Source organism: Nonlabens sp. (assembly GCF_047636915.1).
Classification (GTDB): Bacteria; Bacteroidota; Bacteroidia; order Flavobacteriales; family Flavobacteriaceae; genus Nonlabens.
The window spans coordinates 1-57,671 of sequence record NZ_JBLIGN010000008.1 but is presented as its reverse complement, the minus strand read 5'-3'; the positions used below and the strand labels follow the sequence as shown (position 1 = coordinate 57,671).

54 protein-coding genes are annotated in these 57,671 nt (G+C 36.1%); 30 read left to right on the top strand and 24 right to left on the bottom strand.

Translation table 11 applies throughout. The annotated features are described in order from the left end of the window. Positions 1-132: 132 nt before the first annotated feature. Positions 133-1,290: a cysteine desulfurase family protein gene (locus tag ACJAT0_RS02760; RefSeq protein ID WP_415180411.1), complete on the bottom strand. Its 1,158-nt coding sequence runs from the start codon at positions 1,288-1,290 to the stop codon at positions 133-135. A gap of 72 nt (positions 1,291-1,362) precedes the next feature. On the opposite strand from ACJAT0_RS02760, the gene ACJAT0_RS02755 reads away from it, so the two are divergent. Beyond that, positions 1,363-2,358, top strand: coding sequence for a hypothetical protein (locus tag ACJAT0_RS02755; RefSeq protein ID WP_415180410.1), 996 nt, complete (start codon positions 1,363-1,365; stop codon positions 2,356-2,358). On the opposite strand, the gene ACJAT0_RS02750 is transcribed toward ACJAT0_RS02755, so the two are convergent. Together ACJAT0_RS02750 and ACJAT0_RS02745 are read right to left on the bottom strand one after the other, a co-directional pair. Further along, on the bottom strand, positions 2,327-2,857 hold the full coding sequence (locus ACJAT0_RS02750; RefSeq protein ID WP_415180409.1) for a Smr/MutS family protein: 531 nt from the start codon (positions 2,855-2,857) through the stop codon (positions 2,327-2,329). The two genes, ACJAT0_RS02755 and ACJAT0_RS02750, sit on opposite strands and share 32 nt — an antisense overlap. Before the next feature lie 4 nt (positions 2,858-2,861). Continuing rightward, positions 2,862-3,059 carry a hypothetical protein gene (locus tag ACJAT0_RS02745; protein WP_415180408.1) on the bottom strand — a complete coding sequence of 66 codons (198 nt, stop codon included), beginning with the start codon at positions 3,057-3,059 and terminating at the stop codon, positions 2,862-2,864. Between the two features lie 147 nt (positions 3,060-3,206). On the opposite strand from ACJAT0_RS02745, the gene ACJAT0_RS02740 reads away from it, so the two are divergent. The 4 genes from ACJAT0_RS02740 (at position 3,207) to ACJAT0_RS02725 (ending at position 6,444) form a co-directional block, all read left to right on the top strand. After that, positions 3,207-5,273, top strand: a complete 2,067-nt coding sequence (locus tag ACJAT0_RS02740; protein WP_415180407.1) for a T9SS type A sorting domain-containing protein — start codon at positions 3,207-3,209, stop codon at positions 5,271-5,273. Position 5,274: 1 nt separating this feature from the next. Beyond that, positions 5,275-5,571 (top strand): DUF2752 domain-containing protein, encoded by a 297-nt coding sequence (locus ACJAT0_RS02735; RefSeq protein ID WP_415180406.1) that lies wholly within the window; start codon positions 5,275-5,277, stop codon positions 5,569-5,571. A 61-nt stretch (positions 5,572-5,632) separates the two neighbouring features. Next, on the top strand, positions 5,633-5,992 hold the full coding sequence (locus tag ACJAT0_RS02730; RefSeq protein WP_415180405.1) for a CCC motif membrane protein: 360 nt from the start codon (positions 5,633-5,635) through the stop codon (positions 5,990-5,992). A gap of 68 nt (positions 5,993-6,060) precedes the next feature. Then, entirely contained in the window at positions 6,061-6,444 is a 384-nt protein-coding gene (locus tag ACJAT0_RS02725) for a CCC motif membrane protein (protein ID WP_415180404.1), read from the top strand. A 593-nt stretch (positions 6,445-7,037) separates the two neighbouring features. Here the strand turns inward: ACJAT0_RS02725 and ACJAT0_RS02720 are convergent. Both ACJAT0_RS02720 and rocD read right to left on the bottom strand, forming a co-directional pair. After that, positions 7,038-7,157, bottom strand: a complete 120-nt coding sequence (locus ACJAT0_RS02720) for a DUF2752 domain-containing protein (protein WP_415180403.1) — start codon at positions 7,155-7,157, stop codon at positions 7,038-7,040. Positions 7,158-7,809: 652 nt separating this feature from the next. After that, a complete protein-coding gene (gene rocD, locus ACJAT0_RS02715) occupies positions 7,810-9,087 on the bottom strand; it encodes an ornithine--oxo-acid transaminase (RefSeq protein WP_415180421.1) in 1,278 nt (425 codons plus the stop codon). An 804-nt stretch (positions 9,088-9,891) separates the two neighbouring features. Here rocD and rlmD point away from each other — a divergent pair. Genes rlmD through ACJAT0_RS02695 form a run of 4 tightly spaced genes read left to right on the top strand, consistent with a single transcriptional unit; the run spans position 9,892 to position 14,003 of the window. Next, positions 9,892-11,310 carry a 23S rRNA (uracil(1939)-C(5))-methyltransferase RlmD gene (gene rlmD / locus ACJAT0_RS02710; protein ID WP_415180402.1) on the top strand — a complete coding sequence of 473 codons (1,419 nt, stop codon included), beginning with the start codon at positions 9,892-9,894 and terminating at the stop codon, positions 11,308-11,310. A 6-nt stretch (positions 11,311-11,316) separates the two neighbouring features. Further along, positions 11,317-12,822, top strand: coding sequence for a TlpA family protein disulfide reductase (locus tag ACJAT0_RS02705; RefSeq protein WP_415180401.1), 1,506 nt, complete (start codon positions 11,317-11,319; stop codon positions 12,820-12,822). Beyond that, complete coding sequence (locus ACJAT0_RS02700; protein ID WP_415180400.1) at positions 12,815-13,327, top strand: DUF6452 family protein; 513 nt, start codon at positions 12,815-12,817, stop codon at positions 13,325-13,327. The genes ACJAT0_RS02705 and ACJAT0_RS02700 overlap by 8 nt, the downstream gene beginning before the upstream one ends. Continuing rightward, a complete protein-coding gene (locus ACJAT0_RS02695; protein WP_415180399.1) occupies positions 13,308-14,003 on the top strand; it encodes a DUF6048 family protein in 696 nt (231 codons plus the stop codon). Before ACJAT0_RS02700 ends, ACJAT0_RS02695 begins: the two co-directional genes overlap by 20 nt. A gap of 235 nt (positions 14,004-14,238) precedes the next feature. On the opposite strand, the gene ACJAT0_RS02690 is transcribed toward ACJAT0_RS02695, so the two are convergent. The 4 genes from ACJAT0_RS02690 to ACJAT0_RS02675 form a co-directional block, all read right to left on the bottom strand. Next, positions 14,239-14,637, bottom strand: a complete 399-nt coding sequence (locus ACJAT0_RS02690; protein ID WP_415180398.1) for a DUF5606 domain-containing protein — start codon at positions 14,635-14,637, stop codon at positions 14,239-14,241. Positions 14,638-14,728: 91 nt separating this feature from the next. Beyond that, a complete protein-coding gene (gene def, locus ACJAT0_RS02685) occupies positions 14,729-15,322 on the bottom strand; it encodes a peptide deformylase (RefSeq protein WP_374003085.1) in 594 nt (197 codons plus the stop codon). A gap of 203 nt (positions 15,323-15,525) precedes the next feature. Next, on the bottom strand, positions 15,526-15,939 hold the full coding sequence (gene ruvX / locus ACJAT0_RS02680) for a Holliday junction resolvase RuvX (protein ID WP_374003086.1): 414 nt from the start codon (positions 15,937-15,939) through the stop codon (positions 15,526-15,528). A gap of 29 nt (positions 15,940-15,968) precedes the next feature. Continuing rightward, the gene (locus ACJAT0_RS02675) at positions 15,969-19,421 is read right to left on the bottom strand and encodes a pyruvate carboxylase (protein WP_415180397.1); all 3,453 of its coding nucleotides are present in this window, start codon (positions 19,419-19,421) and stop codon (positions 15,969-15,971) included. A 336-nt stretch (positions 19,422-19,757) separates the two neighbouring features. Between ACJAT0_RS02675 and ACJAT0_RS02670 the strand changes: the two genes are divergently transcribed. From ACJAT0_RS02670 to ACJAT0_RS02660, 3 genes are all read left to right on the top strand, one after another. Then, on the top strand, positions 19,758-20,573 hold the full coding sequence (locus tag ACJAT0_RS02670) for a 2,3,4,5-tetrahydropyridine-2,6-dicarboxylate N-succinyltransferase (protein ID WP_415180396.1): 816 nt from the start codon (positions 19,758-19,760) through the stop codon (positions 20,571-20,573). Between the two features lie 173 nt (positions 20,574-20,746). Continuing rightward, positions 20,747-20,872 carry a hypothetical protein gene (locus tag ACJAT0_RS02665; RefSeq protein ID WP_415180395.1) on the top strand — a complete coding sequence of 42 codons (126 nt, stop codon included), beginning with the start codon at positions 20,747-20,749 and terminating at the stop codon, positions 20,870-20,872. Positions 20,873-21,155: 283 nt separating this feature from the next. Beyond that, positions 21,156-21,407 carry a hypothetical protein gene (locus ACJAT0_RS02660; protein WP_415180394.1) on the top strand — a complete coding sequence of 84 codons (252 nt, stop codon included), beginning with the start codon at positions 21,156-21,158 and terminating at the stop codon, positions 21,405-21,407. A gap of 1,164 nt (positions 21,408-22,571) precedes the next feature. Here the strand turns inward: ACJAT0_RS02660 and ACJAT0_RS02655 are convergent. Further along, complete coding sequence (locus ACJAT0_RS02655) at positions 22,572-23,402, bottom strand: glycosyltransferase family 2 protein (protein ID WP_415180393.1); 831 nt, start codon at positions 23,400-23,402, stop codon at positions 22,572-22,574. A gap of 115 nt (positions 23,403-23,517) precedes the next feature. Here ACJAT0_RS02655 and ACJAT0_RS02650 point away from each other — a divergent pair, with 115 nt between their 5' ends. From ACJAT0_RS02650 to ACJAT0_RS02640, 3 genes are all read left to right on the top strand, one after another. Further along, positions 23,518-24,282 carry a glycosyltransferase family 2 protein gene (locus ACJAT0_RS02650; protein ID WP_415180392.1) on the top strand — a complete coding sequence of 255 codons (765 nt, stop codon included), beginning with the start codon at positions 23,518-23,520 and terminating at the stop codon, positions 24,280-24,282. Positions 24,283-24,412: 130 nt separating this feature from the next. Then, positions 24,413-25,468: a glycosyltransferase family 9 protein gene (locus tag ACJAT0_RS02645; RefSeq protein WP_415180391.1), complete on the top strand. Its 1,056-nt coding sequence runs from the start codon at positions 24,413-24,415 to the stop codon at positions 25,466-25,468. Between the two features lies 1 nt (position 25,469). Beyond that, a complete protein-coding gene (locus ACJAT0_RS02640) occupies positions 25,470-26,486 on the top strand; it encodes a glycosyltransferase family 2 protein (protein WP_415180420.1) in 1,017 nt (338 codons plus the stop codon). Between the two features lie 13 nt (positions 26,487-26,499). Here the strand turns inward: ACJAT0_RS02640 and ACJAT0_RS02635 are convergent, their stop codons facing one another. Further along, entirely contained in the window at positions 26,500-27,258 is a 759-nt protein-coding gene (locus ACJAT0_RS02635; protein ID WP_415180390.1) for a Kdo domain containing protein, read from the bottom strand. Positions 27,259-27,356: 98 nt separating this feature from the next. Between ACJAT0_RS02635 and ACJAT0_RS02630 the strand changes: the two genes are divergently transcribed. Next, entirely contained in the window at positions 27,357-28,148 is a 792-nt protein-coding gene (locus ACJAT0_RS02630; protein ID WP_415180389.1) for a glycosyltransferase family 2 protein, read from the top strand. 95 nt (positions 28,149-28,243) lie between these two features. Here the strand turns inward: ACJAT0_RS02630 and ACJAT0_RS02625 are convergent, their stop codons facing one another. Beyond that, positions 28,244-28,891 carry a class I SAM-dependent methyltransferase gene (locus ACJAT0_RS02625; protein ID WP_415180388.1) on the bottom strand — a complete coding sequence of 216 codons (648 nt, stop codon included), beginning with the start codon at positions 28,889-28,891 and terminating at the stop codon, positions 28,244-28,246. A 117-nt stretch (positions 28,892-29,008) separates the two neighbouring features. Next, complete coding sequence (locus ACJAT0_RS02620; RefSeq protein ID WP_415180387.1) at positions 29,009-29,941, bottom strand: glycosyltransferase; 933 nt, start codon at positions 29,939-29,941, stop codon at positions 29,009-29,011. Positions 29,942-30,055: 114 nt separating this feature from the next. Here ACJAT0_RS02620 and ACJAT0_RS02615 point away from each other — a divergent pair, with 114 nt between their 5' ends. The 7 genes from ACJAT0_RS02615 (at position 30,056) to ACJAT0_RS02585 (ending at position 36,210) form a co-directional block, all read left to right on the top strand. Next, positions 30,056-30,703, top strand: coding sequence for an L-threonylcarbamoyladenylate synthase (locus ACJAT0_RS02615; protein ID WP_415180386.1), 648 nt, complete (start codon positions 30,056-30,058; stop codon positions 30,701-30,703). A 2-nt stretch (positions 30,704-30,705) separates the two neighbouring features. Next, on the top strand, positions 30,706-32,133 hold the full coding sequence (locus ACJAT0_RS02610; RefSeq protein ID WP_415180385.1) for a CCA tRNA nucleotidyltransferase: 1,428 nt from the start codon (positions 30,706-30,708) through the stop codon (positions 32,131-32,133). 68 nt (positions 32,134-32,201) lie between these two features. Then, complete coding sequence (locus ACJAT0_RS02605; RefSeq protein ID WP_415180384.1) at positions 32,202-32,627, top strand: hypothetical protein; 426 nt, start codon at positions 32,202-32,204, stop codon at positions 32,625-32,627. A gap of 150 nt (positions 32,628-32,777) precedes the next feature. Then, positions 32,778-33,224 (top strand): hypothetical protein, encoded by a 447-nt coding sequence (locus ACJAT0_RS02600; protein ID WP_415180383.1) that lies wholly within the window; start codon positions 32,778-32,780, stop codon positions 33,222-33,224. A gap of 129 nt (positions 33,225-33,353) precedes the next feature. Next, the gene (gene pepT / locus ACJAT0_RS02595; RefSeq protein ID WP_415180382.1) at positions 33,354-34,586 is read left to right on the top strand and encodes a peptidase T; all 1,233 of its coding nucleotides are present in this window, start codon (positions 33,354-33,356) and stop codon (positions 34,584-34,586) included. Between the two features lie 260 nt (positions 34,587-34,846). Continuing rightward, entirely contained in the window at positions 34,847-35,452 is a 606-nt protein-coding gene (locus tag ACJAT0_RS02590) for a hypothetical protein (protein WP_415180381.1), read from the top strand. A gap of 209 nt (positions 35,453-35,661) precedes the next feature. Then, a complete protein-coding gene (locus ACJAT0_RS02585; RefSeq protein WP_415180380.1) occupies positions 35,662-36,210 on the top strand; it encodes an SRPBCC family protein in 549 nt (182 codons plus the stop codon). Between the two features lie 145 nt (positions 36,211-36,355). Here ACJAT0_RS02585 and yajC read toward each other — a convergent pair whose 3' ends face one another. The 4 genes from yajC to ACJAT0_RS02565 form a co-directional block, all read right to left on the bottom strand. After that, positions 36,356-36,658: a preprotein translocase subunit YajC gene (gene yajC, locus ACJAT0_RS02580; protein ID WP_374003287.1), complete on the bottom strand. Its 303-nt coding sequence runs from the start codon at positions 36,656-36,658 to the stop codon at positions 36,356-36,358. A gap of 12 nt (positions 36,659-36,670) precedes the next feature. Further along, positions 36,671-37,144 carry a DUF1573 domain-containing protein gene (locus ACJAT0_RS02575; protein ID WP_374003286.1) on the bottom strand — a complete coding sequence of 158 codons (474 nt, stop codon included), beginning with the start codon at positions 37,142-37,144 and terminating at the stop codon, positions 36,671-36,673. Positions 37,145-37,229: 85 nt separating this feature from the next. Next, positions 37,230-38,165: a transcription antitermination factor NusB gene (gene nusB / locus ACJAT0_RS02570; RefSeq protein WP_415180379.1), complete on the bottom strand. Its 936-nt coding sequence runs from the start codon at positions 38,163-38,165 to the stop codon at positions 37,230-37,232. A gap of 131 nt (positions 38,166-38,296) precedes the next feature. Beyond that, positions 38,297-39,400 carry a Glu/Leu/Phe/Val family dehydrogenase gene (locus ACJAT0_RS02565; RefSeq protein ID WP_374003284.1) on the bottom strand — a complete coding sequence of 368 codons (1,104 nt, stop codon included), beginning with the start codon at positions 39,398-39,400 and terminating at the stop codon, positions 38,297-38,299. Positions 39,401-39,539: 139 nt separating this feature from the next. On the opposite strand from ACJAT0_RS02565, the gene ACJAT0_RS02560 reads away from it, so the two are divergent. The 4 genes from ACJAT0_RS02560 to ACJAT0_RS02545 all read left to right on the top strand — a co-directional run bounded on the left by ACJAT0_RS02560 (position 39,540) and on the right by ACJAT0_RS02545 (position 45,336). Further along, complete coding sequence (locus ACJAT0_RS02560; protein ID WP_415180378.1) at positions 39,540-41,303, top strand: ABC transporter ATP-binding protein; 1,764 nt, start codon at positions 39,540-39,542, stop codon at positions 41,301-41,303. 367 nt (positions 41,304-41,670) lie between these two features. Next, positions 41,671-41,877 (top strand): hypothetical protein, encoded by a 207-nt coding sequence (locus tag ACJAT0_RS02555; RefSeq protein WP_415180419.1) that lies wholly within the window; start codon positions 41,671-41,673, stop codon positions 41,875-41,877. 243 nt (positions 41,878-42,120) lie between these two features. After that, positions 42,121-42,504: a PUR family DNA/RNA-binding protein gene (locus ACJAT0_RS02550; RefSeq protein ID WP_415180377.1), complete on the top strand. Its 384-nt coding sequence runs from the start codon at positions 42,121-42,123 to the stop codon at positions 42,502-42,504. Positions 42,505-42,771: 267 nt separating this feature from the next. Beyond that, positions 42,772-45,336, top strand: a complete 2,565-nt coding sequence (locus ACJAT0_RS02545) for a M14 family metallopeptidase (protein WP_415180376.1) — start codon at positions 42,772-42,774, stop codon at positions 45,334-45,336. Positions 45,337-45,582: 246 nt separating this feature from the next. Here ACJAT0_RS02545 and ACJAT0_RS02540 read toward each other — a convergent pair whose 3' ends face one another. Together ACJAT0_RS02540 and ACJAT0_RS02535 are read right to left on the bottom strand one after the other, a co-directional pair. Then, on the bottom strand, positions 45,583-45,915 hold the full coding sequence (locus ACJAT0_RS02540; protein WP_374003280.1) for a tRNA-binding protein: 333 nt from the start codon (positions 45,913-45,915) through the stop codon (positions 45,583-45,585). After that, entirely contained in the window at positions 45,916-46,215 is a 300-nt protein-coding gene (locus ACJAT0_RS02535) for a phosphoribosylpyrophosphate synthetase (RefSeq protein WP_374003279.1), read from the bottom strand. 180 nt (positions 46,216-46,395) lie between these two features. Here ACJAT0_RS02535 and ACJAT0_RS02530 point away from each other — a divergent pair, with 180 nt between their 5' ends. From ACJAT0_RS02530 to ACJAT0_RS02520, 3 genes are all read left to right on the top strand, one after another. Next, a complete protein-coding gene (locus tag ACJAT0_RS02530) occupies positions 46,396-46,950 on the top strand; it encodes a thioredoxin family protein (RefSeq protein WP_415180418.1) in 555 nt (184 codons plus the stop codon). A 69-nt stretch (positions 46,951-47,019) separates the two neighbouring features. Further along, positions 47,020-47,970, top strand: coding sequence for a prolipoprotein diacylglyceryl transferase (lgt, locus tag ACJAT0_RS02525; RefSeq protein WP_374003278.1), 951 nt, complete (start codon positions 47,020-47,022; stop codon positions 47,968-47,970). Continuing rightward, on the top strand, positions 47,963-48,448 hold the full coding sequence (locus tag ACJAT0_RS02520) for a DUF192 domain-containing protein (RefSeq protein ID WP_415180375.1): 486 nt from the start codon (positions 47,963-47,965) through the stop codon (positions 48,446-48,448). Before lgt ends, ACJAT0_RS02520 begins: the two co-directional genes overlap by 8 nt. A gap of 399 nt (positions 48,449-48,847) precedes the next feature. Here the strand turns inward: ACJAT0_RS02520 and ACJAT0_RS02515 are convergent, their stop codons facing one another. From ACJAT0_RS02515 to ACJAT0_RS02495, 5 genes are all read right to left on the bottom strand, one after another. Beyond that, a complete protein-coding gene (locus tag ACJAT0_RS02515) occupies positions 48,848-52,096 on the bottom strand; it encodes a gliding motility-associated C-terminal domain-containing protein (RefSeq protein WP_415180374.1) in 3,249 nt (1,082 codons plus the stop codon). Between the two features lie 211 nt (positions 52,097-52,307). Further along, positions 52,308-55,382 carry a protein translocase subunit SecDF gene (gene secDF, locus ACJAT0_RS02510; protein ID WP_374003274.1) on the bottom strand — a complete coding sequence of 1,025 codons (3,075 nt, stop codon included), beginning with the start codon at positions 55,380-55,382 and terminating at the stop codon, positions 52,308-52,310. A 181-nt stretch (positions 55,383-55,563) separates the two neighbouring features. After that, positions 55,564-56,175, bottom strand: a complete 612-nt coding sequence (locus ACJAT0_RS02505; RefSeq protein ID WP_415180373.1) for a hypothetical protein — start codon at positions 56,173-56,175, stop codon at positions 55,564-55,566. A gap of 244 nt (positions 56,176-56,419) precedes the next feature. Then, on the bottom strand, positions 56,420-57,340 hold the full coding sequence (gene mdh, locus ACJAT0_RS02500; RefSeq protein WP_374003272.1) for a malate dehydrogenase: 921 nt from the start codon (positions 57,338-57,340) through the stop codon (positions 56,420-56,422). 142 nt (positions 57,341-57,482) lie between these two features. Further along, a partial coding sequence (locus tag ACJAT0_RS02495; protein WP_415180372.1) for a DUF6588 family protein occupies positions 57,483-57,671 on the bottom strand: 189 nt, incomplete at its 5' end.

The following is a 57,671-nucleotide window of genomic DNA, read 5'->3' as shown; positions in this document are numbered from 1 at the left end:
AATTTTCTGGAGTGACAAAATGGAGTTGAAATTTAATAAAAGAGCCCTAAATAACTGATTATAAAGGCACTATTCATTTTCAAAAGGAACACCGATGGGAATGAATAATCAGGGTTTTTGGCATTTAAAGATTTATACCGCTATACCCTCTATATATTCTTTCAATATACCGACCACATATTCTAACTCTTCTTTTGTATTGTAAATAGAAAAGCTAAAACGCAAACTAGGCTTATTTAAGTCTTCTTCGGTAAGAACGTTAGTTAATACATGCGACCCTTTTTGAGAACCACTCTGGCATGCGCTTCCCTTAGAACAAGCAATTCCTTTTAAATCCATCGTAAACAATAGCATCGCAGCCTTATCTGCTGGGCATGGTAAGCACACATTTAGTAAGGTGTACGTACTGTTATCGTGATCGTTACAATTTCCGTTAAATTTTACTCCAGGAATATGAACTTCTAATTGCTCTTTAAAATAATTCTTAAGATCCAACACAAAGGCGCGATCTTCTTCTAAAGTATCATAAGCCATTTGCATAGCAAGATCCATTCCTACAATATTGTGTACACTTTCTGTCCCTGCTCTGATCCCTCGTTCTTGAGAACCACCTAGGATAAGAGGTTTCAAACCAGTTCCTTTTCTTATAAAGGCAAAACCGACTCCCTTAGGACCGTGAAACTTATGCGCAGACACCGCTGTGAAATCTACTGGTAATTTGGCCAAATCCATTTCATAATGTCCTATAGACTGTACACAATCGCTATGAAACAAGGCTTTGTATTTTTTACACAAAGTTCCTACTCGATCCATATCTAGTTTGTTCCCTATCTCATTATTGATATGCATCAAAGAAACTAGCGTTTTTTTATCACTAGAGGAAAGCAATTGTTCTAGATCTATATAGTTAGGTGTACCGCATTCCTTCAATTTTACATGAACGACTTCGGTTCCATATTTTGCTGCACAGTGCTCTACGATATAAATTACGGCATGATGTTCTATAGAAGTAGTAATGATGCGTTCTACTCCTAAATCGCGCACACAACTGTGAATAGCAAGGTTGTCGGCCTCAGTACCACCAGAGGTAAAAATAATTTCGGCAGCCGTGACCTTAAGTTGAGCTGCTATATTCTTGCGCGCCGTTTCTATAAGTGATTTTGCACTGCGACCGTAACTGTGCGTAGAACTTGGATTCCCATGTACTTCGTTCATTACTTCAGTCATTCTTGTGATGACTTCTGGTCTCATTTGTGTGGTTGCTGCGCTATCTAGATAAACTTGTCTCATACTACAAAAATAGATTATTTACAATAAAATTTACCCTTTAACGCTTTAATATGATTGACTACTTTTGTGATTATGAAAAAACTACTCTACCTTATATTCCCTATAGTTTTACTAGGCTGTGATGATGGAGACATCATTACTAACGACTTTGATTTTGAAGATGCTTCTGTAGAGGCGTGTAATCCTACTGCGGTGAATTCAACTAGCAATAATTTTGTTTTTTATAAAAACGAAAACACCAACTTTGAAAGCTTGGTTCTACAAATTCAAACTAGTGATGCCATTTTAATTACCGCTGGAGAGTACGATGGATACCTTATATCTAACGGCACCAATTCCTTTGAATACCGCAAGTTCAACGCCGCTGTTGGATCTGATTACTATTGCAACAACATACCACCTAGTTCACCAGTAGTTACTGAGGTTTACAGGGCATTTTCTGGTGAAATATCAATAACCACAGAAACACGGAGTCAAGATGATCATGATGGTATCCCAGCGGAGCAGGAAGGTGCCATATTTGTGGACGGTGTTATCGATCTAATAGCGACTACTCAAGACTCTGATGGAGATGGAATACTAGATTACTTGGATAGTGATGATGATGGTGATAATGTTCTGACCATTGATGAAGGTGTCGTTCTAGATGCCAATGGCATAATTGATCCAATTGCAAGTCGCAATACGGATAGGAGCATAGAAGATGAAAATATTTTAAATTATCTAGATCCTGATGATGATGATGATGGTGTTCTTACCATTAATGAAGATATAAATGGCAATCTTGATCCAACAGATGATCATACATCAAGCGGTATTGCTAATTATTTAGTTTTTTCTTCTAACCCAGAAATAGCAAACCCGATCATAGAGGAATATCGAGAACACAGCATTAAAAGAATTAATCAATTGTCCATAAACATCACAAATTTGAGTTTACAAAACGATAGAGAGGAAATTATTTTTACGACCTATCCTTTTGGCGAGTATAGAACAAGCGAGTTGTTATTGAAATGCACACCAAATTTCATACCTGTTACAGGTTCTGAAGTATGTATATTTCAGTAGCTCCTTTTCCATACTTTTGATAATCGGCATCATAGAATTTAATCTGATCGTAGCGGCGAAATAAATAGTTGAGTTCTTCTTTAAGCACCCCTTGACCTACGCCATGGATAAAAACAAGCTTAGGAACACGGTTTTCTATCGCCCATTCTATTTTATGCCGCGCAGTATCTATTTGCAGATTGAGCTTGTCATAAGCATCCATTCCTCGCTCTGATTTCACCAACTGATGTAGGTGCAAATCTATCTCTACCGCAGGAATAAAAGCTGACTTTTTTCTAGAGATTTGTCTTGTTTTGGATCTTTTAAGAGCCGGTTCTTCTTTGCGAACGACATGAGATACTTTAAAAGGCCTATCTAATATAAGCTCTTTTTGATGGTAGGTTATTTCTATACCGTCATCTGTTAAGATAGTTATTTGTTCGGCTTTCGCGAAAGCTACCACACCACCAAATTCATCATCTAGTACCAGCACACGAGTTCCTTTTTTAAACTGAGACATGAGTTTATTCGTCTTTTTCTAATTCTTCTTCTTCTTCTTCTTCTAAGTCTTTGGCTAAATGATCATCCCTATGAGCCACCCAATGATTACTCGCTCGATAAGCACCAAACATTATACATATAAGTCCTACAACCTTAAAATAAACAGATATGAACTCATTAATGACAGAATAAAGTAAGAATACAGCCCCTAATAGTATCACAAAACCGTTTATCAGTTGTTTAATATTGTTTTTTATCGGCATTTTTATTATATTAGTCTTTATTATTGCTGCAAATCTATAAATATATTCAAAAGAAATAAAATGTAGCGTCCTAATAATTTACTTTTGGATCATTAAGATAGTATTATGAAAAAATTTATATATTTATTTTCGATTGTTTTCACTTTCCAAATGTCAACAGCTCAGCTAACTGTCAAAGGAGATCATTTTATTTATTCCAAAGGAACGGATATATTCGTAAAGGAAGAAATCAATTTAGAAGACGCTGACTCTAAACTTTATTTAAGAGAAGAAGCGCAACTTATGCAAGGTATTAATACCCCTAATGAAGGGGCAGGGCTTATTTCTTTATTTCAAGAAGGAACCTCAAACGAATACAGTTACAATTACTGGTCTTCACCAGTAAGCAATCAAAGCACGGGTGTCGATGGTAATGTTGGTTTTAGCAACTCACAAATCAAATATCCTACAGTAGATACTGGAGGAGCGATAGCTCCCACCACAACAGATTATACTACTACATTTGGAGACTCTCAAATATTAGGTTATAGTACACAATACGGTCAGTCAGATGACGGTAGTATAAATGGAACACCACTGCGCATAGCTGGTAGATGGTTATGGACCTATGACAGTGGGGGAAATGCAACAACTGGTTATGCAGGTTGGAGTATTTTTAATGGAGCACAAACAAATAAATCTGGTTATGGTTTCACTATGAAAGGAGTGATTGATAATGGAACCCTCAACAACGGCACTTTTAACGCAGCTACTGGACAACGATATGACTTTAGAGGTCGCCCGAATAACGGTACAATCTATGTAGGAGTGGGAAATGACAACGCGACACTTGCTGGAAATCCATATCCAAGCGCTCTGGATCTTAAGAAGTTTATAGAAGTAAACGCCGGTAATCAAGGTGGGTTATCGGTGAATGATGTTAAAATGGATCCATGGGTAGAGTTTTGGGAGTCTCAAGAAGAAAGTTCTCACATGCTAACCAGCTACCTAGGTGGTTATGGCAGGTATGTCCCATTGGGTTTTGCTAAAGAGCTTTTGACAGGAGAATTCACCACAACTGGGACGTATCAAGAAGCCGTGTTTAGAAGAACAAATAATGATGGAACTATCAATCTATCGACACCAGTAGGAGGACCACCAAATCCTCCAGGAGGACCTTTAGGATCAACTAATGGCAATATAAATCCTGACGGTAAAAGAAGGTATGTTGCTATAGGTCAAGGTTTTTTTATATCAAGGACCAATACAGATGTATATTATTCTGAAAACATTAATGGGATACCTGATGCTTTTGAGCAAGCTGCTACAACAAATATTTCTCCTGGTATAAATGGTGGAATCCTTGGACCTGGCATTACAGGAGAAGCAATTGAATTTAACAACAGCATGCGAGTATTTCAAAGAGAAGATGGAGATACTTCATTATTTAAAGTTGCTCCTGGCAACACTGATCCACAAAACACAATAGCAGCAAGTCAAATTCCTAAAATGATCATTAATGTAGTCCCTAATGGACTTTATGCGAGACCGTTGAGTTTTATCTTTGACGACAGTACTTCTCAAGATTATGATTATGCTTGGGAAGGTCCCATATCAGGAAGAATCAATACCGATGCCTATATTCAAATAGGGACTAGTGGTGAATATGGGCTTTCTTCACAAGCTTTTGATGAAAATATGGCAATCCCATTAGGGATTCAAGTAGCTAGCTCTTTTACCGCTCCTATAGATGTTGAGTTTGAAATCGCATTTATGGCTAATTTTGACCCAGCACATGTTTACCTTCACGACTTACAAACAGGAACGTATCACGACATCAAAGCGGGAAACAAAACATTGTTAATTGAATCAGGTCACTACACAGATCGCTTTGAAATCACATTTAAAGACACTTCTAGCACATTGGGAAGTGACCTAGTAGAAGCAACTAATTTTGATGTCTTTCAAAATAATGGAACTAGAAAACTTAGCGTTTTAAATCCAAATCTTAAAGAAGTTACAAAAATATCTCTGTACGACCTTGCTGGTAGATTAGTCTTCTCTGAAAAGCTATCAACAGCTCAAACCAGTTATATTTTTGATACCGCTTCTCTGTCTAGTGCGATTTATATAACTAAAATCACCACTCAGGATAGTAAAGAAACTACTGTAAAAGTAAGCGTTTCCAACTAATATGAAATCAATTCTCATAGACGATAGCTGGATGCTGCCTTGTATGAGCAAACAATTAATAGGAATGGATTGTCCTGGATGTGGAATCCAGCGGTCCATTTCTTTTTTACTTGAAGGTAATATTTTCGAATCTTTTCTCCTATATCCTGGATTATTCCCAGGAATTTTTTTGTTCTTTTTTCTTATTTTTGACTGGTTTAAAGATATTAGAAACGGTGAACAAATTAAACTGTGGGCTACGGTGATAACCATAGGCACGATTCTTACTAGTTATTTTATAAAAATGGCAATTCATTAAAAATTATGTAACATTGTGAAGAAACCAACTACTAACTTTTAAATTTAACAACAACCCAACCATGAAAAAATTAAATACAACCCTTGTTTACATCCTATCTGTGGCAGGACTTTTATGTTGCTGGCTATACGGTATTGGAACTATTGCAGCGATTATAGCTCTTGTGGTAGCCTCTAAAGAACTTAACAAATACAACACAAATCCAGATGAATATGTAAATGGTAAAACAATGAAAACAGCTAAAACTGTAGCGATAGTCTCTCTAGTTGTATCTTTAATAGGTTTATCGATATTCATTTATGCCACTCTTAACGAATGTGAATTCTATCAGTGGATCTATGATTGGTCTATAGAAAATGGTACGCCAGAAGATCAACTGGCTCCTATGTTAGATGCCATGGAAGAATCTGGATGTATATAATTGACATTTTTACTAAAAAAGGAAAGCTAGCGCTTTCCTTTTTTTTTCACAATCAAAAATAAATTAACATGCAAAAATTAAATACAACATTAGTATACATATTATCTGCGGTAGGTTTTATATGCTGCTGTTTCGGAATTGGATGGATACCTTCCCTAATAGGCCTTTTTGTAGCTCGTTCTGAAATTAAAAAAGCCAGTATTAATCCTGAAGAATACACCAACTTAAAAGCGATGAATAGTGCAAAAATTGTGGCTATTATTGCTCTAATAGTATCACTGCTGTTTACGGCATTTATTATTTATCTCTACTACATGATTTCTAATTCACCAGAGTTTGCCTGTGAATTTTGGAGTAAATTTGTAGAAGGAATGGAAGGTAATCCAAGCGTTACAGAAGACCAGCTAAGTCAGTATATAGAAATGAGAGACACTGCCTGTTCTGGATTATAATAGAACACTTTATACTTAAAAAAGGGAAAGCTAGCGCTTTCCCTTTTTTTGTTCTACTCCTCGAGTTCCAACCTTATTTGTGAAACTTACATATCTCAAAAATTCATACCTATCTCTTTCGCTTCAACACACACCGTGCTGCAAAACAAGGAAGAGCATATATAATCATTTCCTTTAGAAAGGAGTTTTAATAGAATAATTACCTAGTTACAATGCAAAATCTACTTGTACCAATTTGCTTTTTAACTTTCATTAAGGAATCTGAATTGTTTTTTGTGCTCCTGAACAAAAAAATATAACCATAGTTGCGCCACATTTCTATTATTATAAGAAATAAGAGTGAAAATTAAACTCATTAAATCCGACATTTAAAAAGTAAATTAACTCCTCCTAAACGGGGACCATAACCGCTTGTAAATATAAATGACGATAACTACAAGTACTATTAGAATCAGATATTTATGAATAAGGACGACTCTAAATGGGTGATTTCTAAATTTAGAAATCCATTCAAAGACACCTACTAGAAATCCACAAGGCAATAGAAAAAACAATAAGGGATTATAATTATAAGCCTTTTCTCAATTTCCATTCTATAAAGAATGAACTGCTCGTTGTGATCCACAGCCAGAACAATAATAACCTGTTAGTTGTTTACTAGAGCATTGAGGGGAAAAAAGAAGATCCTTCTGGATGGTGATTTTTAAATACAAAAAATGCGGTGCCGATCAAGATCAATGCACCGCATGTAATAAGTACTCTCTTCCACTGAATAAAGTTTGACATAGTCATGTAAAACAGGTGTTATTTTCTCTGTATGCCTTACCTAAAAAGGACGCAGTCCCTATAATCTTCGTTTCTAAAATAAAAGAATTTTTCCTTCTATGGAATTCTGAACTTAAACACTCTAAGAATCCGCCATCAGCGATTGCTGCAAGAACCCCTATAAATGCAAAACAATCAACCATACACCGGCAGTTACTGCAGCTACTATGAACCAATTTTTTGCGGTATTACGAACACTTATAGCTCCTTAAAAATCTCCCGACCTGTGTTTGCTTTCTACTTGCGAGCTATAAAACATAACAACAACTCCAAAACCTAGCAACATAATATGGTAACTGTTACCGATTCGGTCAGCCAAAGTTTGGAAGGAGAACCATCAGTGTTTCGATAATTATATTGTGGTGTACTGAGGCTGTTTTTGTTGTTCCATAACTTTACCTCATTTTAAATCGAAATACCATACACCAACCACAGCTTTAGTTAAGCCTAACTCGCCACACAAGCTATGCTTCCATTATTCGACTTCACAAATCTAAAATATTTGGATTTATTCAAAAGTTAATTTAGAATAAGTTAATGCTATTCAAATTCTTTTAAAGTTTTAATTATTATTGCTATACACTCATCAAGTTGTCCTTTAGTCATAACAAGAGGCGGCGCAAATCTAATAATGTTCCCGTGAGTAGGTTTTGCAAGCAATCCATTATCTCTCAACCTCAAACAGATGTTCCAAGCGGTCTCACTATCTTCTGTATCGTTAATAACAATGGCATTCAACAAACCTTTCCCTCTAACCAGAGTAACCGTGTCTGTTGTATCGATGTATTTGTTGATTTCAGATCTGAAATAAGTACCTAAGGCACGTGCATTTTGGATCAAGTGCTCATCCTTCACAACCTCTAATGCTGCTATTGCAACGGCTGCAGCCACAGGATTACCACCAAAAGTAGAACCGTGCTGACCAGGTTTAATTACGTTCATTACCTCATTATCTGCAAGTACGGCACTTACCGGATAAGCTCCACCGGATAATGCTTTTCCTAATATTAAAATATCAGGACGCGCGTAAGTCGCCTCTTGACGTTCACAATGTGCGTCACAGCTGCAATCACCACAAACAGCTAGCAAGCCACCAGTTCGAGCGATACCCGTTTGAATCTCATCTGCTATAAACAGTGCATGGTGCTTTTTACAAAGATCGCGAGAGGTTCTCATGTAATCGTCGTGAGGTGTAAAAACGCCTGCTTCTCCCTGAATAGGTTCAATTAAAAATCCTGCTACATTTTCTTCTTGCAATGCTTTCTCTAAAGCAACCGTATCGTCATAGGGTATTTTTATAAATCCAGGAGTATAAGGACCAAAGTTCTTACGGGCACCTTCATCATTAGAAAACGAAATAATAGTAGTCGTACGACCGTGAAAATTATTTTCAGCTACTATAATTTTTGCAGCGTGCTCCTCCACTCCTTTTTTCTCATAAGCCCATTTACGAGCAATTTTTATGGCCGTTTCTACCGCCTCAGCTCCAGTATTCATGGGCAACACCTTGTCAAATTGAAAATACTCTGTCATGTATTTTTCATACAGACCTAATTTATCATTGTGAAATGCTCTTGATGTAAGCGTCAAGGTTTGTGCTTGATCATTCATAGCATTTACGATGGCAGGATGACAATGTCCTTGGTTTACAGCACTATAAGCACTTAAGAAATCATAATATCTCTTACCGTCGACATCCCAAACATAAACACCTTCCCCTTTTTCAAGTACCACTGGTAATGGATGGTAATTGTGTGCTCCATGCTTATCTTCTAGTTTTATATATTGTTGTGCTTTGCTTTGTGTATCCACGCTCATATCGCTGCTATTATTCGTTTCCTGCAATTTAATCATTTCAATTACAGCATTATAATAATAAGCTTTAAGAATTTGTGAATTTCTTAAAGAAAATCGATAATCTTGGCTATTCAAAGGATCTTAATAGAAATCATCTCGGTTCCTAATTTAAAATGGACAACACAAACATGAAAGAAACTACTTTAAACTATAGAATTAAAAATTGTAGCCCGCTTTTGTACTGTTCAATTTTAAAATTTAAGAATAGCATCATCTGCAAAACAGAATCGAGGTACATCTAAGATTCTGTTTATTATCATCGTAAAATGGACAAGAAACCACCAATTGACACAAGACATTTTAAAGCCAAATAAAGATACATAATCAAAACACCTAGGTTTCCGAATTTTCTGCTCTTTCTTTTTCCTTTTCTCTGCGTTAAAATTTACAACCCTAACATAAGCTATGCTTGAAAGTTTATGCCTTAACAAAAGAAAAAATAAATCCGCTAAATTCTCCGAAAACCTAAATGCTTTGAGTATACCTATAGGTTCTTATAAATAAGCGATGGAAAAAAAAGAAAATAATGGTAAAAAATTGGATGCACGAAGTTTGTCTGTGCATAACTTGCCTATACGCAACATTAGTAAAATACGGAATCATCCATCTTTCAAAGCTCAATGATGCTTTCTGCTTACACAAAAATACGCGCGCTGCACTAGCGTTAACCGAGCCTGTCGAACTGTAGAATTAGAAAGAAAAACAGAAAATTTATTCCTGTAAATTAAAATACTAACTGATATAATTACATTAATTTTGAAACCTATGTCAAAAAGAAGAAAAAGAGCCCAAAAAACCTTTGAAAATGTACCAGTTGTAGATGCTGGCGCAAGAGGTAAAAGTGTTGCAAAAACAGAAGAAGGAGAAGTTATTTTCCTGACAGAAGCTGTCCCTGGTGATGTGGTAAACATCCAGACCTATAAGAAAAAGAAGTCTTTTTATGAAGGTCGTGTGACTAAATTTATTGAGCTCAGCGACAGAAGAGCAGAGCCAGTTTGCAAGCATTTCAACACTTGTGGTGGCTGCAAATGGCAGCACATGACTTATGAAAGCCAGCTGTACTTCAAGCAAAAAGAAGTGACAGAGAACCTAAAAAGAATAGGGCATCTGGAGCTTCCAGAAATAACTCCTATTGCTGGTTCTTCAGAACAATACCGTTACCGCAACAAAATGGAATTCAGCTTTTCGGCAAGCCGATGGTTAACATTAGAAGAAATTCAAAGTGACGTAGAAATTGAAGATAAAAAAGCGCTTGGTTTTCATATCCCAGGTATGTGGGATAAAATTTTACACTTGGACGAGTGCCATCTACACCCTCAAATAGGAGAAGATATTAGATTGAGTGTACACGCTTTCGCGAAAGCGGAAAACATAGCCTACTTCAATCCTAGAGAAAAATCAGGAACATTGCGAACTTTAATGCTCCGCATGTCATCAACAGGAGAGAATATGGTCGTTATCCAATTTTTCCAAGATAACGAGACACAAAGAATCGCCTTGTTGAATCATTTAAAAGAATCCTTTCCACAAATAACGTCATTGCAATACATTATAAATGAAAAAGCAAATGACACGATTTATGATCAAGATGTAATTTGCTATAATGGCCGCGACCATATCTTTGAAGAAATGGAAGGTTTGCAGTTCAAAATTAATGCAAAATCTTTCTATCAAACCAATAGTAAACAAGCTTATGAGTTGTATAAAATCACACGGGATTTTGCAGGTTTAACTGGAGAGGAACTTGTTTATGATTTGTATACAGGAACTGGAACTATCGCACAGTTTGTAGCCAAAAAAGCCAAACATGTGGTAGGAATTGAATCTATTCCAGTAGCCATAGAAGATGCCAAAACCAATGCGAAACACAACGGCATAGAAAACACTAGCTTCTTTGCAGGTGACATGAAAGAGGTCTTTACCCAAGACTTTATTGATGAACATGGACAGCCAGACGTAATCATTACAGATCCACCGCGCGATGGAATGCATAAAGATGTAGTAGCACAATTGATTAAAATAAGTGCCGAGCGCATTGTTTATGTAAGTTGTAACAGTGCAACACAAGCACGAGATCTTGCGTTACTAGAGGAGATATATGCGATTGTAAAAGTGCAACCCGTAGATATGTTTCCTCAAACACATCATGTAGAAAATGTGGTTTTACTAGAATTAAAAAAATAGCAGGTTATGAAAAAACTATTTTGGGTAATCGCGATTGTTATAATTACGTGTTCTTGTAGGGAAAATAAAGAAGCACCTAAAATAGCCCAGCCAGTGGTTATATCTGGTAATGTACAACTGAGGGATTCCTTAATTCTAGAAAAAATTACTATTTATGGCTTTGATATGTGGACTAAACTACCCTTTCAACAGGATGCGATAATAAATGATCAGGGCGACTTTACTACTTCTATCGATTTCACAAGAGCAAACACGCTGACTTTCTACGGGAACAATAGCTTTCAAATTCTGGCTATCCCTGGTGATAGTATTACCGTAAATTATACAGAGAGTAAAGATCCAGATGCTTTTAAAAACAGTATAAAATTCAGTGGTAAAACAGCAACGACTCAAAAGAAACTTCAATCATACCTAAATGGAAATCCGCTTAAAACAGATGCTTTTTTTGAGGAAGGAAACCAACTGGATTATCGTGATTTAGAAAAATTTATAGAAAAAAATACAAAAAAGATTCAGGATTATTACAGTATATTTTTAAATGATAAGACCGTAAATAAATTCCTAAAAGATTATATCAACGCAGATAAGAAATTTGCTACCCTTAATATAAAAATGGACTATGCGTCTTATGCTAATTATTACGGTAAGGGAACACCAGAAATGAACAGCTCTTATTACGAGGACTTAAATAATTTACCCAAATTAGAAAAACAAGACCTAATAAATACAACTGCCGTAAATAACCTGTTGTATAATAATCACTCCTTTGATTCTAAAGAGATAGAACAAAAGGCTCCACAAGCAACCTCCATAGAAATAGATCAAACCATCATCGAAACGGCTATGAAAAAAGATAGTTATTTAAATCAGCATACCATTGCTATGTTAATTATGAGAGATTTGAATGATCATTCTACAAAACTTTATGAAAATAACGCTTCCTATATGGATGATTATTTTACAGGTTCTGATCTACTTCCTTTTATGGAACAGCAGTATTTTAAAACAAAAGATCTGTTAGAAAAACCACAAATCCCCTCCGAAGCTCAATTACTAACTTTTCAAAGTGACGATGCCTCAAAATTCATAGCAGAAATTGTTTCCAACGCAAAAGGAAAAGTGATTTACATAGACCACTGGGCTACCTGGTGCGGCCCTTGTAAAGCAGAGTTTAAAGAGGCTTCCCCTGCACTTCACGAGAAGTTTAAGGAAGAGGTAGAATTTATTTATTTATGCCATGAGAGTAAAGAAAATGGGTATATACCTTCTATTGCAGAATTTAAGATCAAAGGCAAACATTATTTCCTGACTACAAAGCAAGGTAGAATTGTTCAAAAACAAATAGAACTGGAAGGGTTTCCTACCTACACTATTTTTGACAAAAAAGGAAATCAAGTACTTTCTGATTACATACACAGACCCAGTTATGGCCCAACTTCAGCTATTTTATCAAAGCTGATTAATGAAAAGGAAGTTAACCTGAAAAACACACTAAGTAATTATAATGAATAGATTTTATACTGTTTTTTTAATTCTTACCGCAACAATTCTCTTCAACAGTTGTGAAAAGGATGATTTGTGCACACCGGATCAAGCGGTGACGCCTAGGATGGTCATTGAATTCAAAGATGCATCGAGCCCGTCAGAAAATAAAGCGGTAGATCGCATTCAAGTGCAAGAAATAGGAAGTAGCGATTTTGCTCCATTAGACAGCACTGGTTCGACCTCTCTTAATGACACAGAAAGCATTTCTATCCCATTGCGTACAAACAGTAGCACTACCAGTTACAAATTAGTTCTTACCGAGGACGGCACTATAAATTCTGACCATATAGATTTCAACTATGTTTTAGAAGAAGAATACGTAAGTAGAGCCTGCGGCTTCAAAATCATTTATAACAACTTATCATTTGAGCAAATAGCAGAATCTACGGGAACGCAATGGATTCAACAAGCTGTTGTAGTACTAGAAAATGTAACTAATAATACAGACATTCATGTTCAAATATTACATTAGTATAGCAGCTATTTTGACTTGTTTTCTAAGTACTGCGCAAGGCGAAAACGAGATCAAAAAAGACAGCATTATCTATAAACAAACCTATGGTTTGCGCACGGGAATAGATCTTGCTAGTTTAATAAGAACCAGTATCGATGACGAATATACTGGCTTTCAAATTCTAGCCGATTATAGACTGTCCAAACGTTTGTACGTCGCCGGAGAAATAGGCAATGAATCACTCGACAGAAAAAGTGAACGTATAGATTATAAGACTTCAGGCTCTTTTATAAAAGCTGGTGTAGATTATAATATGTATCAAAACTGGCTGGACATGGACAACATGATATATGCGGGTGCCAGATTAGGTTATGCAAACATGTCTCAAACACTACACAGATATGATTATAATACAGATAACAATTACTTTCCTGTTTACACTAATGTAGTGGATAGAGAGTTCTCTGGGTTGCATATGATATGGTTAGAAATCCAATTAGGAATTAAAGTGGAAGTTTTAAACAATGTATACCTCATCGCAAACTTTCAATTAAAACACCAACTAACAGAAAAAACACCTGATAATTTTGATAATCTTTATGTTCCAGGCTACGGAAAAACTTTTGACACGGGTAACATAGGCGTAGGATATTCTTATGGAATCATGTACCGCATTCCGTTTTTTAAGAAATAGGAAGAAGATTGAATCTTGTTCGATATTCCATTAGTTGTGAAAAAACATATGATATAAAACCTATGAGCAAATAAAAAAACACTTTTTTATATAATCATAATCAACACAAACTACCGACAAATCTTTGTGAGTCTGAGAACAAAATCGATCGGGCTACCATAAATGAGAAAGAGAATAAAACTAAAAAGCCTTTCCACTGGTGAAAAGGCTTTTTAGTTTTAGTAAAATAGCAGTTTTACTCTTCTTCTTCTAGAGTTCCTAAAAGATCATTAGTTTGAAGAATATTATACCATTGCACTATTTTTTTTATATCACTAGCATAAACACGCTCTTCATCATAATCAGGAAGTATTTCATTAAAATAAGCTTCTAGCTCTTTTTTACCCGATTTATGGCTGATAGTAGGGCCGTTGGTTTCCTTTTCTGCTATTTTTTTAAATACTTCTTTTAAGAGGATTTCTTTTGTATAAGTATAAATAGAGATGTCTTTTAACACACTCACATTATGATTAATACCTACTATAGAAGTTTTTTTATCTAATAAGGATTCTACTACAAAACCACTTTTGGCTTTATTCTTTAACTGATATAAACCTGGCTTTCCCGTAACAGAAAGTATATTTTCTAAAGTCATATTTTCTTTTTTTAACAGTCACAAATATATAGAATTACAATCAATACCATCAATTATGCGGAGGTTACAAAATTTATTTATAAATAGGCTGTTATTGTTTTCTACCTTTTACTTCTGGAAAACGCATGCGGTATTCCACACTAGTTTTACCCTTAGAAATATTAGAGAGTTTTCCTTTGATCAAACGCTTTTTAAGACTTGAAATTTTATCCGTAAACAACACACCTTCTATATGGTCATATTCGTGTTGTATCACTCTTGCAATCATACCGTTGTAAGTATGCGTGTGTTCTATAAAGTTTTCATCTAGGTAACGTATAACGACTTCTTCCTTTCGGAAAATGTCTTCCGTTACATTGGGAATGCTCAAGCAACCTTCATTAAAGGCCCACTCTTCTCCGTTCTCTTCAATAATTTCTGCGTTTATAAAAACCTTTTTAAATTGGCTTAATTCACTTGCTTCCTCCTCTGAAAAATCCGGATCACCTGCGAAAGGAGACGTGTCCACTAAAAATAGTCGAATAGGCAACCCCACTTGGGGTGCAGCAAGCCCCAATCCTTTAGCATTATACATGGTTTCCCACATATTTTCGAGAATCTCTTTAAATTCCACATGCTCAGGAGTGATTTTCTTTGCCTTTTTTCTTAAAACTGGATCGCCATAAGCGACTATTGGTAAAATCATATTCTAAATGATTAATTTATACTGTTTAATGCCTTATAAGACATGTTAATTTATTTGTTTTCTAATCATGCTCCACTCATATGATGATGGCAATTGAATTGCAGTAATCTATATTACTTCATTAAACAAATCAAAACATTGTTCTGTATCGAGTAAATGTTACCTTTTGATGAATTCAAAAATTCAACAATCAATAGGGAACATTATCTCATTCGATCCATATAACTCTGCAAAATAATAGCCGCAGCAATTTCATCTACTAACGCTTTGTTTTGTCGTTGCTTCTTTTTGAGGCCACCAGCGAGCATGGCTGCATGCGCCATTTTTGACGTAAAACGCTCATCTTCACGTTCAATTTTAACTTTAGGAAATAACTCTTGTAATTGGAGGGTATATTTCCTGAGCCATGGAGCCAACTCACTATCCGTGTAATCCATTTGTCTAGGCTCCCCTAGAATGATGGTGTCAACCTCTTCTTTACTTAAGTAATCTATAAGAAAATTAGTAAGATCGCGAGTCGCAACAGTAGTAAGACCTGATGCTATAATTTGCATGGGATCTGTCACAGCTATTCCTGTTCGTTTTTTACCATAATCTATTGCTAGTAATCTTGCCATAATTATTACAAAAATAAACTATTCTCGACTCACACTAAAGTTAATACAAGATCATCTTTAGTCACCATAGTACCAGCCTTTAAAGTAATAGAGGCTACCGTACCAGTTCTAGTAGCTGCAACGGTATTCTCCATTTTCATAGCTTCAATAACAAATAACGGCTCATTTTTCTTAACCTTTTGTCCTTTCTTTACAAATACCTTATATAAAGAGCCTTGCAACGGTGCTCCAATTTCTAATGGATTAGCTAGGTCTATTTTTGCATTTTCATTTTTGATAATATGTATCGACTTATCTAGTATATCCACAGACCTATTTTCTCCGTTCACTTTAAAAAAGATCGTACGAATACCATCTTCATTGGGAATACTAATAGAAAGCAACTTGATAATTACAGTTTTACCTGGCTCTAATTCTATTAATATTTCCTCTCTTAACTCCATTCCATAGAAAAAATTCTTAGTAGGTATCAATGAAATATTTCCGTATTTCTTGTAGTTCTCGTGAGCTTGTTCAAAAACTTTGGGATACAACATAAAAGATAAAAAGTCCTCTAACTCAATAGTGCGTGTAAATCCTTTCTGAAACTTGCGTTTAAAAGCACTAAACTCCTTGGTAAAATCTATAGGTTCTAAATGAGCATTAGGACGATCTGTATAAGGAAGTACATTTTTGAGAATAATTTTTTGTATTTTTTTAGGAAATCCGCCTACTGGTTGTCCTAAGTCACCTTTGAAAAAACTAATCACTGAATCTGGGAAAGAAATCTCATGTCCTCTTTCCATAACATCATTAGCAGTCAGATTATTAGTCACCATAAAAATAGCCATATCACCTACCACTTTTGAACTAGGAGTTACCTTTATCAAATGACCAAACATAGCATTGACTTCTGCGTACATTAATTTTACTTCTTCAAAACGATCCTCTAAACCTAAGGCTGCAGCTTGTGGTCTCAAATTAGAATATTGACCACCTGGTATTTCATGCCGATATACCTCAGCAGTACCTGCTTTTAAACCAGATTCAAATGGATAATACAACTCCCGGGTATCTTCCCAGAAATTAGAAAATTTATTAAGGGAATCTATGTGAAACTCAGGCGCTCGATCTTGATACTTGAGCATCTCTACAACCGAATTGAAATTGGGCTGGGACGTCAGACCCGATAAGCCGCCCAACGCACAATCAATTACATCTACCCCAGCCTCTATAGCTTTTAAATAAGTAGTTGTTTGTAAAGATGATGTGTCATGAGTGTGTAAATGTATAGGCAAGGAGACGGTATCTTTTAATGCGGCAACTAACTCAGTAGCAGCATAAGGCTTTAAGAGTCCAGCCATATCTTTAATAGCAATCATGTGGGCACCGGCATTTTCAAGATCTTTAGCTAATTGGATATAATACTTCAGATTATATTTGGTTTGATTGGGATCCAAGATATCTCCTGTGTAGCTAATGGCGGCTTGGGCAATACCTCCTGTTTTTTCTCGCACATAATTAATACTCGGCTCCATTGCTTTTATCCAGTTCAAAGAATCAAAAATTCTAAATACGTCCACTCCATTTTCCCACGATTTCTCAACAAACTTTTCAATCAGATTGTCTGGGTAGGCCTTATAACCTACTCCATTAGAGCCTCTCAATAACATTTGAAGAAGTATATTAGGTACAGCCTTTCGTAATTCTCTAAGTCTCGTCCAAGGACTTTCATGTAAAAAACGCATACACACATCAAAAGTTGCTCCACCCCAAACTTCCATACTGAAAGTCTGTGCTTGGTTTTTTGCAAAACTTTCAGCAACCTTTAACATATCAAAGGACCTCATGCGTGTGGCCAGCAAGGATTGATGTGCATCTCTCATAGTGGTATCCGTGATATGGATTTTTTTTTCCTTAAGAAGCCAGTTACAAAAAGCTTCTGGACCTAGTTCTGTCAACAAATCTTTTGTCCCCTTAGGAAAAGGTGACTTAGGATCGTAAACTGGAATTTTCGGAGTTCTAAACACCTTCTTCCGATCTATATTTTTAATGTCAAGGTTACCATTTACTATTACTTCAGCTAGATATTCTGTGGCTTTAGAAGTCCGGTCCTGAGGCAATATGACATCAAATAACTCTGGCGTATTCTGAATAAAATTGACGGTTACAGCACCATTCCTAAATACGGGATGAGTGATTACATTTTGTAAGAAATGAATATTCGTTTTTACCCCGCGTATTCTAAATTCCTTTAAAGCACGTGACATTTTTCGAACTGCTCCATCCAATGTGCGACCATGGGATGATACTTTTACCAACATCGAATCAAAAAAAGGACTCACTTTATATCCTAAATATATATTACCCGCATCAAGTCGTATACCCATTCCTGCCGCACTTCGATAAGTAGTGATCTTACCGTAGTCAGGTGTAAAATCATTGGATGGGTCTTCTGTGGTTAATCTACACTGCATGGCATAACCATAAGTGGCGAGACTCTCCTGTCCGTAGATTTTAATTTGCTCATCAGCTAATTTATATCCTGCAGCAATAAAAATTTGTGTTTTTACAAGATCTATCCCAGTGACCATTTCTGTAACCGTGTGTTCCACTTGAATACGCGGGTTTACTTCTATAAAAAAAACATGATCTTCCTTATCGACAAGAAACTCTACCGTACCTATGTTATTGTAATTTACTTCTTTTGTAATAGCAATAGCATATTTGTATAATTGATCCTTTACCTTTTGAGATACATTAAAGGAAGGTGCCACCTCAACTACTTTTTGATGACGGCGTTGTACCGAACAATCTCTTTCATATAGATGACGTATTTCTCCATGGCGGTCAGCAACAATTTGTACTTCCAGATGTTTAGGGTCTTCCACATATTTTTCTAGAAACATGGTGTCATCTCCAAAGGCGTTTAAAGCTTCATTACGAGCACTATCAAAAGATATTTCAAGGTCTTCTATTTTCCTTAAAATACGCATACCTCGACCACCACCACCAGAAGCTGCCTTTAACATAATAGGGAAGCCTATTTTCTTAGATTCCTGCTTTGCTATTTGCAAAGTAGTGAGAGGCTTCTCACTACTTTGAATTATAGGAATACTACATTTTACGGCTATCTTTTTTGCGGTTATCTTGTCTCCTAAAGCGTCCATCACCTCTGGATCAGGACCTATAAATATGATTCCATTCTCCGCACATTTTCGTGCAAAATCTGAGTTCTCAGATAAAAAACCATAACCAGGATGAATAGCATCCGCTCCTTTATCGACGGCAAGACCTACAATCTCGTCCATGTCTAAATAAGGCCTCAAAGGTTGATCATTTGCTCCTATTTGATAGGATTCGTCTGCCTTATTACGGTGCAAAGAATAGCGGTCTTCATACGTGTAAATAGCCACAGTCTTTATATTAAGCTCGGTACAAGCTCTTAATACACGTATAGCAATCTCGCCACGGTTTGCCACTAATAATTTTTTAATTTTCATAAGAGTTGTAAGTTGTCTTTTAAAATAAGAAATTTAATTTTAATGCCTGTTTTATTTTAAAGTGTCGTCATGACAGATAGTTCTGGTAAAATATCGCATGCGATTTCCGACAAATTATAACGCGTTTTCTATGATTCTAACCAAATCTAACATTGAGTAAGGCACAAATATAACTAAATCGTTATAGTTGCCATTTGTGAATCATTAATTGAATTTTGAGAGGCTAATTCATTAAGAAATTGCTGCCTATGAGCTACTCGCGGTTATTTTTTTGTGAAAACTCCTTCATTAACCATTAAGGAAATAGCTTCACCTCTTATATTTGTCAAAAAAATCGTGGATCAATTAAGAAACGTTATTGAAAATGCATGGGAAGATCGTTCTCAATTAGAAAATAGGGTCACTAAAACCGCCATAAGAGAGGTAGTAGATATGCTGGATCGCGGTACGATACGTGTCGCTGAGCCAACAGCCGATGGATGGCAAGTTAATGAATGGATTAAAAAAGCAGTAGTTCTATACTTCCCTATTCAGAAAATGGAAACCATAGAATGTGGTCCATTTGAGTATCACGATAAAATACCACTGAAAACAGGTTATAAGAGTAAGGGAATACGTGTTGTTCCAAATGCTGTAGCAAGATACGGGGCTTATATTTCAAGAGGCGTTATCCTGATGCCGTCGTACATCAATATAGGTGCTCACGTAGAAGAAGGAACTATGGTAGATACATGGGCAACCGTAGGAAGTTGTGCGCAAATAGGTAAAAACGTGCATTTAAGTGGTGGTGTAGGAATAGGTGGAGTTTTAGAACCACTTCAAGCATCTCCAGTCATCATTGAAGATAACGCTTTTATAGGTTCTCGTTGTATTGTTGTAGAAGGGGTGCATATAGAATCTGAAGTTGTTTTAGGTGCTAATGTGGTTCTTACAGCAAGCACTAAAATTATTGATGTAACAGGTGATCAACCCATTGAATATAAAGGTCGTGTTCCTGCAAGATCTGTTGTGATTCCTGGGAGTTATGCTAAAGTATTTCCAGCAGGAACTTATAACGTTCCCTGTGCGATCATTATAGGAGAACGCAAAGAAAGCACCAATAAAAAAACTTCTCTCAACGATGCTTTACGGGAGTATAATGTAGCCGTTTAGGGTATATTACTCCTTCAATATCAAATGCTGGCTGATCTGATCTACTCAAAAGTACCATCATTGCAGATCAGCTCAGGATCATTTATCCTGATGCTCATGTGAACTAACTCATTGTCTCCCCTGCAGATGAGCTGGTGACCTATCATCCAGCTATCGATAGACTTATTAAAGTCATGAAATCTGATTTTGAGAAAATGGGTTTTATAATATCGCTTTCGCGAAAGCTAAAACACCAAAAATACGATCTACGTATAGAAGCATATGGTAAAAATAAAAGCGCATTGCTATCTTTTTTATAAAAGGCAACACAAAGAATAGGATATCATAAATGGTTCTATAGTGTCGCTTATACTGATGCCTTAAACAAGGAGCCTGATACTTCCATATATAAAACTGATGTAGCACAAGGAAGCGAGATGTTACCTAATAACGGGCTTATATATGTTGTGCAATGGATATTAAAACTTAAAATCTACCTCGCTAATACTGAAAACAGAAGATGAAAATTAACTTTTAACGTCTGGAATAAAGCTAAAAAAGGCTAACCGAGGGAAATGTTTTGGGCGTAGTAAAAATAAAACTTTGCTCTATACTTCCATAGCAAAAGTCTTAGACCGGCTTGCCGCACAAACTGAATCTCAGTTATTATTCAATTTCATTCCAAGACAGAAAAAAGAGAGTCTAGCTATATATACTACCTGTGGTCCTAATATTCAACAACATACTTCCATAGATGCTTTTGCGCCAAGTATTAGGGGTTTTTTGAAGGTATTACCAAACTGTGACAGCATTATAAGCAATAAAGGTGGGGCGATGAACATGGATAAAGCATAAGGTATTCTCACGCTTTTCATTTTTAGCCCTTGTATCAATAAATCTTCTTGGAATGTGAATGAAGATGGCAAGAAGTACACCTCTATTCATTTGTTAGATTTCAAACAAGAATTATATAAAAACTCCTCTCTAAAAAAATAAAAGCTCAAGCCCGAGAATGGTATCAGCAATTTGAAACTATTTTAGTTTTATTAAGTTAGATAGTTTAGTTAAGGAGAATTATGGGGTTTGATCTTCCTTCTCTATCATCCTAATTTCACGAATTGATTGGACTACATTCTATTGACCCTTAAACAAATTATTAAAAATTACCTTATAAAAATATAACGCATTACTACTTCTTGCGTCATTGCGCACCTCAGAAAACACATTGGTCAACTCTAAATACATCTTATATTTTTTTAACTTATTAGCTCTTAAAACAACACAGACCGAAATTTGTTCTGACATTAAAGTTTGTAATTTGATTTTTACCTGCTTTAAATAAGACTTCCCTCTATGAATACTGTATTCATTTTTTTATTAAAATAGATCAATAAGTGATTACAATCATCTTTTTCCAAACTTAAATCCGTTGCGTAGGTAGAGGTCTTTTTCTTTCCATACCTCTGTTGACATGGATTTATACGTATACAATAATGACAAATAAATGATAAAATTCTAGTTGATCATCATCATCATCATCATATAGTAAACTACTGGAAGTATGGACTTTATATTGACTACCTCCATAATCCATAATAAATTTTTAAAGCTTGAAATATGTAGCATATTTAAGGCTATATTTTCAGTTTTTAACTTTACTTCACTTCAACAAATTCTTAATCAATTTAGGTCGTAGTCTCCTAAAAATAAGTAAGGAAAAACAATGTTTTTTGATTCTTTTACATTTTGAGGATGTTTATCATTTGCCATTGCGATCAAAACTTTTTAAACCCTAAAACATCATTTACTTCTAAGCGATTTAAGTCGGCTAAAGTATTTCAGAATAGAGCCAATAAATTTTTAAGATCTGCGCCATTGTTTTTGAGAGCATTTTATGGACACTGCATAATTTCCATTTTCATACTTACCGATAGGTCTTTTGCTGCCATTTGATGACCATCTAGCACGACAAAAAAACAAGTGATTTAGATCTGTCGTTTTTAAAGTCCACATAAAATATTATTTCCCTTCCTTCACAATCCCAAAAGGCGTAAAATCTATATTCTCGCCTCTGGTTACCTTTCTGATCTCTTTATTTTTATCAATAGAGTCTTGGTTCTTATAACCGCGAGCATGATCCAAATGCAAACAGATAGCACTATATCTTATTTGCTTAGACTTTAAACCGTAGTTAAACAAGCGCTCTCCTAGTTCCCGATCTTGTCCTCCATATTGCATGCGTTCATCAAAGCCATTAACCACTTTCAAATCTGCCAGCCAGCCGCTGGAATTATGTCCATTCCAGCTCGCGTTAGTAGGAGTCAGATTCTCCATAATCTTAGCCGTTACAAACCCAGAAGTGAGTTTTTGATTTTTATAAGAAACAGGAAGTCCCTTTTCTCTAAGCCATTCTACATCAAAACAACGCTGTGTAGCGATATCATCTTCTGTGATTTCCTCAGAGATATCTAAAGGTAATTTATAATAGCCCCCTGAGAGAAAATGACCTGGCTCACGACGCTCATAATGAATTTGTAGGAAATCTTCTCGAGCAATGCAATCACCATCTGACATCACAACATACCCAGAATTGCACGCCAAAAGAGCTTTATTCAAGATGGAACTCTTTTGAAAACCGTCATCTTCATGCCATACATGAATTATTTTTTTGGAGCTTTTCTCGCTATACTGCTTAATGAATTCTTTAGTTTCATTATCAGAACCATCATCTGCGATAATTATTTCAAACTGCCTAAATATTTGATGCTCGTAGCTCCACAAGGTTTTTTCTAACCATGGAATGGAATTATAAGTACTTATAACAACTGATATGGATGGATCTTTAATCATAAGACAATATTATAAATCTAATTTTTTACAAATTTAATGATATAAGATGGGTTATTAAGATAACAAAGTTACTTTTGCTCCTGTTCGTTTTTTATCCTTTAGATTATTTAACACAATGTCCAAATATCCAATAACAGCCATAGTACCTGCTTATAACGAAGCTCACAACATAGTTGAGGTTCTCAAAAGTGTTCGTTTTTGCGACGAAATTATTTTAGTAGATAGCAATAGCTCTGATGATACCGTAGCGCAAGCGCAACCGTATTTTGATAAATTATTAACCAGAGAATATGTCCACAGTGCATCGCAAAAAAATTGGGCCATTCCACAAGCTTCGAACAAGTGGATTTTACTCGTAGATGCTGACGAGCGTGTAACGCCAGCATTAAAAGAAGAAATCATTAACCTTATTCCTAGCCTTGATACAAATGGGCATGTGGGTTACTGGATGGGAAGACGCAATTTCTTTATGGGTAAACAAGTACGTTATAGCGGCTGGAAAAATGATAAAGTAATCCGACTTTTTCTAAAATCAAAATGTAAATACGTAGATAAGCACGTACACTCAGAAATCGAGGCAGATGGCACTATAGGCTGGCTTGAAAACAAACTGCTGCACTACAAATATGTAAATATAGATCATCATGTACATAAACTACAGCGCTATGCTCATTTACAAGCACATGATTTTGACAAAAAAGTAGGGAAAATAACTGCATTTCACTTGATCGTTAAACCCTTCTGGGGGTTTTTTAAACATTATGTAGTGCAGCTAGGATTTCTAGACGGATTTGTAGGTTTCACTATTGCTTACTTAAGGAGTTATGGAATCTTTATGAGGTATGTAAAACTATGGTTATTGCGCAAAGGAATAGACTAGTTCTCATGTTTCTAAATAAAAAATTGCTGAAATAATATAAGAGGAATTAATTTGAGTGCTTTCCTGACATGTTGTAGTGACTGTAAGATGTCTAACTACCTTATATTTGCTTAATAAAAAACAGGTTTAATTGAAAATATTAATTATTCAAAATAAGAGAATAGGCGATGTACTGATAAGTTCGCTCATGGCAGATAACATCAAAAAGAATCAGCCTAAAGCTATCGTCAATTTTTTCTGTTACGACTACGCGCTTCCCGTTATTAAGGATAATCCATTTATTGATCATATTATCTCCGTAAGTGCCGCTGAACTAAAAAAAACGTCTGTTCTTCTTAAATTCTGTAAACAAATTAGAAAAGAAAATTATGATGTCATCATTGATCCCTATTCTAAATTTCAGAGTAGATTAATGTGCCTGCTCTCCGGAGCAAATATTACTGCTGGATTTATACGCAAAAAAAAAATACTTTCATTTAAACCCTATTCTTTAAAAGTATTATATAAGAAGTCTTCCTCGCTAGATTGTGGCAAAACTATCGAAGACAGGATGAACCTGCTCTGTAAAGCTGTTCCATTAAAACATATTTCATATGAGCCTAAAATCTATATGGATCCGTCTGACAGTGTATATGATTCCCCTTCAAAACCTTTTTTTATAGTAGGCATTTTAGGAAGTGTCCCCAGTAAATCGCTACCAGCCGCGACTATGGCTAAAGTAGTAGATCATATCTCAAAAGTTTATCCAGACCACTTAATCATATTCAATTATGCACCGCACCAGAGAAAAGAGGCTACAATTATTTACTCCCTCTGTAAAAATAAAGAAGCTATAGATCTGAACTTATATGAGTCAGATCTATCAAAATTTTTAATGCTTTTAAGTAAAGCAAGTGCTTTGATATCTAATGAAGGAGGTAGCGTACATATGGCAAAGGCGCTAAATGTTCCCACATTTACTATTTACTCTCCTTTTATAACAAAAGAACACTGGAATAGTTTTGAAAATTTACCCATACATCAATCAATTCATCTTGCTGAAAAAAGACCAGACTTATACAAAAATGCAGATAGAAAACGATTAAAAGAAATTGAAAAAAACCCCGGACTTTATTACGGTGAACTTACAAGCGATATGATCTGGTCTAATTTAAAATCATATTTAAAAAACCTGATAAACACATAAGATTATCGATAAGAATAAGCCATCACTTGCCATAGTTATTCCTACTTATAACGAAGAAAATTATATTCTTGATGCCCTGAAATCTGTAAGCTTTGCAGATCAAATCATTATAATTGACTCTTACAGTACAGATAAGACTTTAGAAATTGCCAGACCTTACTGCACAACAGTTTTAGAAAGAAATTTTGATAATTTTTCTAGTCAAAGAAATGCTGCTATTGAAAAAGTAACGGCAAACTGGATTCTATTTATAGATGCCGATGAGCGTGTATCTGAAGAATTGAAAGCACAAATTCTAGATGCGATTTCCCGACCTGAGCATAAAGCTTATAAAATCATCCAGCTTCATTATTATATGGATCGATTTCTTCACCATCATACCGATAGAGTTATAAGACTTGTGAAAAATGAAGGCTATCGTTTTATAGGAGAAGTTCACGAACATCTTAATGTAACCAGTAGCGTAGGTATTTTAAAAGGGTCCCTTTTACATTATACCTATAAAGGTTTTACCAGCTATCTTGATAAAAAAATGATGTATTCCAGTTTTCAAGCAAAGGAGCTTTTAAAAAAAAACAAGGGGCACAATTATTTCTTATTACTTGTTAAACCAAATATTAGATTTATAAAAAGCGCCTTTATTAAAGGAGGATATAAAGATGGCTATCCCGCTCTAGTAGTAGCTCAAATCAACGGATTAGGCGTATTTATGAGAATCACTAAAGCTTTAGCTGCTAAAAACAAATTAAAAGACAGCCGGTTTGAAAGTGCAGAACATATTGATAAATTTCTCAAATCACAACATGCCCAACTCAAGATAAATGCTAAAACAATAGAGAAACCTCATGAAAACGGCTTAAAGCTCAAGATAATAGCCAGCCTACTTTTTTACAAAGAATATATATTTAAAGGTGGCATTTTCAAAGGAAAAACAGGATTGATTAATTCCTATCTCACAGGACATTTTTATTTTGTAGAACAAGTCTATGCTTGGTTAGATAAGCACCATCTTGAATAAATAAAATAGGAGTTTATTTCCCTAATATCTTCTTCCATCGCTTTTTAAATCGCTTTTTACGGTAAAATGCTTCTTGGAATTTATGTGTATACCGCCACATAACATCAATGGTTTCCTTCTCATCCCGACCAGATAAAGAAGCGTATTCTTTTCCCATAATATCATACATCCATTTATAAGGAGCAAGACGCTCAAAATTCTTCAATCTCTCTCCATAAGGAATATCATAGAATTTCATTCGGTTAAGATCTACTAATGAAAATTCGTATTTATTTCCTTTTTTTGAAATCAAAGTATTTCCAGGAGAGTTATCGAGAAAATACACGCCAGCTTGATGCATTTTATACATGAAACTGGCAAATTGAATCAATATGTCTTCTTTATTTTCAAGAGAATCATCACCTATAAGCGCACGGAAAGTAAAATCATGGGCTGCATATGCACTGACATAGTAACTTTTATCGAGACCGATGAAACTTAGCGATTCTAAAAAAGCAACCGCCGCAGGAGTACCTATATCGTTTTTTTTCAAATACTGAGCGTTATAATAAGAGCGTGCCGCCTTAGATTTTCTAAAAAACCTGTAAACGATGGCGTTAATAAAATTCGGCGTTTTAAAAGATTTAACCACAAGCTTTTGATTGTCATATGTGACGATTTTGATCTTATTGCGATCATCTCCTAACTTCTCGGTAGATTCATGGAATAGATGGAGTATTTCTTGAAAACGCTTTCGCGAAAGAGTGGTACTTACAAATTTTTCTCTACTCATTATAATTCCTATCATTTATAGACTGCAAAGAAACGGAAAAAACAAACAAATGAATAGAATTACTTAATATTGCAGTATACCCACTATATATTTTGAAAATGTCTATAAAATGCTCCTTAATAACTCCTACTTACAACTGGCCAGAGGCACTAGAATTATTGCTATTGAGCGTTAAGAAACAAAGCATCTTACCTAATGAAGTAATTATAGCAGACGACGGTTCTACCTCTGAAACCTTGGAATTAATTAAAATACATCAAAAAGATTTTCCCGTACCGCTTATTCACCTCTGGCATGGAGATAATGGCAATCAAAAGCCTGCCATCATGAATAAAGCGATTGCAAAAGCACAATATGAGTACATTATAGAGATAGATGGTGATATTATTTTACATAAAGATTTTGTGAAAGACCATCTTTCTATGGCCGAAGAAGGCACTTACCTATTCGGCAGTCGTGTAAATATCCAGCAAGATCATTTAGAAGAATTGTTTAAAAACAAACAAGTCCATTTTAATTATTTCTCTAAAGGAATAAAAAAACGCAACAGGACATTGCGCATTCCTTTTATAGCAAACAGAGCAAAAAAAGAAACTAAAAGATCCAGCAAATTACGCGGCTGTAATATGTCCTTCTGGCGAACGGCTTTTATAGCTGTAAATGGTTTTAATGAAGAACTGGTGGGATGGGGAATTGATGATAGTGAGTTGATACAACGCATGATTAATAACGGGATTGTAGGAAAGCGTATCAAACACAAAGGCATTGTTTACCACATTTACCATAAAGAACAGGACAAAAGCCTAGTTCATTTAAATCTTGAAATTGAGAAACAAATGGAAACCTCCAGATCTACTTATGCTAGTAAAGGGGTAGATCAATATATTTAAGTATCTATTTCTAATAGTAGCTAAATTATTTTAGCCTTTTATTTTTATTAAAAAGCGCTGTCATTTTGAAGGAGTCATTTCTTAGTTTTTAAAAACTATTTTTTGAACGATGCGACGGTAGCATATTGAAGATTCCTGATATCCATGTGTGTAAATAGGAGAGGTATATTATAGAGAAATGGCTTTATCGATTTGCTTTTATTTAAACCTTTATGAAGGAGTACGGTATAACCTAAATCTTCATACATAGCTCTTATGCTTTTACCTGTAAAAAATCTAAGATGAGTTCTATCCATAACACCGTGATCTAAATACTTCCAGTCTTTATGGAATAGTGTTTTTAAAAATGTCTTATGGTGTCTAACGTTGGGAACTGAACTAATAACAACTCCATTATTAGTAAGTTTATTTTTTATTTTATCTAATACCATATAAGGGTCTACTAAATGCTCTAATACATCATTAAAATAAATAGCGTCAAAATAGTTATCTGGAAGTTCATCAAGAAAGTTTTCACAAGGCCCAGAAAATACTTTATCTAATTTACCTAAAGCAATTTTGGCTTGATCTTCCATGTATTCTATACCCCATACCTCAGCATTTGTGATATCCTTCAAAGCTTCGGCAAAAGCTCCATTTCCACAGCCTACATCTAATATTTTATTAGCGTCACTTGGAAGAAATTGAATCATTTCATGCCTAATGTTATCGTAATAGCCATCAGGTTTATTATCGTAGTCCATAAAAGTGGATTTTTTTAAATATAAGAATAAATTATAATAAGTAAGAGAAAAGATACTGTGATCCAGAATAGTAAAACTTTAATCACCGGTTTACCTTTGCTAAAACAGGTCTCTATTCTATTTTTTAAAAATAATTTGATTATTTCTTAAGGATTGTTCGATGGAACCACCTTTCCATAAAGCCATAAACATTTTGCGTTTTTTGGAACTTAATGGACTGCTCATTAAGTATTTAACCGTATAAAAATAAAGTAAACAAGCTCGTGCTATGCGTCCATGATGCTTTTTGGTAAGATATAACAGCGACAACTTTTGCTCTATTTTGATAAGAACACTTTTCTCTGTAGACTTTCCTTGGAAATGAGTGTATTGCTGGCTAGGGTAATGATACGTTTTCTTACCCAGTTTTTTAAATATTCTTCTCCCTAAATCACTTTCTTCATAATATAAAAATAATGCTGTATCGAATCCGCCAACTTCATTAAAGGAACTGGCTTTTACAAACATAAAACTACCAGGCACATAACCACAACTTACTGGTTCTGTATAAATTTTTTTACGTTTTGGATACTTTACTGGATTCATCCATTCCATAAAGTCTCTTTTCAAAAACTGTCTCATAGGAGAAGCATGATGGTCTATGGAGGAGATTCTATCTCCATTTTCACTCATCATTTGCGGCCCACATATTCCAGCATCTGGAGTGGCGTCCATGAACAATTTTAAATCAAAGAGTGTATTTTCTTGTGTAAACAAGGTGTCATTATTAATAAATGCGTAATACTTAGAAGGAGAAGCAAAGTTCACTCCTAACATATTACCTGCCCCAAAACCAGTATTAATTCTACTGCGATAAATTCTTATACTGTCAATATTTAAGCGCTCTAAAGAAGTTTTAAGCAACTGATAATTTTCATATTCTGAACCATTATCTACCACTACTATTTCATAAGTAACGGTGTTTTTAGTCTTTTTAATCAAAGATTGAATAGCGGCAACTGTAAATGTGGCACTATTATAATTGACATAAATACAACTTACATCTAACATCTGGTTCTGAAATTTAAGCCTCAAAGTTAAGGGTTCAAGCTCTAACTTTAAACAATAGTTCTAACTTCGGTACAAAAAGGCAACTAATAGACCAATAAAAGTTAATTTTGCAACATGCGCAATAGTGATAGAAATAAAAACCGTCGAGCTCCTGTGAAGGGTAAGCCGTCCAAAAAAAATATAGAACCTCAGGTGGAACTTCCACGGGAAGCGATCAACCTAGCGGTAGCTGCTTTAAAAAAAGGTCAAACGCTGCTCTATCCTACGGACACCATTTATGGATTGGGCTGTGACGCCTCTAACTACGACGCCATTGAGAAGCTTTATGAAATCAAAGGACGTGATACTCTTAAAGCTTTAATAGTTCTTGTGGATAGTTTCCAGATGCTAGACTCTATTATAGAAGATGTCCCAGATATGGCCTGGGAAGTACTTAAAGTAAATAAGAAACCCCTGACGATAATTTACGATCGCCCTAAAAACGTTGCCGAGAATGTAATTGCTGAAGATGGCACTCTTGCGGTTAGGGTAACAAACGATCCTTTGTGCCGTTCTATAATTCATAAGCTCAGAAAACCTATCGTATCTACTAGTGCTAATTTGAGTAAACACAAACTTCCTATCCATTTTGCAGATATAGGTGAAGAATTACTAAAAAGAGTGGATCACATCATGGACATTCCTTTGGTTCAAAAAAATATCAAACCATCTTCTATCATGAAGATTTCCAACAATGGTATTATAAAAATTATACGCGAATAACCATGGATCAAAAAACACATTATCCTGAAGCCATTCAAGAAAACGTTTTTAGAACCTTGGGACAGGCAGCAGAAGAACTAGGGCTACCAGCTTATGTCATAGGTGGATACGTTAGAGATTTTTTTTTAAAACGCGGTCAGAAAAAAGACATCGATGTGGTTGCTATAGGAAGCGGTATATCACTTGCGCAAAAGGTGCAAGGACTCCTACCTCAAAGTACAAAAGTTTCTGTTTTCAAAAACTTTGGTACCGCTATGGTAAAGACTGATGATCTCGAACTGGAATTTGTAGGAGCAAGAAAAGAAAGTTATGATCGCAACAGTCGCAAACCTGTGATCGAAGATGGCACACTAGAAGACGATCAAAATCGTCGCGATTTCACCATCAATGCCATGGCTTTTTCACTGAACAAAAATACTTTTGGAGCCTTGCTCGATCCTTTTGATGGAATGGGAGATCTCCATAAAAAGATCATACGCACACCTCTAGATCCAGATATCACTTACAGCGATGATCCTTTGAGAATGTTACGTGCCATAAGGTTTGCTGCACAACTCAATTTCACAATTGAGCCAGGCTCCTTTGAAAGTATCAAACGCAATGCGCACAGAATCAAGATTATCTCCAATGAACGTATAGTTACTGAGCTTCATAAAATCATGTCCTGTGAAGAGCCCTCTTTTGGCTTTTTACTATTGGAAAAAACAGGACTGCTTCAACTGATCATGCCAGAATTGATCGCCTTAAAAGGAATTGAAGAAGTAGAAGGGCAAAAACATAAAGACAATTTTTACCACACACTAGAAGTAGTGGACAACATCTCCCGCAACACAGAAGATGTATGGTTACGCTGGTCGGCATTACTTCATGATATAGGCAAAGCACCTACTAAGAAATTTAGCAAGAAAGTAGGCTGGACCTTTCATGGTCACGAGTTTAAAGGCTCAAAAATGGTGTATCATCTTTTCAAGAGGTTGAAAATGCCGTTGAATGATAAAATGAAATTTGTCCAATTAATGGTGCGCATGTCCTCGCGCCCCATAGCTGTAATTGACGAGACGGCAACTGATAGCGCGGTTAGAAGATTAGTCCATGATGCTGGAGAGCATATAGAAGACCTCATGACCTTGTGTGAGGCAGATATTACCACTAAGAACCCACGTAGGTTCCAACAATACCACAATAACTTTAAACAAGTAAGAGATAAGATCGTGGAAGTGGAGGAACGCGATCATTTACGTAACTTCCAACCACCAGTGACAGGAGAAGAAATCATGAAAGCTTTTGATTTGAAACCCTGCAGAGAAATAGGTCAGATTAAGACATCTATCAAAGATTCCATTCTAGATGGCATGATTCCTAATGAACACCATGCCGCTTATGAATTCATGATTAAAAAAGGAAAAAGCCTAGGGTTAACTCCTAAATAATTTCAGTATTATTTAACAATTAAATTGTTTGTAACGGCTATCTTTAAAATGCTTTAAACAATCTAATCATGAGAAATATTAACGTTGGTTTACTATCTGCTTTATTAGTTATAAGTTCCTTAGCATATGCACAGCAAAACGCAGCCGTGTCATTTACCCTGCAAGACGCATCCTGTGAAATCAATTTTATACCCACAACCACCATTGCAGATTTAGAATTATTTGCCAAATGTTTTGTGTATACACCTATAGAAGTTACCGCACAGTCTACCCTACAGAACGATCAAATAAACTTTAGAAAACTACCGCTTCTTGCATCAGATCATCAGTTTCCTACGATGCAAAACACCTACCGACACGAGATTTTTGCTCTTGGAGAATATGATAATTTCTTTGCCAATGCAAAAACGAACAACCTCGCTTTCTTTGAAGCCAATCGCAATTCTATATTGAGCTTTGGACATGTAAACTTTCCAGGAGTTCCTGTTTTCTAAAAAAAAATCACTCGATTATCGAAATTCAAAACAATTGAGTTTGCAGACATCAAAATTGGAAACTTTTAAACAGATAAAAAAAGTCAGACCTCAGTAATGAAGTTGGATGTTTTTTAGTGGAATTGATCCTCTTGGGCTATCTTTAGATTTATGAAAAAAATGTTGTTCTTTTTCACACTACTACTTATAGGCAATAGTTCCTATGGGCAAGAAATGCCTAGTGATGAATTGAGTGGTTTCAATTTATTCCTTATGCCAGGACCACAAATTGAGATAGTGTTAAGTCTCGACAGCACTAATATTGTAAATCCTAATACAGGCTTTTCCATTACTCCAGGCGCGCAGACTATAGATATGGTAGCCATTTTTAACGAATCGCAACTATTACAACCTAAGCCGTACACTCCTAATCCTAATACTACTTATGGCAGGTTGCAATTTAAAAGTGATCGCAGAAGCTCTAGCTTTCAATTGAATAACAACGATGATTTTACTCGCGAATTCAGATCTACCAACCCAGCTTTTTTTGAAGCCAATAGAAATACAGCGCTGCAAAGAGCCTATAATCCGCTCTCTTGTTATAACAATACTTGGTAAGTGTTCTCGATGTAGCCTTGCTATAAAGCGGCTAAATCTCTAATTAAAAATATAACTAGGTTTTTTTAATAATTCCGCTTTCACGCAAGCGAGATCAATAACTATCTTTACACCATCAAATTAAAAGCCATGAAAAAGCAAGATATTCTTAACCGTTTTATAAGTTACATTAGCATTGATACCGAATCAGATCCAAATAGCGATACTACTCCTAGTAGCGAAAAACAGTGGGATCTTGCACGTAAATTACATCGAGAGCTTTTAGAGATGGGAATGAGCGATGTAACGATTGATGAGAATTCTTATATTATGGCAACGCTTCCTTCAAATGTGGATCACCTTGTGCCTACCATCGGTTTTATATCCCATTTTGATAGCACGCCAGACTATACTGGAAAGGATATCAAACCTCAAATTATTGAAAATTACGACGGTGGCGATATCCCTTTAAAAGGGTCTGATCTCGTGCTTTCTCCTGATTATTTTGAAGATTTAAGACAATACAAAGGACAAACCTTAGTGACAACTGACGGGACTACCCTACTCGCTGCAGATGACAAAGCGGGCATCACGGAAATCATGACGGCTATGAAGCATCTGGTCGAGAACCCGCAGATTAAGCATGGTGTTGTTAAAGTAGGTTTTACCCCAGATGAAGAAATAGGTCGTGGTGCTCATAAATTTGATGTAGGAAAATTTGGTGCCGACTGGGCTTATACCATGGATGGCAGTCAGATAGGCGAACTCGAATATGAAAACTTTAATGCGGCTGGAGCTGTTGTTACTTTTTACGGTAAAATTGTGCATCCTGGCTATGCAAAAGGAAAGATGATCAACTCTATGTACGTAGCTCAGGAGTTTATAGATTCACTTCCTAGAATGGAGACACCAGAGCATACGGAAGATTATCAAGGTTTTTTTCACTTGCATAACATGAATGGTGCAGTAGAAAAATCGGAGCTTCATTACATTATCAGAGACCATGATAAAGGCCATTTTGAAGCGCGTAAAGAGGTGATGCATAAACTGGTCAACGCACTTAATGAACAATACGATCGCAAGGCCGTAAGTATAGAAATCAAAGACCAGTACTTTAATATGCGTGAAAAGGTGGAACCTGTAATGCATATTGTGGATGTGGCAGAGCAAGCGATGAAAGACTTGGGCATTACACCACTTATCAAACCTATACGTGGTGGAACTGATGGATCGCAACTGAGTTATATGGGATTACCATGTCCTAATATTTTTGCAGGTGGTCATAACTTCCACGGCCCTTATGAATACGTGCCTGTAGAAAGTATGATCAAAGCAACAGAAGTCATTGTGCGCATTGCTGAGCTTGTTGCTCTAAAAAAATAACATCCGTACCGCTCTTATGAAACCATTATATTGCTTTTCTGCTTTTCTGCTTGCCATTATTTTCGGAGGCTTATAATAAAAGTTAGCTCGATAAGAACAGAAAAAAAACAACCGATTCTACCTATACTTTTTCTATCAGATACAAGATACTGGTGCTTCTATTGAATTGATAAAATAAGAGGAATAATTTTATAAAAAATAAGGCGTTCTTTAACGCAACTATTTTATATTTCTTGCATCTTAATAAAATAATAAAGATTATGAATAAGAAAAAAATTCTAATAGTCGTAACAGCTTTCCTGATGACAGCAACGGCTTATGCCCAAGAAAAAGAACCCCTTGGAGAAACTGATAGTCAGAAACGACTCCATATATTCAATGAAGTTAAAAAGCATGAAGTCAGTCTTGATGTTGTTGCAGCTCTTGCCATAACTTCTATAAGTCCTCGATACGAATATGTATTGGGTCGCTATAGCGGCGTAGGAGTTGATTTATTTTTAGCTGTTGAGAATGATGATGTAGATTTTGATGAATACGAGCATTTTTCATTAACACCTTATTACCGACAATATTTTTTCTCCAAAGAAGATTATGGAGCAAAAGGGTTTTATGGAGAAGGTTTTGTAAAATTTTATGCTTACAAAAGTGGCGATAGTTTCTCTGATTCCAACAATAATTTTGTCCCTGTAGGAGAAAACTTTTTTGAAACTGCTCTAGGTGTTGGAATAGGATGGAAATGGGTAAGCGATAGCGGTTTTCTTATTGATCTAGGATTTGGATTAGGAAGAAACCTTGGCCTTGCAGATGATCCGTATAGGGATGCTGTCCAAGTAAGAGGTGGACTTAATTTTGGATGGAGATTCTAATTAGAGATAAAATGAATTTTAATAAAAACGAGCCTAACGGCTCGTTTTTTATTTTTACATTTAAAATTGTACTATAAAACTCATAGAGTTAACCTAAAACTATCGCTTTTCTAAAAATAAAAATCTTGATTTTTTATAAACAGAAATAGATTAAATAACCGTAAATAGAAATACACCTGGTAGAAACTAACTACCTCTAAAATCCTAACATGCCAGAAATACATCTTAAAACTAAGATCAATGCTCCAATAGAATTAGTATTTGACCTGTCGCGTAGTATAGATTTACACATTATATCTTTAGAACATACTCATGAAAGGGCTGTAGCCGGAAGAATGACTGGTCTAGTAGAAAAAGGAGAAACAGTTACCTGGCGTGCCAAGCATTTAGGAATTACTCAAGAACTCACAAGCCTGATCACAGATGTAGAACCACATCATTATTTTTCAGACCAACTGGTTAAGGGAGCCTTCAAGCATTTTAAACACGAGCACTTTTTTGAGAAACTGGAAGATGGAACCATATTAATGAAAGATATTTTTGATTACACCTCACCTCTAGGCATCCTAGGGAATATAGCAGACTTCCTTTTTCTAGAAAAATATATGACTCGACTACTAGAACAAAGAAATCTTAGCTTAAAACAGGTGGCCGAAAACGGTAGATGGAAAGAACTTCCTGGCATGGAAAAGCACCGCGAGGAATACATAAAAATAAAAGTGATTTCTGCACCCTTTAAGGTTGCAAAACGAAAATAAAATCTAATTCTGAATCGTTAGATTGAATTATCCTGAAATGAGTATCATAATAACAAAATGGACAGTAAGTAAAATCGAGCTTTAAAAAGCATTCACAAAAAAGCCCTTGATTTTTCAAGGGCTTTATAAATAAACAATTAAGTTCTTACTTTTCTTTAGAAACTACCGTTTCATTCAATTTTTTAGAAAGCTCTGCAGATATAGCAGTCCTTTCAAAAGTCATTTTACCAGCTCCAGTTTCAATCAGCACGGTTCCTTTATCAGCATTGAGCTGATTCACTTTACCGTGAATTCCACTGGTAGTAATTACCTTATAACCCACTTTAAGTGAATCCGTAAATTCTTTCTCTTCTTTGCGCTTTTTTGATTGTGGCCTTATAATTAAAAAATAAAAGACTCCCAAAATCAGTACGTAAGGCGCAAAATTTAAAATTGCATCTATATCCATATGAATGAGTCCTTATGCGTTAGGGCCAGCAGCCTTAACCTTAGGAGTAACAAAACCTTTGATACGGATAGACTCGGTACCCGACTCTGTATTTGCCTTGATCGTTACTGTTTTAGTCTGTGCGTTAGGTTTTCCATTAGTATTAAATTTCACTAACATCATACCTTCAGCACCAGGTGCGATAGGATCTTTAGACCAAGTAGGAACTGTACATCCACATGATCCTTTAGCGTTCACTACGATAAGTGGAGCACTTCCCGTATTAGTGAATTTATATTCATGCTCTACTACGGTACCTTCATCAACAGTACCGAAATCGAATTCAGTCTCCATAAAAGACATTTCTGGAAAATCACCAGCAACTTCTTTGTTGGCTGCTGCCGCAGTAAGGTTTGCTTGCTCAATTGTTGCAGACTCTGCTTTCTCATTGCAACTTGTTAATACCATTGCAGCTACAGCAGCTACCATTAAAACTAATTTTTTCATCTTTTTTTTATTTTAAAATTTCTGATAAATGTGAAACAAATATACTTAAAAACATTTTTCAATACAATGCAATTAACACTTAGATTTACATCAATCCCCTACCTATTTTATTTAATTGATCACTTTCTTGAAATTCTTTAAGTAAATTATCTAAAATTCCATTTATAAAATTAGCACTTTTAGGAGTGCTATAATCTTTAGCAATCTCTAAGTACTCATTAAGGGTCACTTTAACGGGAATATCAGCAAAATAGAGAAATTCTGCTTGAGCCATCATAATAAGAACTAGATCTATCTGAGCAATGCGATCTTTATCCCAATTAGGTGTCTTACCTTCTATACGGGAAGATAACTCGTCTATATTAAGAATTGTTTTTCTAAAAAGACTCATGGTAAACTTAGCATCTTCCTGATCTTTAAATAATGGTGGTAGCACCACATCTTTCGTGGGCTTTACTTTGCGTAGAAACTGAATGATCGTAGAGTTTACCAAGGGATAATCATCTGTCCAAGTAATATTAATATCTTCTAGATAATCGAGAAGCTCATCACTAGGTGCGATAATATCTTCATATATATAAGTTAAGAATTTAAGATCCTTTTTAACAGAAGTCTCTTCGTCCATAGCATAGACTACAAAAGTTTTACTTTCTTGAATTTTGAAATACAGGTTTTCCACATATTTAGAATCCAGTTCCCACGGGCTTAAATTGCGCTGTTTTAAAGCATCTTTTAAAACCTCACTTTCTCTTAATTTCAAAAGGATTCTGTTATCTATGAGTTGTCGTGAAGGATTATGCTCAACACTTTTGGAAATTCTTTGCTGTTTTTTAGTATGTTTATCTACGGCAACTTCATGAATTTTCACAAGCAATTGAGTCATATAAAGGAACAAGGTATACGACTGCGTCATACTGGAGTTGATGAACTTTTCAAGATCCTTAAGATCCTCTGGACCTTGACGTTGAAAAGAAAAAACTGCTTGCATAACTTTGATGCGTAACTGTCTTCTGGTAAGCATAAGAACGTTTTATTTATTTACTTAAGCGAAATATGCAGTTTGGTTAGCTTTCGCGAAAGCGGAATTATAATAACTTGAAACCTTGTTTTTATTTTTAAAAACGTGCAAAAATAATGTTTTATTATGGACTACTAGCCTTGATGCTCATGTTTTCTAGAAGCAATACGCGCTTGAGCAATTTCTAAAGCCGCTTTATGGGTAGTAACGCCTGACTCCTTAGCTCGATTGAGAATCTCTATGGTAGTGGTATAAATATTCTCTGTTTTCCTCATGATCTCTGTTCGGTCATAGCCCTCTAGCTCTGCATATACATTTATAATTCCACCTGCATTTATTAAAAAATCGGGAGCATATACAATGCCTCTACTCTGTAAAAGAGCACCGTGTTTTACCTCATCTGCAAGCTGGTTATTTGCCCCGCCTGCAATTATAGATGCTTTTAGTTTATGAATGGTTTGATCATTTATAGTGGCTCCTAACGCACATGGCGCATAAATATCCATGCGTTCAGAATATAAATCATTACCACCATAAATCGTAGCACCATATTTATCACGCACTTCTTCTAGCCTGTCCTGATTAAGATCAGCAATAACAACATCGGCTCCTTCTTGTGTTAAATACTCTACAAGTGTTTCCCCTACGTTACCTATTCCTTCTACGTATATTTTTCTATCCTCAAGAACATCACTGCCGTACTTAAATTGAGCAGCGGCTTTCATTCCCATAAAAACGCCGTATGCAGTAATGGGAGATGGATTTCCTGAACCACCTTTGTCTTGAGAAATTCCAGTAACATAAGGTGTTACCTCACGTACCGTATCCATGTCTTCAGTAGTCATCCCTACATCTTCTGCAGTGATGTAACGGCCACTTAAAGAATGGACAAATTCACCAAACTTGCGCATCAATTCTGGTGTTTTTTGAGTTTTCGCATCCCCTATAATGACTGCTTTTCCTCCTCCTAGATTCAATCCAGTAATCGCACTTTTAAAAGTCATGCCGCGGGAAAGTCTCAATACGTCATTAAGTGCCGCCCATTCATTTTCATATTGCCACATACGAGTACCGCCTAATGCAGGTCCTAATACTGTATTATGAATACCTATAATGGCCTTCAATCCTGTATCTTTGTCGTTGCAAAAAACGATTTGCTCGTGATCATCAAAGGAAACCTGACCGAATACTGGGTCCTGACGAACTAATTTTTCTAATGAGTCAAATTTTTGAGACATAAAAGAGGGTTTAATAGCTTTTTCTTTTGTTATTAAGAAGCGTGTAAAAATAACGTCATTTTAGGGATTTAACAATTTACCATGCTTAATTTACCATCTGAGAATCAATAATAATTTCCTAGAGGAAATACGATCATAAATGAAAGAACTTAAAAAACTCAATATACTTTTTGCCAAATATAAATGGGAACTTATAGGTGGTATAATTGTAACTATAATATCGCGTATTTTATCGCTTGTATTGCCTAAATATGTAGGTAAAATCATCAATCTCCTCAATGAGTACAGCAGTGCAAATGAACTTGAAAAAGAAGCAATAGGAGATGACCTGACTTTATATATTATATACATCTTAGGATCTACACTGCTAGCTGCAGTACTCACATTCATTATGCGTCAGCTGATAATTGTAGTTTCCCGGCATTTAGAATACGATCTTAAAAATATTGTGTACCAGCAATACCAGAGGCTATCCTTAGGTTTTTATAAACAAAATCGCACAGGAGATTTAATGAATCGCATCAGTGAAGATGTTTCTAAGGTGCGCATGTATATGGGGCCTGCTATTATGTACAGCATAAATATACTGACACTTTTTGCCGTAGTTATTCCCGCCATGGTCAACACAGCTCCCTCTCTAGCAGTGTATACTATAATTCCATTACCCATTCTCTCTATAGCTGTTTATGTAATAAGTCGCGAGATTAACAAACGCTCTACTTTAGTACAAGAATACCTTTCTAACCTAAACACTATTTCTCAAGAATCTTTTAGCGGTATTTCTGTGATCAAAGCCTACAATCTTGCGCCGCTAATGACGGAGCAATTTACTAAAGTAGCAAACGATAGCAAGGATAAAAACATAGATCTTGCACGCATTCAAGCACTATTCTTCCCTTTAATGGTGTTGCTTATAGGACTGAGTAACATCATGGTCATTTATATAGGAGGAAAACAAGTTATAGACGGGATTATAGAGGTTGGCACCATCCCAGAATTTTTAATTTATGTCAACATGCTTACCTGGCCTGTCGCTATTGTGGGATGGGTGACTAATATGATCCAACAAGCTGAAGCTTCTCAAAAACGAATCAATGAATTCTTAGATATTGATCCCGTAATTAAGAACCTTAATGAGGTAGAAACACCTATTCAAGGATCAATAGCATTTGAAAATGTCAACTTTACATACGACGATACAAACATCCATGCTCTAAAGGATGTTTCTTTTGAAATACAAGCGGGAAAGACACTCGCTATTCTTGGTAAAACAGGTAGTGGAAAATCAACTATATTGGAATTAATAGGAAGACTTTATGATATAGGAAACGGATCTCTGAAAGTAGGTGGGAAAGAAATCAATACTTTAAATCTAAACAACCTAAGGTCTTCCATAGGTTATGTGCCTCAAGATGCTTTTCTTTTCTCTGATACCATAGGAAACAATATTGCCTTTGGTAAAAAAGATGCTGGCCAAGAAGAAATAATAGCTGCTGCAAAAAATGCTGCGGTCCATAAAAATATCGCCGATTTTACCAAAGGCTATGAAACCGTTTTAGGAGAAAGAGGTATTACGTTAAGCGGTGGACAAAAACAACGGGTCTCCATTGCGAGGGCCATTATTAAGGAACCACAGATTTTATTGTTTGACGATTGTTTAAGCGCAGTAGATACAGGAACAGAAGAAAAAATCTTAAACAATCTTAAAAAAATCACTCACAATACCACTACCATAATTGTAAGTCATCGAGTAAGTAGTGCCAAAAATGCAGATCACATTATCGTTCTCGATGATGGTAGAATAATGGAACGAGGCAACCACGATTCTCTTATAAATAAAAACGGATATTATGCAGATCTCTATGCAAATCAAATGTTAGAGGAAGAAAATCTGGAAGATTAAGAATTAAAAACATTTGCTTTTTAAAATGTAGAATAAAAGAATCTTAAATTTATTTCCCTTGGCATACAATACTTCGTGCATTCCCTATTATATCTACAATAAAAAGGAACTGGATGGAGCAAAATATACAGTTATGATGATTATCTGTTGTGGCAATTTAAAGTAACGAGTAGAACTTTATAAAGGTAACATTTTTGAAATAAGTCCTGCTCCCAGTATTTCTCTCCAAAGAAGTATTCTTAAAATGACCAGCTTTTTGGATCATTTCGTTGAAGATCATACTCGCAAACTTTTTGTGGCATCTTTTACTGTGGAACTATTTTAAAGGCAAGGTTCAAAATCTAATGTTGTACAACCAGATCTTTGCATTGTTTGCGATCAAAATAAACTTAATAAAGGTGGTTGTTATGAAATCTCAGACCTTGTAGTAGAGATTTTATCCAGAAGAAATACAAAAAAAGAGATTCAAAATAAGTACGACTTATATGAAGCTGGCGGGAGGGAATACTGGATCGTAAGTTATATGCATGGTACCGATCTCATTCAAGTACTTAATGAAAAAAGCCTTTTTTAAAAGCAACGCATCCGTGCAGAAGGAGATCACATAGCCTCTGTTTCTTTTCCTGACCTAAAATACCTAGTGGATGACATTTACAAAGGTGTTACCGCCAGTTTAAACGAAACCTGAACCAGAATACTTGTCAAAACACTCTCACAAAACATTTTAAATCAAATCCTTATTATATAAACACGTAATAAGCTTTCCTTTTTGTCATTTTTTTCTATTTTTGATCGCAGCTAACTACAAAATAAGAATATGAGCGATCGAGATTACCAAGAACAAGAAGAGATTTTTTCAAAAGTAGTACGTGCAGGAAGACGCACTTATTTCTTTGACGTAAGAGCTACAAAAGCAGACGACTATTACCTCACCATTACAGAAAGTAAAAAATTTACTAATGACGACGGTAGTTTTCACTTTAAAAAACACAAAATCTATTTATACAAAGAAGATTTTCAAGAATTTGGTGACACCCTTAAAGAGATAACAGATTTTATAATCGATAAAAAAGGTGATGAGGTAATTTCTGACCGTCATCAATCCGATTATCAAAGAGATGAAATCACTTCTACAAAGAAAGATGTTAGCACCCCTAATTCTACGAATAGTTATACAGACATCAGCTTTGACGATATATAAGAAATGCCTACTTGACATTCAAGTGTCATGTAAAATTCCTTTCTTTTTCATCCAATTGTCATTATAAAATAAACCCGTAGTTATCGCTATATGTTTGCTTTTTTCTAAAATTAGACAACACAATTGTGGCCAACTACTTCCAAGGATAATTCAATTTTTCAACAAGACTCTCAAAATTAATTGGGTATAAATCCATAAAATTTTCATAAAGCCTTTCTACCTGAAAGGCTTTATTTATTTTCATCTCTTAATAAATAAAATCCTACTATGAAACAAATGATATCGCTTTTGCTGATTCTAGCTTTTTGTTGTTCCGCTTTCGCGAAAACGCAACAACAAAAGGCTATCCCGTTTCAAATCGGAACAAAAGCATTACCCTCACAAACTGCACTAAATCCCACGCTAGATTATTATTTACCACAAACAGTTTCTTATAATCCTGATATTCCTACGCCACAGGAAATCATAGGTTTCGTTCCTGGGAAATGGCACGTAACCCATGACAAACTGGTGCAATACATGAGAATTCTTGCAGAGAAATCAGACCGTTTTACTATGGAGCTCCTCGGGAAAACTTATGAAGACAGACCGCTTTATTTACTTACGATTACCAGTCCTGAAAATCATAAGAACATAAATCAAATAAGAACAGATCATGTTGCTGCGACAGATAAAGAGTCTGTAGACAATACCAATGCTCCTATAGTCGTGTATCAAGGATTTTCTATTCATGGAAATGAACCCAGTGGCTCAAATGCTTCTCTACTGCTCGCCTACTATCTCGCTGCCGCAGAAGGTACAGAAATAGAAGCCTTGTTAAAAAATACCGTTATACTTCTCGATCCCAGTTTAAATCCTGATGGATTACAACGTTTTGCGAGTTGGGTGAATCAAAACAAAAACGAGCATGTAAACCCAGACACGTACGATAGAGAATACAATGAAACATGGCCAGGAGGAAGGACCAATCATTACTGGTTTGATATGAATCGCGACTGGTTGCCTGTACAATTACCAGAGTCGCAAGCACGTATTGAATCCTTTCATAAATGGATGCCCAACATTCTGACGGATCATCATGAAATGGGAACCAATTCTACCTTCTTTTTCCAACCAGGGATCCCATCAAGAACCCACCCACTAACTCCTCAGATGAATCAAAGGCTGACTCGTCAAATAGGGAACTACCTCGCTGAAGGTTTTGACAAAATAGGCTCGCTGTATTACACAGAAGAAGACTACGACGATTTCTATTACGGTAAAGGGTCTACTTTTCCAGACATCAATGGTTCTATAGGAATTCTTTTTGAGCAAGCCAGTTCTAGGGGGCATGCTCAGAATTCTGACAATGGCATACTTACCTTTCCCTTTACGATTAAAAACCAATTCACAGCGGCTTTGAGCACCTTAAAAGCAGCATCTAGTATGCGCGTAGAAATTCTAGACTACCAAAATCAGTTTTATAAAGATGCCAGGAAAGAATCAGAAGATAGTGGCGCCGTCATCTTTGGTGACCATACCGATACAGGGCGCACTGATGCTCTTGCTGAAATTTTACTCAAACACAAAATAGAAGTTCGCTCCCTTAAAAATGATATTTCTAAAAATGGTAAGACTTACAAAAAAGGATCTGCTTACATCGTTCCAAAAAACCAGAAGAATTCCCGTTTGATCAACGCAATGTTTGAAAGAAGAACGGCTTTTCAAGACAGTTTATTTTATGACATCAGTGCTTGGACGTTCCCGCTCGCTTTTGATATGGATTATGATGAAGATGCTCGTTGGGGTGAATCGATTCCCTTAGAAGAAAAAAGTGAAATTGGTAAAATAGAAATTTCTGACTACGCCTATCTGATGCCTTGGAATGAATACTACACACCTAAAGCTTTAAATAAATTGTTATCAAAGAATATCAGAGCTAAAGTAGCTATGAAGCCATTTTCCCTAGACGGTAAACAATATGATTACGGTACCATACTCATCCCTGTTCAGAATCAAAAAATGAGCACCTCCGAATTGCGTGATGTTCTCGGGGATATTTCGACTGATGCTAAAGTTGATTTTATCGGAGTCCCAACAGGGCTCACCGAAGGAATTGATTTAGGGTCACGTCAATTCAGAGCCCTTACCCAACCTAAAATCGCCTTGTTAGTAGGTGAAGGAATCAACCCTTCTGATGCCGGTGAGATCTGGCATTTGATGGACCGGCGTTATGATATTCCTATTACTAAAGTTGACCTTCAAGATATTAACCGTAAGGATTTATCTCGTTACAATACGATTATTGTACCTGCTACTTATGGAAGTCCAGAAAACGAAGTCATCGATCAGCTTAAAGAATGGACTCGTGCTGGTGGTACTTTAATAGGCTACCGCAGTGCTTTAACATGGATGAGCGATGCAAAATTATTACCGCTTAGCTTCAAAAAAACAGAAAACCCTGCAATTGATATCACTTTTGAACAACGCAGCGAACACAGTGGTGCTCAAAGAATAGGTGGCGCCATTTTTGAAACTAAGCTGGACCGTTCACATCCCATTGCTTTTGGTTTTAAAGATGACCAACTGCCGATGTTTAGAAACACAACGCTATTTATAGAACCACACAAAGACAGCTACCGCAACCCTATCAAATACACAAGCAGCCCATTAATGAGTGGTTATATCTCTGATATTAACTTAGAGGCATTGAAAAGTACGGTTGCTTTTCAACATAATAACTATGGGCGTGGAGATGTAATTGGTTTTACTGATAACACCCAATTTAGAGCTTTCTGGTATGGAACAAATAAGTTATTGATGAATGCTATTTTCTTTGCTAAAGAAATGTAAGATTAGGTGATTAGATAAAAAATACACTAAAGATTTGAATCTTCTTTGATAAACATTCCTTCTCTACTAAGCCAGTGCTGAAATATATTCAGTGCTCGCCCAGCATTTGAAAAGTAATTCGTTTTGGAAGTTCAAGTTCAAGGAACTTCCTAGTTTACATTCCCCAACCCAAAAGAATACGAAAACAACAGATCTTTTTCAAGTTCAAGTTCAAATTCAAGTTCGGGTTCAAATTCAAATTCGAGTTCATCCTACTCGATCTCCATTCTTTGCATTTGCGTCTGGTTGTAAAAGAATAACAGCTTTGTCCTCACCTACTATTCCCAACACCAAGCATTCGCTCATAAAGTTGGCGATCTGCTTTTTAGGAAAATTCACTACTGCGATGACTTGTTTGCCTACAAGTTCTTTTTTATCGTATCGTATAGTGATTTGAGCACTGGTTCTTTTAATTCCTAAAGGGCCGAAATCTATTTGGAGCTGGTAAGCCGGGTTTCTGGCTTCCGGAAAATTATCCACCGTTAAAACCGTACCTACTCGCATATCTATGTTCTCAAAATCCTTCCAAGAGATATCCATCTATTTCATCTTCAGTTTTTGAATCATTATAGGAGAAATATATTGATCTGCTCCATAGGCGTTTACTAGCAATCCTTTTTCTCCTGTTTTACATTCTAAAACATAAAGAATAGAATTATCGCCTGCACTACTCATACCCTCAAATCGGTAAAACTTCACCACTTCAATTTCGCCAGCTTTCCATTGCATTTTCAAGTCCTTAGAATGCACCCCATCTTCTACTAGGTCAAAATTGATGTTGTAGCCCTCGTTTTGTAAAGCTGCTATTGCTGTTGAAAGCGTATCGTATCCCTCTTTCATACTGTTTTATTTTAAAGTTAAGAAACTAATACCAATTCTCATAAGCTTTAAAAAAACATTAGCAAGCTTAGGAGCTCTTAAAAAATGCTTCTTTTATTGCTTAAAAAGAAAATGATAGTGCTCCCGCTTTCGCGAAAGCGTAACAAATCACATACCTTTACTACTTATAAAGAAAACATTATGTCCTTAACTCCTTCTACCATGTTGCCACTAGGAACAAAAGCTCCTGATTTCACTTTATTAGATACCGTAAGTAGCCAAATGCGGTGTCTCAACGAACTCAAAGGCTCAAAAGGAACTGTGGTGATGTTCATATGCAATCACTGTCCGTTTGTACTTCATATAAACAAAGAGTTGGTAAGAGTAGCTAATGATTACCGTGTGACTGGATTCCATTTCATTGCTATCTCTAGTAATGATGCCGTGAATTATCCACAAGATGGACCTGAGTTCATGAGGCAAAATGCAGGTGATCATGACTATCCTTTTCCTTATTTATATGACGCCACGCAAGAAGTAGCAAAAGCTTACGACGCGGCCTGCACCCCAGATCTTTATTTATTTGACGCAAGTTTACAATTGGTTTACAGAGGACAACTCGATGATTCAAGACCTGGCAACGGAATACCTCTTACAGGAAGGTCTCTGCGAGAATCTATGGATGCATTGTTGGGGAATAAGCAAGTTCCAGCACCGCAAAAGCCCAGTATAGGTTGCAATATCAAATGGAAATAATTGCCTTGTTATCTACTCGATAATTTAAGCGATAAACAGTAATTTAGCAGCCTATCAAAATTATCATATATGTTTTCACTTAAAGTGATCTGGAACCCATTAGAAGGGCTTGATTTAGGCTTTTTTACTCTTCATTTTTACAGCCTTTCTTACGTTGTTGCTTTTATTATCGGATGGTACCTTTTGAAACCGATCTTTAAAAGAGATCATGTAAGCATAGAAAAACTAGATCCTTTATTTATGTACACGGTGATAGGAATTCTTTTAGGAGCCAGAATAGGTCATTATTTGTTTTATGAGCCATCTACATTCTTTTCAAATCCATTGCGAGTTTTCCTTCCTTTTAGGACAGATCCATTTGAATGGACAGGTTTTGCAGGTATGGCAAGTCATGGTGCTGCAATAGGAGTTATACTCTCTATGTTCTTTTATAGCCGTAAACATCTCAAAGGCGACTATTTATGGATGTTAGACCGCATCGTTATACCTAGTGCCATAGGTGGAACTTTCGTAAGATTGGGAAATCTTATAAATAGTGAGATAAACGGTAAATCCAGTGGAGATTTTTTTGCTGGATTTAAATTTGTACGCGACTTGAGCGATGATAATGTCAGAGCTGCTCTACAACAAACAGGTATTACAGACCCTGACAAGGCTATCAATGCACTAGTTAACGATCCTCAATATGCAGAATTACTTGCGGGCATTCCTTACAAGCACCCTGCACAACTTTATGAAGCGATCTGTTATATAGGGGTGTTTGTGATATTATACCTCACGTATTGGAAAACAGATAAACGCAATAAGCCGGGCTACCTAGTAGGACTGTTTTTTGTACTTCTTTTTACGATAAGACTATTGATCGAGAATATCAAAGAAGCACAAACCTCAACTGATGGTTTTGAACTTATAGGCATTCATTTTAACACCGGACAATTATTGAGCGTCCCTTTTATTTTAATAGGCTTGTTCCTTATGTTTCGTCCAGATGGGATGTTTAAAACGAATACAAGTGCGTAGTATATTTTTGGTTTCGCTGGCAATAGGGTACCTATTGTGTAGCTGTAAACCTAATCATAAAGAGGAAATGAAATCTCGGGACTGGTCTTTTGAAAATGAAGCCTCTTTATATCTAATCAATCAAAGTCAGGATACTTTGAAGCAACTCCAGATCAAACTTGCTGATACAGACTATTCCATACAACTAGGCATGATGTATCGAGAAGAACTTACAGAAGACCAAGGAATGCTTTTTGTATTTGAAGAAGCTACACCCAGGTTTTTTTATATGAAAAACACGGAAGTACCTCTGGACATTATTTACATCACTACCGATAAACGCGTAGACAGCTACTCCTTAGATGCACAACCCAAAGATGAAACGCTACTAGAAAGTAAAGGTGCATCTCAATATGTACTCGAAGTAAAGGCTGGTATGGCAAATAAATGGGGCCTTAAAGAGAATGATCTTATCGACTGGAAAATATTAAATAAATAAATCAGAGTCTATTACTCCATTAATTTTTAATCGTAATGTGAAGAATTTAATTCTTTTTTAGTTTAAATCTTTAGACATAAAAAAAAAGAAAGCCTCAAAAACCAAAAAGCCATGTTCCTTGAGCATTCGATTGTAGCTTTCTTTTGCGCTGAATGTAACCTTAGCTTGATAACCTCAATGTCCTTCTATACATAGGTCTCTATTTCATGATAACAAATAGACTCAAAAAAAACGGGTTTTATACATCGTATGAATACTACAATAATGGTACTCCGTTTCTATAATTATCCTTATTCCATCCTAAAAAATAAAATGCCTCTCGTATGGAGAGGCATTTTTTTATGAAATGATGTTGATGCACCTACTGCTTTCTCGAAAGCAGTAGGTGCACTCGTTTATTTAGTAATTTATATAAACCCAGCTCGCAACGTCTTTTTTATTTGCATCATTAAACTTGATACTATAGAAATAAGTACCAGTAGGCAATAAACCGTCTCCAGAATTAAGACCGGTATTAGGAATACCAGCAAACTCTACATAGTTACTTGCCCTTGTTTCATAAACTACAGCACCTAGTCTATTGAAAATTTTCAATTCAAAGTTTGCAAATTGGTCAATTCCAGGAATGGAAAAAGTATCGTTGATAGTGTCATTATTAGGAGAAAAACCTTCTGGCACTAGTACTTCACAAGTCTCTACTATAAAGTTAAACGTAGATGTGTTATAACATCCTGTTGCATTATCTACTATTCTAGCATAAATAACACCTCCTGAAACAGTAGACGAAGCAGATATCGAACTTGAGCCAGAATCTGCATCTGACTGTGTTGTGTGGTATGAAACGCCAAAAGCTGAGGCAGACTGACCGTTTAACACATCTGTATCGTTTATAGAAAAATCAAAGGCGGTAGCGCCATCGATAGGAGATTGATCACATTCTGTAACATCAGGAGCTATTCCTATAGATGGAGATGCATTAACCACAACTTCATAAGTTCCAGTTGAAAAACAATATGCATATTGGATATTTGAAACTCTTACGTAAATAGTTTCTCCCATTGATTCGAAAACATCAGGGTTTATAATTTCATTTATATTAGCATCTGCATCTGCCTGAGTAAGGAAATGACTTACTGTAAATTCAGCTTCGGACTGTGATCCTAAAATAGCAGCATTTTGAGAAGTAAGATCAAAAATCTCTATTCCATCAACGTTAACAGTATCATCACAAACTTGGATGTCTGCAACCATATTATAAGCTGATGTTGCATAAGACACGTTTACTTCTACGATATTATAACATCCAGTAGCTATTTCTTGTACTCTGATAAAAACAATCTCATCTGCCGTAACATCATAAGCTTCTGGTGTAAGTACCTGACTTAAATCTGCTTCAGCATCTGCCCTAGAATTATATTGCGTCACTGTATAAAGAGTGGCATTTAATCCATTGAGAATTTGTGTATTTCTAGAAGTTAAATCGATAGTGGCTGCTCCTGCAGGTTGACATTCAAAAAAATCATCGCCAAATGCTATGGCTGGCGGTGCGTTAACAATAACATCAAAGGTTCCTGTGGCAAAACAATCTGGGTCTTGACTATTGGAGACTCTTGCAAAAATAGTTTCCCCGATAGATTCAAAAACTGCAGGAGTCACAATTGGATTTATATTAGCATCTGCATCTAACTGTGTAAGAAAATAACTTACTGAAAACTCTGTAGCAGACTGTGACCCTAAAATACCAGCATCTTGAGAAGTAAGATCAAAAATCTCCATCCCATCAATATTGTCATAGTCATCACAAGCTTCTAGGTCTAAAACAGCCGTATACGCTGCTGTACTATAAAACACATTTAGAGCTACCACATTAAAACAACCTGTAGCTCTTTCTTGCACTCTTACAAAAACAGTCTCGTCTACAACAACATTATATGCAGCCGGAGCTGCAATAGGACTAGTAGCATCAGTTGCGTCTACCATAGAGTTAAAGAAGGTCAAGTCGTATAAGGCTGGATTTAAAAGATCTAAAATTTGAGAATCTCTAGATGTTAAATCGACCGTAGCGTTACCTGTAGCTTGACAGGCGATAATATCGTTAGGTACAGCTATAAGCACTTCTGGAGCTACGTTTACACATACGGTTTCTATATAGGTACAACCAAAACTGTCTGTAAAACTAAAATTATAGCAGTTTTGACCAGCTACTGTTGGAGTAACAGTAATAACATTTGCATTAGTAGCCGTTATATCAGCATTTGCTTCCCACATTTCAGAGACTTCTCCTGGCTCGTAACTTCCAGCTGTAGGAATGATAGCTGGGTTAAAATTAATTCCCCATTCAAATATATAACCGTTATCTATTCCTAAATTATCTACGATATCAAGACACCACAATCCATTAAGAGGCGTACCTATAAAATTAGAAAATGGATCTTCCGGCAAATAATCTACAGGAGGCATAATCGCTCCAAAACCAACTGCTGCGGTAGAACCATCTAGAGTTGCCGTAGCGGCTCCTCCTTCTGTAAAAGTATAAGTCTCACCGACACCAGGAGTATTTGTATTGTCATCGAGTGCTTGTCCTAAAAACCTTCCTCCACCAGAATTAGGATAGTCTAGGAAGTTAACTTGTGATCCGTCTGGTGCGGTAAGTGTGATATCAAGATCACCCATATAAGAGTGTTCCATATTTATAAAAACGCTTATTAAGTCCGACGCGCTTTGAAACGTTGTACCCACATTAAAACCAGAAACATCAATACAAGTTTGATAAGCAACCCCACTTCCATCTGGAAGGAACGTCTGCCCTGTTATCGGTGGTGCAACATTTGCAAAGAATTCTGTTGTTTCAACTAAGCCTGTAATATCTGTAGATTCTCCAAAACAAATGGAAGTATCTGCTGCTTGCGTTCCTGTAAAGTCTGGCGTGGTAGAAACCTGAATCACTACATCACTTGATTCACCTATAGATCTATCTCTGCAACCAGTAGGATCTGTAGCTACGAAGTCAACTCTATAAATTCCTGGACCAGCATAGGTTTCTGAAGCCGTAAATCCGCTAACCACGGTTCCATCAGAAAGAACAAATTCATAAGTAGCACCTGTACTATCATTACTAAAGTTTGCACTTCCCGTAAAGTTTATTGTTTCCCCTTGACATATTCTAATCACATTATCAGTATCTGGAGCTGGAACAGAAACTACTGAAGAAGCAATGGACTGACAGTTATCGAAACATGCTATCGTTGCTTCCCAACCGGCACTTACATTTGTAGAATCAGATCTGAACCTAAAAGTGATACAACCTGATGTATTTGCAGCACTGGCAAGAATGAAACCTGGTGAATTCATTCCTAAATACACTCCTATTAGAGGCGCAGTGACATCATCACCATCATAAACGAATAGAAACTCTCCAGACGCCAAAGCAAAGGAATTAAATGTAACCTGCATATCATCTGTTGCAAATGGTGAACAGAAGGTAATAATGGAGTCTTCCCCGTTGGTATAATTACCTGTCAGACCGCCAGAATCGGTAAAGCTACCAGTACAAGTCGTGAAGCTTCCATCTGTCATCGCAAATTCTTGAGCTGAGGCAAAGGCTGTAAAAAAGAGTATGCTTATACAGCAAAGGATAAAATTTTTCATAAAATAGTTTTTTTGCTTTTTTTAGATAGGATTATAACTACTTGCAAAATAATGAAATTCATTAACTCATTATTAAGATTTTGCATTTACTATTAACCATTTATCAAAATAAGTTGGGTTTTTAGGTGAAAAGAAGCTTTTAAGGGTTTTATAGCACAAAAAAAGCCACTTGAAACTTCAAGCGGCTTTAAATTTAGTAAAAAAAATGTAATTAAACTTCTTTTTCTGTTTTAGGGTCTTTAAGCTCTTTTGGCATTAATTTACCTTTTGATTTATTCATGGTATCATACATTACTGGAGTGGCAATAAATACAGAAGAATAAGTACCGACTATAACACCTATAATCAACGCAAGCATAAATCCTTGAATGGACTCTCCACCTAAGATAAATATCGAAAGTAATACGATCAACGTGGTTAAAGAAGTATTTAAAGTACGTGAAATAGTGCTGCTTATTGCTCCATTCACCGTTCTTGGAAAATCCCAATTTGTACGCTCATTTATAAATTCACGGATTCTATCAAATACAACCACCGTATCGTTCAAAGAATAACCAATTACGGTTAAAATTGCTGCAATAAATGCTTGGTCTATTTCCATGTTGAATGGCAATACTTTATACAATAATGAGAAAGCACCTAACACAATAATAACATCGTGAAAAACAGCTGCAACAGCTCCTAATGAGAATTGCCACTTGCGGAAACGAATTAGGATATATAGAAATACAACTATTAACGATCCTAAAATAGCATAAAGGGAACCTGTCAGAATATCATCAGCAATCGTCGCTCCTACTTGAAAAGAAGATCTAAGACCATATTGCTTATCTTCATTACTTACATCGGCAAATTCTAATTGATCCATTCCTTCTGGAAGGTAAGGCTTCAATACTTGATACAGTTTATCTTCAATCTCTTGACTTACTTCACTGTCATCTCTATCAATACCATACTTGGTACTAATTTTTAATTGATTATCAGATCCATAGGTTTTTGCTTCTGCACTACCGAAGATATCGTCTGCACTAAGTTGCTTCGTGATTTCAGTAGCACTCACATCCTGAGCAAACCCTACAATTACCGTGCGACCTCCTGTAAAATCAATACCTAAATTCAGTTTATTTGTTGCTAAAGAAGCTAAACTTCCTGCGATCAAAATGGCAGAAATAACATAAGCGACTTTTCTCTTCTTTAAGAAATCAACATTCACATTTCTAAACCACTTCTTAGTTATTGCCGTAGAAAAAGCAATTACTTTACCATTATTCACATAACCGTCTACAAATAATCTAGTAATAAATATGGCTGTAAACAAAGAAGTAAGTATACCTATCATTAAGGTCGTTGCAAAGCCTTGAATAGGACCTGTTCCAAATATGTAAAGAATAACTGCTGTTAAGAAGGTCGTTACGTTTGCATCTAGAATAGAACTCAACGCATTATTAAATCCGTCTTTAATACTATCTGCTTGAGATTTACCCTTTGCCAGTTCTTCACGAATCCTTTCAAATATAAGTACGTTGGCATCTACCGATATACCTATTGTTAATACAATACCGGCGATACCAGGTAAGGTAAGAACTGCTTTGAGCGATGCCAGTGCACCGAATATAAATAACAAGTTAACAAGAAGTGCAACATCTGCATATACGCCTGCACGACCATAATAAAAAATCATCCAGATCAATACAAAAAGGAGTGCAATACCAAATGACCACAGCCCACTGTCAATAGCTTCCTGACCTAAAGATGGCCCAATCACGTCACTCTGAATAATCTCTGCCTTTGCAGGCAATTTACCCGCTCTTAAAACTGTTGCCAGATCTTTCGCTTCATCAATAGAGAAGTTTCCAGAAATCTGTGTTTGCCCACCAGAAATAGGACCACTTGTTACATTAGGCGCACTGTAAACAGTATTGTCCAATACTACAGATACTTGTGACTGGTTTTGATACGCTTCACCGGTCATGTCTTCCCATATTTTAGAACCTTCACCGTTCATAGACATACTCACCACAGGAAGCCCCGTATTACCATATTGCTGACTTGCATCGGTTATGACTCCACCAGAAAGTGGTGCTTCGTTTTGAGCATTCCCTTTAAGTGCATAGAGCTCAATAACTTCGTATCCTAATGTTGGATCCAGAACTGGCAAGCTCCAAGCAAACTTTGCATTACGTTGTTGTGACGTTAACTTCCCTCTAGTTTGAGGATCGTTTAAATAAGAATCAATTAAATCTTTATCACTTACTTTAAAAGTCATTAACCCACCAGCACCAGCTATAGGCTGCACTCTGCCAAAAATAGGGTTGCTGTCAAAGTTTTCAACCGCAGCAACGTCAGCAGTTGCTTCATTGGAGTCATCTTGATTTAATAAATCACCAAGACCAGCTTCTGTAGTGTCATTTGCCACTATGGTTTGAGCAGCAACTTCATCCATCACTACATTGTCTGTTGCAACTTCTTTCTCAGCCGCTAACTTTTGTGCCCAATAGGTGTTTGCTTCAGAAAGATAGGAAGATATATCTTGAGATTTATAGACATGCCAAAATTCTAACTGTGCTGCTTTAGTAAGGATATCCTTGATGCGTTTTACATCAGTTTCTCCTGGCAATTCAATAAGAATACGACCAGAAGTTCCCAACTGCTGCAAGTTAGGTTGAGAAGTACCAAATTTATCGATACGCTTTCTCAATACATCAAAAGCACTAGTCATGTAATCTTTAAGCTCTTCTCTTAAGATAGGTTCAACTTCGGCGTTGTTCATATCAAATTTAATACCTCTAGTATTCATTTCTTGATTGGCGAAAATATCAGCAGAAGCTAGTTCAGATCCTTCAATGCTAGTAAATTCTTCAATAAAGTAATTAAAATAGTCATCCTGACCATCTTTCACTCTCTCGTCAGCAGCATCTAAAGCTGCGTTGAAAGTCGGATCGGTGGAGCCATCTGCCATTCCGGACAAAAGATCCCGCACGGAAACCTGAAGAATAACATTGATACCTCCCTTGAGATCAAGACCTTTTTTAAGCTCTTGATCTTTAGCCTCAGCATAGTTGGTAAAGCCACCCCATACCTCCTTAGATGCAACAGAGTCTAAATATTTTTCTTGAGCAACGCTTCTTAATGAAGCTGCATTTTCTACATCTTCAATTATTATTGAATTGGCATAAGTATCTGCATCACCTTCTACTTTATTGGTGATGAATGTGTAAGTAAGCTGGTAGATACTAGCTAGTGCAAAAATGATCGCGAAAAAACGGATCAGTCCTTTATTTTGCATGATTTTATTGTTTTAAAAGTTAAAATTAAACGTCGGCAAATATGAGATTTACCTTTTATATGGGCAATTCATTTGCACATAAATAATTAGAATAATACCCTTGGAGTGGCAACAGCATTCTGTTATATTTAAAAGAAGTTAAATACCCTTAGATTTTGATAAGAAAACTGTTCCCTTAGACCTAGGAGAAAGGTCCAGCACGTACTTCAGGTATTTTAAAAGAAAAAGTATTGAAAGTGAACACTACTCGACCACTTACTTTTTGAGCAACGATTACTGAATGACAGCTTAAGAAAGAGGAAACTGGCGTTAAAACAGAAAAATGAACTTGTGAACCGCGACTGTAATCTTGCTTCAGCTCAAAATAACAGCTGCCCTCATGTTCCATTCCAGAAGTCACGTCTTTACTTATCTCATAGATATCAATCTGATAATTTACTAAGGTATCCTCAATCGGAAATCCGTTACTGCTACTTTTAAGCTTTAGGGAAGTTGCAAAAACATCCTCTTCACCAGAAATAAATAAATGATTTTTTACGTTTTGTAAATCGAGGGAACTGTAATAAGTTACCCTTAAGGAACCTTTTGAAGCTTTTGTAACAGCTACATTTTCTGCGCCTATACGCAACAATTGCTCTTTAATACTCGCCAGCGCTTTCTGGTACTCCACAGCACCATCCACTTGTGAAAAAGTAAAGACAATTTCTTGATTAGGCACATCTGTGCGTTGTTGCTCTACAACAAAATAAGAGATCATGGCGATCAATGCGCCGATGTACCATTTAAATTTCACGAGCCAAATATAAAGAATAAACGCAGTATATCCTTAAGAGCTTTTGATTAAAAAGAAAGAAGTTTCCATAGCGCTATAACACTTCAAAAGAGTCTGTAGTAATGGGATTAATGGATAGGGGTTCCGCTTTCGCGAAAGAGGAATAACAACCATACCTCAACACATCTGAATACCTAAATAAAAAAAACATATAAAAAAACCGTCAGAGCATAACAGTGACGGTTTTAAATACATATTTAATTTTCTAAATCAGAGCATTAGTTGCTTTCACACCTTCTGCACTTGCTTGCATTGCATTTTTTTCTGCATCAGTAAGATTGATTTCAACAATTCGCTCTATACCATTTCTACCCAACACGACTGGCACACCAATACAAAGATCTGAAAGCCCGTATTCGCCGTCTAGCAAAACACTACATGGAAAAATTTTCTTCTGGTCACAGGCAATCGCTTGTACTATTCCAGATACAGCTGCTCCTGGAGCATACCAGGCGCTTGTTCCTAATAAACCAGTAAGTGTTGCTCCACCTACTTTAGTATCTTGAAGTACTTGATCCAATCTATCTTCTGATATAAATTCACTTACTGGAACAGAGTTGCGAGTTGCGAGACGTGTTAACGGCACCATTCCTTTATCCGAATGACCACCTATAACCATTCCATCTACATCTGAGATAGGAGCGTCGAGGGCTTCGGCGAGACGGTACTTGAAACGAGCACTGTCTAAAGCACCACCCATTCCTATAATGCGGTTTTTAGGAAGACCCGTTACCTTATGAGTAAGGTAAGTCATCGTGTCCATTGGATTAGATACTACAATAAGGATGACGTTAGGCGAGTGTTCTACCAAGCTTGTTGCTACTGACTTCACAATACCAGCATTGATACCTATTAGCTCTTCACGAGTCATTCCTGGCTTGCGCGGTATTCCAGATGTAATAACGGCGATATCGCTACCAGCAGTTTTCGAGTAATCGTTTGTTGCTCCTGTAATTTTAGTGTCAAAACCGTTTAAAGATGCGGTTTGCATCAAATCCATTGCTTTGCCTTCGGCAAAACCTTCTTTGATGTCTAATAAGACTACTTCGCTTGCAAAGTTCTTTATTGCAATATACTCTGCACAACTAGCGCCTACAGCGCCTGCTCCTACTACGGTAACTTTCATGTTATATAATTTTAATTTTTAGTATAATCTGTAGCCACAAATGGCTTCAAGCAAAAATAGACAAAATGACTATAATTTGTGATGAAATCGCCTTAAAACTATAGTTGTTAAGGTCTTAAAAAGGATACATAAGATTTTAAACTTAAATCCTAAAAAATATGGAGGCACTTGCGGTGTCAAAAGCACCAAAAGTATAATCAACAGTGAGATTAAAAGCGCCTAAAGTGAGTTTTGACCCTAGTGTACCTAACATACCGCTGACGTCACTTTTTAATGATAACGGATCTTCTATGGTACTAGAAACAGGGAAAATTACAGTACTGGAGTTAAA

What these genes read in the sequence shown, in the direction of transcription:
- ACJAT0_RS02760 (WP_415180411.1), bottom strand. Translation starts at nt 1,290, where the DNA reads ATGAGACAAGTTTATCTAGATAGCGCAGCAACCACACAAATGAGACCA.
- ACJAT0_RS02755 (WP_415180410.1), top strand. Translation starts at nt 1,363, where the DNA reads ATGAAAAAACTACTCTACCTTATATTCCCTATAGTTTTACTAGGCTGT.
- ACJAT0_RS02750 (WP_415180409.1), bottom strand. Translation starts at nt 2,857, where the DNA reads ATGTCTCAGTTTAAAAAAGGAACTCGTGTGCTGGTACTAGATGATGAA.
- ACJAT0_RS02740 (WP_415180407.1), top strand. Translation starts at nt 3,207, where the DNA reads ATGAAAAAATTTATATATTTATTTTCGATTGTTTTCACTTTCCAAATG.
- ACJAT0_RS02735 (WP_415180406.1), top strand. Translation starts at nt 5,275, where the DNA reads ATGAAATCAATTCTCATAGACGATAGCTGGATGCTGCCTTGTATGAGC.
- ACJAT0_RS02730 (WP_415180405.1), top strand. Translation starts at nt 5,633, where the DNA reads ATGAAAAAATTAAATACAACCCTTGTTTACATCCTATCTGTGGCAGGA.
- ACJAT0_RS02725 (WP_415180404.1), top strand. Translation starts at nt 6,061, where the DNA reads ATGCAAAAATTAAATACAACATTAGTATACATATTATCTGCGGTAGGT.
- rocD (WP_415180421.1), bottom strand. Translation starts at nt 9,087, where the DNA reads ATGAGCGTGGATACACAAAGCAAAGCACAACAATATATAAAACTAGAA.
- rlmD (WP_415180402.1), top strand. Translation starts at nt 9,892, where the DNA reads ATGTCAAAAAGAAGAAAAAGAGCCCAAAAAACCTTTGAAAATGTACCA.
- ACJAT0_RS02705 (WP_415180401.1), top strand. Translation starts at nt 11,317, where the DNA reads ATGAAAAAACTATTTTGGGTAATCGCGATTGTTATAATTACGTGTTCT.
- ACJAT0_RS02700 (WP_415180400.1), top strand. Translation starts at nt 12,815, where the DNA reads ATGAATAGATTTTATACTGTTTTTTTAATTCTTACCGCAACAATTCTC.
- ACJAT0_RS02695 (WP_415180399.1), top strand. Translation starts at nt 13,308, where the DNA reads ATGTTCAAATATTACATTAGTATAGCAGCTATTTTGACTTGTTTTCTA.
- ACJAT0_RS02690 (WP_415180398.1), bottom strand. Translation starts at nt 14,637, where the DNA reads ATGACTTTAGAAAATATACTTTCTGTTACGGGAAAGCCAGGTTTATAT.
- def (WP_374003085.1), bottom strand. Translation starts at nt 15,322, where the DNA reads ATGATTTTACCAATAGTCGCTTATGGCGATCCAGTTTTAAGAAAAAAG.
- ruvX (WP_374003086.1), bottom strand. Translation starts at nt 15,939, where the DNA reads ATGGCAAGATTACTAGCAATAGATTATGGTAAAAAACGAACAGGAATA.
- ACJAT0_RS02675 (WP_415180397.1), bottom strand. Translation starts at nt 19,421, where the DNA reads ATGAAAATTAAAAAATTATTAGTGGCAAACCGTGGCGAGATTGCTATA.
- ACJAT0_RS02665 (WP_415180395.1), top strand. Translation starts at nt 20,747, where the DNA reads ATGAAATCTGATTTTGAGAAAATGGGTTTTATAATATCGCTTTCGCGA.
- ACJAT0_RS02655 (WP_415180393.1), bottom strand. Translation starts at nt 23,402, where the DNA reads ATGATTAAAGATCCATCCATATCAGTTGTTATAAGTACTTATAATTCC.
- ACJAT0_RS02650 (WP_415180392.1), top strand. Translation starts at nt 23,518, where the DNA reads ATGTCCAAATATCCAATAACAGCCATAGTACCTGCTTATAACGAAGCT.
- ACJAT0_RS02635 (WP_415180390.1), bottom strand. Translation starts at nt 27,258, where the DNA reads ATGAGTAGAGAAAAATTTGTAAGTACCACTCTTTCGCGAAAGCGTTTT.
- ACJAT0_RS02630 (WP_415180389.1), top strand. Translation starts at nt 27,357, where the DNA reads ATGTCTATAAAATGCTCCTTAATAACTCCTACTTACAACTGGCCAGAG.
- ACJAT0_RS02625 (WP_415180388.1), bottom strand. Translation starts at nt 28,891, where the DNA reads ATGGACTACGATAATAAACCTGATGGCTATTACGATAACATTAGGCAT.
- ACJAT0_RS02620 (WP_415180387.1), bottom strand. Translation starts at nt 29,941, where the DNA reads ATGTTAGATGTAAGTTGTATTTATGTCAATTATAATAGTGCCACATTT.
- ACJAT0_RS02615 (WP_415180386.1), top strand. Translation starts at nt 30,056, where the DNA reads ATGCGCAATAGTGATAGAAATAAAAACCGTCGAGCTCCTGTGAAGGGT.
- ACJAT0_RS02610 (WP_415180385.1), top strand. Translation starts at nt 30,706, where the DNA reads ATGGATCAAAAAACACATTATCCTGAAGCCATTCAAGAAAACGTTTTT.
- ACJAT0_RS02605 (WP_415180384.1), top strand. Translation starts at nt 32,202, where the DNA reads ATGAGAAATATTAACGTTGGTTTACTATCTGCTTTATTAGTTATAAGT.
- ACJAT0_RS02600 (WP_415180383.1), top strand. Translation starts at nt 32,778, where the DNA reads ATGAAAAAAATGTTGTTCTTTTTCACACTACTACTTATAGGCAATAGT.
- pepT (WP_415180382.1), top strand. Translation starts at nt 33,354, where the DNA reads ATGAAAAAGCAAGATATTCTTAACCGTTTTATAAGTTACATTAGCATT.
- ACJAT0_RS02590 (WP_415180381.1), top strand. Translation starts at nt 34,847, where the DNA reads ATGAATAAGAAAAAAATTCTAATAGTCGTAACAGCTTTCCTGATGACA.
- ACJAT0_RS02585 (WP_415180380.1), top strand. Translation starts at nt 35,662, where the DNA reads ATGCCAGAAATACATCTTAAAACTAAGATCAATGCTCCAATAGAATTA.
- yajC (WP_374003287.1), bottom strand. Translation starts at nt 36,658, where the DNA reads ATGGATATAGATGCAATTTTAAATTTTGCGCCTTACGTACTGATTTTG.
- ACJAT0_RS02575 (WP_374003286.1), bottom strand. Translation starts at nt 37,144, where the DNA reads ATGAAAAAATTAGTTTTAATGGTAGCTGCTGTAGCTGCAATGGTATTA.
- nusB (WP_415180379.1), bottom strand. Translation starts at nt 38,165, where the DNA reads ATGCTTACCAGAAGACAGTTACGCATCAAAGTTATGCAAGCAGTTTTT.
- ACJAT0_RS02565 (WP_374003284.1), bottom strand. Translation starts at nt 39,400, where the DNA reads ATGTCTCAAAAATTTGACTCATTAGAAAAATTAGTTCGTCAGGACCCA.
- ACJAT0_RS02560 (WP_415180378.1), top strand. Translation starts at nt 39,540, where the DNA reads ATGAAAGAACTTAAAAAACTCAATATACTTTTTGCCAAATATAAATGG.
- ACJAT0_RS02550 (WP_415180377.1), top strand. Translation starts at nt 42,121, where the DNA reads ATGAGCGATCGAGATTACCAAGAACAAGAAGAGATTTTTTCAAAAGTA.
- ACJAT0_RS02545 (WP_415180376.1), top strand. Translation starts at nt 42,772, where the DNA reads ATGAAACAAATGATATCGCTTTTGCTGATTCTAGCTTTTTGTTGTTCC.
- ACJAT0_RS02540 (WP_374003280.1), bottom strand. Translation starts at nt 45,915, where the DNA reads ATGGATATCTCTTGGAAGGATTTTGAGAACATAGATATGCGAGTAGGT.
- ACJAT0_RS02535 (WP_374003279.1), bottom strand. Translation starts at nt 46,215, where the DNA reads ATGAAAGAGGGATACGATACGCTTTCAACAGCAATAGCAGCTTTACAA.
- ACJAT0_RS02530 (WP_415180418.1), top strand. Translation starts at nt 46,396, where the DNA reads ATGTCCTTAACTCCTTCTACCATGTTGCCACTAGGAACAAAAGCTCCT.
- lgt (WP_374003278.1), top strand. Translation starts at nt 47,020, where the DNA reads ATGTTTTCACTTAAAGTGATCTGGAACCCATTAGAAGGGCTTGATTTA.
- ACJAT0_RS02515 (WP_415180374.1), bottom strand. Translation starts at nt 52,096, where the DNA reads ATGAAAAATTTTATCCTTTGCTGTATAAGCATACTCTTTTTTACAGCC.
- secDF (WP_374003274.1), bottom strand. Translation starts at nt 55,382, where the DNA reads ATGCAAAATAAAGGACTGATCCGTTTTTTCGCGATCATTTTTGCACTA.
- mdh (WP_374003272.1), bottom strand. Translation starts at nt 57,340, where the DNA reads ATGAAAGTTACCGTAGTAGGAGCAGGCGCTGTAGGCGCTAGTTGTGCA.